Annotated in this window: 12 protein-coding genes and 4 pseudogenes (2 of these 16 only partly in view); all 16 read right to left on the reverse strand. The window is 45.6% G+C overall.

Features of this window, described 5'->3' with window-relative positions; all coding sequences use genetic code 11:
- A pseudogene (locus JNUCC31_RS05785) lies at positions 1–7,892 on the reverse strand (SDR family NAD(P)-dependent oxidoreductase) (its annotated part extends 217 nt beyond the left edge of the window); the annotation flags it as partial.
- A 160-nt stretch (positions 7,893–8,052) separates the two neighbouring features.
- Positions 8,053–22,617, reverse strand: a complete 14,565-nt coding sequence (locus tag JNUCC31_RS05790; protein WP_192269358.1) for an SDR family NAD(P)-dependent oxidoreductase — start codon at positions 22,615–22,617, stop codon at positions 8,053–8,055.
- An 11-nt stretch (positions 22,618–22,628) separates the two neighbouring features.
- Complete coding sequence (locus JNUCC31_RS05795; RefSeq protein ID WP_192269361.1) at positions 22,629–29,123, reverse strand: type I polyketide synthase; 6,495 nt, start codon at positions 29,121–29,123, stop codon at positions 22,629–22,631.
- A gap of 30 nt (positions 29,124–29,153) precedes the next feature.
- The gene (locus JNUCC31_RS34200) at positions 29,154–32,354 is read right to left on the reverse strand and encodes a type I polyketide synthase (RefSeq protein ID WP_488656258.1); all 3,201 of its coding nucleotides are present in this window, start codon (positions 32,352–32,354) and stop codon (positions 29,154–29,156) included.
- Positions 32,355–32,390: 36 nt separating this feature from the next.
- A pseudogene (locus JNUCC31_RS34205) lies at positions 32,391–34,253 on the reverse strand (type I polyketide synthase); the annotation flags it as partial.
- A 184-nt stretch (positions 34,254–34,437) separates the two neighbouring features.
- Positions 34,438–35,184, reverse strand: a complete 747-nt coding sequence (locus JNUCC31_RS05805; RefSeq protein ID WP_192269366.1) for a polyketide synthase — start codon at positions 35,182–35,184, stop codon at positions 34,438–34,440.
- Positions 35,185–35,187: 3 nt separating this feature from the next.
- Positions 35,188–35,964: an enoyl-CoA hydratase/isomerase gene (locus JNUCC31_RS05810; RefSeq protein WP_192269369.1), complete on the reverse strand. Its 777-nt coding sequence runs from the start codon at positions 35,962–35,964 to the stop codon at positions 35,188–35,190.
- Entirely contained in the window at positions 35,955–37,214 is a 1,260-nt protein-coding gene (locus JNUCC31_RS05815) for a hydroxymethylglutaryl-CoA synthase family protein (protein WP_192269372.1), read from the reverse strand. Before JNUCC31_RS05815 ends, JNUCC31_RS05810 begins: the two co-directional genes overlap by 10 nt.
- Before the next feature lie 16 nt (positions 37,215–37,230).
- Positions 37,231–38,466: a beta-ketoacyl synthase N-terminal-like domain-containing protein gene (locus tag JNUCC31_RS05820; protein ID WP_192269375.1), complete on the reverse strand. Its 1,236-nt coding sequence runs from the start codon at positions 38,464–38,466 to the stop codon at positions 37,231–37,233.
- A complete protein-coding gene (locus JNUCC31_RS05825; RefSeq protein WP_192269378.1) occupies positions 38,444–38,692 on the reverse strand; it encodes an acyl carrier protein in 249 nt (82 codons plus the stop codon). The genes JNUCC31_RS05820 and JNUCC31_RS05825 overlap by 23 nt, the downstream gene beginning before the upstream one ends.
- A 16-nt stretch (positions 38,693–38,708) precedes the next feature.
- Positions 38,709–46,037, reverse strand: coding sequence for an SDR family NAD(P)-dependent oxidoreductase (locus JNUCC31_RS34030; RefSeq protein ID WP_488656259.1), 7,329 nt, complete (start codon positions 46,035–46,037; stop codon positions 38,709–38,711).
- A gap of 177 nt (positions 46,038–46,214) precedes the next feature.
- Positions 46,215–48,452 (reverse strand): annotated as a pseudogene (locus JNUCC31_RS34035) (type I polyketide synthase); the annotation flags it as partial.
- A 285-nt stretch (positions 48,453–48,737) separates the two neighbouring features.
- Positions 48,738–53,093: pseudogene (locus JNUCC31_RS34040) on the reverse strand (SDR family NAD(P)-dependent oxidoreductase); the annotation flags it as partial.
- A gap of 3 nt (positions 53,094–53,096) precedes the next feature.
- Entirely contained in the window at positions 53,097–53,930 is an 834-nt protein-coding gene (locus tag JNUCC31_RS05835; RefSeq protein WP_192269384.1) for a class I SAM-dependent methyltransferase, read from the reverse strand.
- Positions 53,927–54,727, reverse strand: coding sequence for an alpha/beta hydrolase (locus tag JNUCC31_RS05840; protein WP_192269387.1), 801 nt, complete (start codon positions 54,725–54,727; stop codon positions 53,927–53,929). Before JNUCC31_RS05840 ends, JNUCC31_RS05835 begins: the two co-directional genes overlap by 4 nt.
- Positions 54,727–57,671, reverse strand: the 3' portion of a protein-coding gene (gene fabD, locus JNUCC31_RS05845; RefSeq protein WP_192269390.1) for an ACP S-malonyltransferase. Its footprint extends 337 nt past the window's final position; 2,945 of the gene's 3,282 nt are visible here — the last part of the coding sequence; its start codon lies off the right edge, out of view; its stop codon occupies positions 54,727–54,729. The genes JNUCC31_RS05840 and fabD overlap by 1 nt, the downstream gene beginning before the upstream one ends.

Raw genomic sequence — 57,671 nt, forward strand, 5'->3', positions numbered from 1 at the left:
TCCGTTTCACTATTCATGTGTTTCTGCAAAGCAATAGAAAAGGTATTATCCGGCAAGTCTTCAAAGACATGCCCAATATCGATATCAGCTGGAAGTGTCTCAGGATATATCTCGATAACCTCCTCACCAACAATCCCTCTAATAGATGTGCGGTCGGAAGTTTTCACGAACACCATTTGATCCAAGGGACCATGCAACAACGATTCCAGGGCTTCCATAGCCTCAGCCGATTCAATAGAAGCAATTCCTGCCCGGTTCATAAGCTCCCTATGCAAGGCTGAAGCTCCTGCACCAACATCGCCCCAGTAACCCCAGTTCATTACTTTTACTTTGCATGACCATTCCAGAGACAAACGGTGAGCAACACTATCTTTGAATAGACAACCCGTCACATAGTTGCTCTGACCCGGCGTCTTGACAAAAGAATTCATGGAGGAAAAGAACAGAACGAAATCAAGTATTTCATGACGGAAAACCTGTGCCAGCCTTATACTTACGTCGGTTTTCGCTTTCAATCCATTTCTAAATCGATTCTCATCCATCGCTTGTATGCTTTGGTCAAATAAGTCAACGGCTGCGTGAACAACCCCATGAATGGCTCCAAAACGATTCTTAATTTCGATATAGGCCTGTTTTAACGCAACAAGATCGGATGCATCAGCGACGAGATATAATGGGGCTGGTCCGAGTACAGCAAGCGCATCCAATTTGGATTGAATTACTTCATCACAAGCTCTTCGGCCAATCCACACCACTTGAGCTTTATAATTCCGAACCATATGTTCTGTCCAAACTTCGCCAATACCACCTGCGCCACCGATAACGACATACACACCATTCATTCGCTGCGCTTCTAGATTCGTCTGACTCGTATCTTTAATCATCGCAAGTTTGCGACGTTGCCATCTTTGGTCTCGGTAAACCCATGCTTGACCGTAACGATCAGGAGGTAAATCTAGTGCATCGGAAAGTGGCCATTCCGCTCCCTCCTCCATATCCACAATGTTCATACTCCAGGAAGGATATTCTCTCGCCAATGTCCCCATTAATCCATAGATCCCAGCATCAACAGGGTTCGTCCATTCGCTTCTGCGAACCGTATGAGCCTGAACGGTAAATACATCCCAGCGCAGTGCCTTGGTTTCATAGCCAAGCTCCAAAACTGCTTTAATGATTCGGAAACCTGAAAACAATATGTCTTCCTGATCATCTAACAACGTCCCGTCCATAATGGTGCCTGTAGATGTTGTGGACGAAAGCCATACAATACGTTTAATATCGCCACCATGTTGAAGTTTCTTCTTAATCATTGCCGTTGAATCGTTTCCATCGACATCAATCAGTTCTGCTTGCGGAAAATAACTCATTATCTGGTATTTACTATCCATCGTACCGTTGATGACGATAATTCTTCCTTCTTCTATCGTCGACTCTGTTCGCCTAGCTATGGGTAAAAGGATTTCATCCCATATTGGAATGAGCCTCAGCGCTTCAGTAGTAACTTCCCTGGAAAACTCTTCTGAAGAAGAATCCACTTCACTTACCTGTCTGTCTCCCGATAACTGACCAAGGCTAGCTTCATTTTTAATCACCCAGTACCGATCCTTGGCGAATGGATATGTTGGCAGGCTCATTCGACTCGGTTTATTCCCTGCATACAAGCCGTTCCAATCGACGGAAAGCCCTTTGCTCCAGAAGGCTAGCAGTTTGTCATATTTCCCTTTTTCCATCCATGCCTGTGCTACCGTTTGCCAATCTTCGTCCCCTCCGATCAGCGCCATTGCTTCTTTATTTTTCCTTGCCTGCCCTGTGTATAGGTCGGTATGCTCGTCCTTCCCTTCCACATAGGCATGCAATTTGTCCTTCAGTTCTTCCAACGAAGCTGCTGTGAAGCCCAGGCGCTCGTCCATCGCTTCTCTCCCGACTTGCAGGGTATATGCTACTCGCTCCAGTTCCGACTCACCAATGGCTCCACGCTGGATCGCTTCGAGCAACAAGCGGGCTTGTTCGTTCAGACGCTCTGCGTTTTTGGCCGATAAGATAACGATTACCGGCTGTTCTCCTCTCACCGCTTTTACCGGGTTAGACGTTTGTGCTACATACTCTTCAATCACCACATGCGCATTTGCCCCGCCAAACCCAAATGAGCTTACACCTGCACGCCGTGGAATTGCGTTTCCTTCCTCATCTTCAAGTGCTTTCCACTCCTCTTCTTCCTGTACAATATAGAACGGACTGTCTTTCAGTTGGATATAAGGGTTGATCGTCTCACAATGTAAACTTTTCACGAGCTTTCTATGCTTCATTTGTAACAGCACTTTTATCACGCCTGCCACACCTGCCGCCAGCTCCAAATGTCCAATATTGCTCTTTACAGAGCCGAGTCCACATCTTCTTTCCGGTTGGTTTACTTCTCCCGTATCTTGGTACAGCGTCTTGAAAGCCGACTTTAACCCGTTGATTTCAATCGGATCCCCCAGTGAGGTCCCCGTACCATGTGTTTCGATATATGTCACTGTTCCTGGATCGATTCCCGCTTGCCGATAGGCTGAAAGCAAGAGATCTGCTTGGGCTTTCGGATTAGGTGCAGTGAGTGACGCAGCCCGGCCCCCGTGATTTTCCGCGGTTCCGCGAATCACGCCATAGATGTGATCCCCGGAAGCCTCGGCTTCGCTCAGCTTCTTCAGCAAGAGCATGCCAACCCCTTCGCCTCTCACATACCCATTCGCTTCGCTTGAGAATGTCTTGCATCGCCCGTCCTCACATAACATTCCCGCTTTGCTGAAGCTGATCTGTAGCTCTGGCGATACGATTGTATTTACGCCTCCGGCAATGGCCATTTCACAGTCACCACTCTGAATAGCCCTTACCGCACGGTGGATGGCAACTAGAGAACTGGAGCAGGCCGTTTCTATCGGTTCGCTCGGTCCGTGAACGTTCAGAAAGTAACTCATTCGGTTCGGACCCACGGAAGTTGCCAGTCCTGTTGCAGAATATCCTTCTATAGCAGCCTTCGCTTCCTTAATCAAACTGCTATAGCCGCTGTTCATCGTACCCACAAAAATACCGGTATTGCTGCCAGACAAGCTTTGAGCTGAGTAGCCCGCATCCTCGATCGCTTTCCAGACATAGGTCATTAAAAGCCGCTGTTGTGGGTCCATAAGCTCTGCTTCTTTCGGCGAAATGCCAAAAAAGAGCGGATCGAATTCATCAATCCCATTGATAAATCCGCCCCACTTTGCCTTTGTTTTGTTACCTTCCGTCATAGGATTTCCGTAGTACGCCTGCCAATCCCAGCGACTTGGTGGGATTTCTGAAATACAGTCCTTGCCTCCGACAAGATTCCCCCAAAATGCATCCACATCATCTGCCATCGGAAATATGCCGCTCAGACCTATAATGGCGATTGGCTCTTTTTCGGTTTTATCCTTCTGTTTAAGCGTGCTATTAGTGGAGAAATTATCATTAGCATGTCCTCGTCGCTGGAACTTCACTGGCTGCTGCTTTTTAGAAGCAGCAGCTGAATTATGATCGACAGAAGAATTCCTTGTAATCTCCCTATTTGGAGTCTTTTCATCAATTGCAGCAGCATATTCATTGCACATATAACCAGCCAAACCACTCATGGTTGGGTACTCAAAGAAAATTGCAGGCGTCAGCTCGATCTTGTAATGTTCGTTCAGCTCATTAGTCAATCTCGTAAATGTGATAGAATCGAAACCATATTCCGTCAACAGGGCATGTTCATCGATTTCTTCACGCTTCACTTTTAAAATGCTGCAGACCGCTTTCTCAATAAACCCGATTACATTTCGGAATTGAGCATCGTCTGTCTGGTATTCAGACAACACGCCTGGCACTTGAACTTCAGTGTGCACAGCTTGAAGCATCCGTTCCCTAATCTGGGATAAACGGCCCTCCATGACCATAACCTGCCCAAGACCCGTAGCGTACGCAATATACAAAGCCTGAATACCAGTCAAAGTATGCATGGGGACGATACCCGCGCTCCGTAGCATCATCTTCTCTGTTTCAGCATCAACTTGCATACCGCCATCCTGCCAAAGAGGCCAATTAATGGCCAGTGTGTATCCGTGTCGAAGGCCGGATGTAACCAACTGGTTTCGATATCCTGAAAACGCATCCATAAAACCGTTCGCCGAGGCGTAATCGCTTTGTCCCTGATTACCCAAACTCCCGGCTAGAGAAGAGAACAATATGAAAAAGTCAAGCCGCAGGTCCTTACTAGCTCGATCGAGATTAGCCACCCCCGACACCTTTGGTGCAATTACATCCATAAACTCTCCGCTCGACTTATGGATGATATAGTTATCTCGCTTCATCCCTGCGCTGTGAATAATGCCATCAAGAGATCCATAGCGCTCACAAATATAATGAATCAAATCATCGACCACGGGTGCATCCGTTACATCCAGCTGCCTGTACTCTACTTGAATATTAAACAATTCAAGCTCACGTAGCCATAGATCATCGGTATCCGTCTTGCTGGATCTACCAGTAAGAATCAATACCGCACCCTGTGCTGTACGCGCAATCTCTTTAGCAAAGATACGGCCCAATCCGCCCAATCCACCAGTAATGAGATATACGCCTTTTGCCTTCCAAGGAATGCACGGCTCTAGCGAACCTTGGTCTACCTCCGCCCAAGACTCAGTCATTCGTTTACCATTTTGATATCGAATGTGGCGTGAATGGGGTAGGCTTCTGTTTTCGGATAATTTATCTTTGATTACCGTCTCATCAATGGTATCCAGCTGAATGAGTTGCCCTCGTATCCGGCTATTTTCCATCTCTACTGATCTTAACAAGCCGAGCAATCCAACTAACGGTGCCCCGTCATTCTGGGGTGGAACTACAATTTGTATGAGCACTCTACCTACAGGTTTACTACTGATGATTGTCTTAATTTCTTCGAAAGCCTGTAGAGCATACGCTGTAAACTTCTCATCAATTAAGATGGATGCTGACTCTAATACGACATAACGAGTCCTTTCTAGTGGCATCTTCATGCTGTTTTTAAAGGTTGCTTCCTCCATTCCGCATAGAAGGACAACATGCTCATCGTCGTCTGATTGTACAGGAAGAAGCCCCGTCGCTTCTTGCCACACGGGTTGAAGCAAAACCAGGTCGTTTTTTATAGAGTCCGCCACTTCCACAATTCGAACCGAAAAACCTTTTATACGCACACAGATTTCACCCACGGTGTTATAAATGTGAATATCCATTGTCGTTTTAGTGCTCGTAGAATCATTGTTGTCGCTATAAGAGATCCTCGACCACATATTGGTGTCTCTACATGGACGAATAAACTCAAGCTCCTCTAATCCGTAAGGCATAATACGAATGGCTCTATCGCTACCAATCATCTGGCCAGATGACAGAATAAAACCAATAGATGCCTGCAATGCAGAATCCACAACACTCGGGTGCAAGGTGTATTCCTCTGCAGTCTCCGATATGGAATCAGGAAGTATTAACTCGGCCAACACTTCATCCTCGCAAGCATGAAGTCTTTTAATTCCTTTGTGGGCCGGTCCATACTTAATATCCATGTTCTCGAACAATTCATAGCATTGCTCCGCATCCAGCACGCTAACCCCGCAACGAATTAACGTCGCTTCAAGATCAAGAGGTGAATGTGTACGAATGGGCTCAATGGAAGCCCACGCACGGCAATACATGACAGGCATCTCATTTGGATCAACGGCTTCACTGTAAATTTCAATTGTCATTCCGTCGGCTTGACTGTCATTCACTCGAGTATGGACTTCTACAGAATGATTCTGGACGATAAACGGACGCTCCCATATAACGTTTCGTAAGCGAATCGACATCGGACCCTTTTCAGGCAATCGCCCAGCGAAACCAGCTGCCTTCAGTGCCATTTCTAAGTAAGCAGCGCCTGGCAACATTCGCTCTCCCCCAATTACATGATGAGAAAGGAAGAATTCGTTACCACTGAATGTCGAACTGTAACGTTGTTCAAATAAATCGGATGTGTTTAAGTGGAGCAATGGATGAAGTCGCCCGGTAAAATTCTGTAATGATATTTCCTCTTTGTCTTCTCCAAATTCTTCCAACGATTCTAACTTCGTTAACCAATATCTATTCTTAAGAAAAGGATACGTAGGTAGACTAACTCGATAAGGTTGGTCTTCACTGTAAAGTAGGTTCCAGTTTACATTGGCTCCTTTCACCCAAATGTCGGCAACACGATCTAGTTGTTTATTGAGAAGCCACACCTCAAGTACTTTGATTGCCTGCGCATCACTCTCGTAGATAACAACTTCATTCCGGCTTTGTTTTGTATTTCCACTGAAAATATCCGCAGTATCATGACCATTAACATATGCATCAAACTTTTGAAGAAGGTTGGTCTTTGATTCAGCCTTCACTGCCAAACGGTAATCCATCGGCTCTCGACCGGTCTGTAAAGTAAATGCCACGTCTCGTAGACTTGTATACCTGTCATTCTTTAACCACTCCATAACGTGCTTTACGTACTGTTGAAGTTGATTTTCGCTTTTGGCTGAAAGAACGACTAAAACCGGATCATTGTCATCAGAATTAATATGGGTTTCAGCACCTTTATTCATATATTGTTCAATAACAAAATGAGCATTTGTGCCACTGAATCCAAACGAGCTCACCCCCGCGCGAAGCGGGGCCTCGTTTTTACTCTCCCATTCCTTCACCTCTGTATTGACATAGAACGGTGATTGCTTAAAATCAAAATGCTCATTGTGTTTCTCGAAGTTCAATGTCGGAACCAGTTTCCGGTGTTTCATACTAAGTAAAACCTTTTGGATACTAGCAATTCCGGCAGCAGCAGAAGTGTGGCCTATATTGCTTTTAACCGAACCAATTGCACAGTAGTTCCTTTTATCGGTTTTCTCTCCATATACGGTTGACAATGCCTCCAGCTCAATTGGATCCCCTAATTTCGTCCCAGTTCCATGCATTTCGACGTAACCGATAGTCTCTGGATCAATACTATATTTCTCGTATATTTCTCGTTCCAGTTCCATTTGGCTATTCGCACTCGGCGCTGTGATACCGTTTGTTTTGCCATCTTGGTTGAGCCCTGACCCAATAATAACACCATAAATATGATCCTTATCCGCCTCAGCATCTTTTAATCTCTTCAACACCAGTGCACCTGCACCTTCTCCAGGAACGAATCCGTTTGCAGTATTGTCGAATGTCTTGCACTGCCCATCCGGTGACAACATGCCCGCACCACACATACTAATATAAGATTCCGGTGTCAAATATAGAGTGACGCCACCGACAAGGGCCATATCAATTTCGCCACTTTTCAATGCCTGACAAGCAATATGCGCGGCAACCAAAGAGGATGAGCAAGCGGTATCCACTGGAACCGCTGGCCCCTTCAAATTGAGATAATAAGGAAGTCTAGCAGCAGCTATAGCAAAACTATTTCCAGTTGTACTATTTGCACCGACCTGGTTCTGATATAGCATAAGACCGTACTCATTACTCATTATTCCGAGGTACACTCCGCATTTAGATCCACTCAGCTGTTCACGAGAATAACCCGCGTCTTCAAATGCATGATACGCCTCTTGCAGGAACAATCGCTGTTGGGGGTCCATATCTTCCGCTTCGGCAGGCGAAATATTAAAAAACAACGGGTCAAAACAATCGATATCATCAAGCATACCGATCCATTTGCAGTACACCTTTCCTCGCTGGGAAAGACGTGGATCATAGTAGTCTTCGACCTGCCAGCGAGAAGGAGGAATCACTCGGATAGAATTTTTGCCTTGAACAAGGTTGTCCCAATACTGGACCAAATCGGGAGCGTCCGGATATTTGCCTGACATTCCAATGATGGCAATTGCATCTTCACTGTCAGGTTTCTCCTCGCTGGTTTCAGGAAGTACCGGTGATTTCTCATTAGATGCCGTCAAACTAGCGAGTTTCATTTTTGCATCTTCCGGACTTATCTCTCCTGCCTCCAAAGCGCGTAGAACGTGCTGAATATTCATGGCAATCCCTCTCTTTTATTTACTTGGAAAGTAAGGAGCTCAACAATTGCTCTGCCTGGTCGATTGGAATGGCTTTTTGGCGAACTTTCTCAAGTACCATTTCCAATGTTAGCGGATTATGAGACGACTCCGAATTGTTGTTGGAACTCGACATTGTTCCAGAATGATCGTTACTTTTACTCAATTCAGTCATAAGATAGTTCGAAAACTCCGTAATAGTTGGGTAATCGTATATTTTAGTTGCAGTGACATTCGTCCCATACCGTTTATTGATGAGTTGAACCCATTCCACGCCCGTAATCGAATCCATTCCCATTTCGATAAAGCTCTTCTCTAGCTCAACGTCAGCTCGATTCATAAACAACGTCTCCGCTAGTAAGTCTTTCAACTCTTCCATTAGTGAACCGGATGTCATGGACATCGCTGTTACCGATTCCTGCTTATTAGTTGTAATATTCGGAACGTTCTCAATAACATCGCCTGGATCTTGTGCCCTATTTGGCAACTCTCCTGCTAAATATATAGAAAACTCACGCAGGGTCGGATAATCATAGACTCTTGTCGCCGAAATTGAGAGTCCATATCGCTTATTAATAGCTTGAATCCATTCCACACCAATGATAGAGTCCATTCCCATTTCGATAAAGCTGCGGTCGTAATCAATCTCATGAAGTGACATGAAAAGAGCATCCGCCAGTGTTTGGGCAAGCTCGGCAATAAGCTGCTCTGCTGTTTGATGGACAGGCAGGACATGTTTTCGTTCCAAAATGGGCGTTAACAAGGGTTCAGGTTTGCTTTCTTCTTTGATTTCAATGGATATTCCCTCAGACTGAGGAAGCGCAGATAACTCAATCCTTACTGGCTTCTGCGTTGGTGAAACATGTACTATATCCTGCAAACCGCTCAACTGGATGTAATTAGAATCCGTTTGGGTTGGCGTTACCTCTAGAATAGTTGTAGCTAATGGAGATACCTTGTCGACTGAATCCTTAGAGAAGCTGGTCTCCTCTGCTTCGCGTTTAGCATTTACCCAATACCTTTCGTTAGCGAACGGGTAGCTCGGCAGACTTATCCTGCTGGGTTTAGTTGTGTTATACAGCAGAGACCAATCAACTTGATATCCTTTAACCCACATGGATGCCAGCTTTTCACACTGATCATATTCGCGATTCGGCCAAGCAGATTCGGCAACATTAGGCGTTAATGATTGATTCTTAGATTTAACTTGTCCGAAATGCATACCAGCCGATTGATTGCCTTCAATGAACTCTTTTAGCCTAATCTCAAGATCACTTACGGAATCAACAACGAACGCAAGGCGCTCCTCCATGGCTTCCCGTCCTATTTGCAAGGTGTATGCTGCATCCAAAAGATTGTCGTCTGTAATATTTTTCTCCTGGATTTGCGCCACCAGCTGACGAGAGCGTTCCTTTAACCTGTCAACGTTCTTGGCTGAAAGCACAATTGTGACTGACCTTACCTGTGACCCCGCAGTGCTATTCGTCGAATTCGGTCGATATTCCTCAATAATAAGATGGGTGTTTGCACCACCCGCCCCAAACGAAGAAATGCCTGCAATCAGAGGAACTTCCTTATACGCTCCTCCTTGTTCTAAAACTGGTCGGCGCCATGGCGCACGCTCAGTTTGCAGCTTAAACGGACTGTTTCGGAAGTTAATATCTGGATTAGACTTTTCTGCATGAATCGAAGGAACCAATGTTTCGAACTTCATTTGCATAATCACTTTTGTGAGCCCTGCAATTCCCGAGGCACTTTCGCAGTGACCTATATTGGACTTGACCGATCCAATGGCACAATATTGCTTTTTGCCTGTCCCATCTCCAAAAGCTTTCGAAAGTCCTGCGATCTCAATAGGGTCACCCAAGGCAGTGCCTGTGCCATGTGCCTCCACATAGCTAACCATTTCAGGTTGAATCCCTGATCTTTTAAGGGCGTCGGTGATTGCTTGATGTTGTGCATTCGGGTTGGGTACGGTATAGCCGTTCGTTTTCCCACCAGAGTTAATCGAACCGCCTTTAATTACACCATAAATGTGGTCGCCATCTTCAATAGCCTTGTTCAACGGCTTCAAAATAACGGCACCGACACATTCTCCGTCCACAAAACCGTCAGCTTGTTCGCCAAACGCCTTACACCGATCAGTTGGAGAGAGCATTTTAGCTGCAGACAGCTTTATATAATGGACAGGATCAACAATAAGGTTTACCCCTCCACATATAACTACATCGCTCATTCCATTAAACAAACTATCCATGCCAAGGATTATAGCTGTCAAAGACGATGAACATGCTGTGTCAACCGCCATGCTTGGCCCATTAAAGTTTAAAGTGTAAGATACGCGATTTGCGATGGACCAGTAACTTGCCCCAGTCGGATAATTTCCGTTCATCACACCGACAAATACGCCAACCTTGCCAGTTTCACTAAGTTTATCTGGCGTGTAACCTGCATCCTCAATACTTGCGTAAGCATTTTGGAGGAACAGACGCTCCTGGGGATCCATCTGCATCGCTTCTCTCGGAGATATATGGAAAAATTTAGGATCGAAACAATCAATATCTCGAATGAAGCCGCCCCATTTCGTATACATGGATCCGCTTGTTCCCTTCTCGTCACTGAAGTAACGTTTCCAATCCCAGCGTTCTGGTGGAATCTCCGAAATACAGTTTTCACCTTCCAACAGATTTGTCCAGAACTGATGAGCGTTCCCTGCCATCGGATATTGGCCAGAAAGACCGATAATAGCAACATCTCGATTAGTCGATTGTGTCCTTACCACATTCTGTTGCTCAGTAGAAGTCTTACTCTTAAATCTACTGGTGGGTTGATTAACATGTTTAGCTGGTCCATTCATAACTGAAAGGTTTTTGTTGTTATTTCTTTCAGTTCTTTCTACTTTCACTTTGGGTGCAGCTCCGACTAATACTGCCATTTCTTGAGGACGATCATGAATCAAATGCTCGGCCAATGCATCAATTGTTTGATATTCGAAAAACAGTGTACTGCTTACATCGGACATTACAGTACGGAGCTTATCAGTTAGTCGTACAATCAATATAGAATCAATCCCGTACTTCTCCATCCTCTCGGATGTATCGATACGTTCTGTTGAAAGTTTCAATGTCTCGCCCACTAGCTGCTTCAGGTAGGCTCGTGTCTTCTCGCGAAGCATCTCTTGCCTCCCTTCCCCGCTGATAGGTTCTACAGAATTCTTTGCAGCCACACGCTTATTCAATGGAGTCTCAATAACTGAAGGAATAGAATCGGTTAGCCGTACGACACCGTCGCTCTTAGCAACAACGATCTGTTGCCCCATTTCTTCGTATTCAACCGCTGGAAAACGAATGCTGTGATAATTTTCTCCTTCCAAAGCCACCTTCCAGGACTTGGATGAAAGAGCAGGACTTCCATCGATGCGTAGCCCAGGATCCTCATATAACCACCATCCCTCCAACAATCCAAAAGTAAGGTGAGTAAATAATCGGTTTCCGGCAATCTCATTGAGAACAAGCAAACCATTTGGACGTAAGGCAGCCTTGACATTGCGTAGAGCAGAACGAATATGTCTAGTGGCATGCAACACATTTGTGGCAATAACCATGTCATATGATCCTACATCTACCCCTTGCCCACCAATAGAAAATTCCACATCCAAAATCCTACAATTTACATAAGGCAATCGACTAGCGTACTCGCGCTCCCCATGCATGAGAAAAGCCTGTGAAATATCCGTATAACAATACTCTTGTACGTAACTCTGGTAAGGCTTTAGCATTTCAAACATGGTTGCGCTTGTTCCACCCGTCCCAGCGCCGACTTCCAAAATACGGATTCTCGCATTTGGATCATTTTGGATCCGCTTCTGAATATAGTCAACAGCAGTACGGGCAAGGAAATCGTTGAAATAATCCGCCACAGGATTATTTTTATAAATTCCTTCAATTAGCTTCATAGATGAGTTAGGAAACATCAGATCTGTAGCTTTACGGCTTCCGATCAAAATTTCAGGCAGCGCTCGCAGCATAGTTTCGGCTAATTCGACCTGTGCCCGAATCGTTGGATCATTCATCCAGATCGATTTTTGTGAATCCCACTTTTCCCAAACAGCGGCTGCGTTTGACGGTGCTTTTCCCGTGACAAGCCACTGGTTATCCATCTCGTCTGAACGACGTAAATATCCAAGTCTCTCCAGCACATGAAGGCTCTCTTTGATCCATCGGTTATACTGCTGTTGTGTGCCAGCTCGTAATTCCATTGAATCTATTTGCACTAAAGATTTCTCGAACATAATCATTGATTGCATTTGACACCAAAGCAATTGGCCCATAAGCTCATTCATCTGAACGACATGATTATGATTAACGGCAATCATTGCCTCACGTCTCATTACCGAATTGTCCAATACTCTTTCCTCTTCATGAGAATTGAAGAGAGCTTCTGTATGAGGATAGACGACTATACGCTCATTGGGTTTTATACCTAAAGGTGAGTAATCAGACGTTACTTTCATGTATGCGATCTGATCAATGGGAGCTTCAAGTACCTTCTCTAGTAAGTCCATTGCCTCCACTGACTCAATCGAACCAATACCCATTCGGCTCATTCGCTCCCTATACAATTCATCAGCAACAGCGCCGTGGTGTCCCCAATAACCCCAATTGATGACTTTAACCGGACATAACCAACGACTAGATAATCCTCGAGCAAAAGCATCCTTGAACGCACAACCAGCTACATAATTACTTTGGCCTGGTGTTCCCGCAAAGGCATTAATGGAAGAGAAGAATAAAACAAAATCCAACATTTCATTTTGAAATGTCTGTTCAATCTGCAGACTCACCTTGGCCTTGGTATTAAACACCGAGATGAAGTTCGACTCATCCATATTCGCAATCATTTGATCTGCCAACACGATAGCGGCATGAATAACGCCATGAATTTGCTCATGACGCTGTTTGATCCAATTATATGCTTGATGCATCTCAATGCGGTTGGCAGCATTAGCCTGAATGTAAGTTGGAGCATGACCTAAAGTTGATAAGCGATCAATTTTCGCTTGAATAATAGCATCCTTTTCTCTACGGCCAATCCAGATGATTACAGCTTGATAGCGGCGTATCATATATTCGCTCCACACTTCGCCGATACCGCCGGCACCGCCAATGACTACGTACACCCCACCTGATCGATACGCAGATTTAATTGGTTTGGGTAACTCGACTGGGACAAGTTCTCGACGGTACCATTCTGAATGGCGATAGCACCAAGGTAGGCCATCTTTATCAGGAGGAAGAGCTAATACCTCGCTTAATGGTGGAAATTCTTCCTGATCCGTATCAACTAAACGAACTTTCCAATTCGGATATTCTTTAGCGAGAGATCCAATGAAACCATGGAGACTGGCCTGATTAGGATCTATAAGTTCACTTTCAAATATCATTTGTGCTTGAGAGGTTATAATAGTAAGTCCTATCTCCTGGCTACCATAGCCCGAACGAAGCAACGCCTGAATAAATCGGAACGCTAGAATTACCACCTCTGAGCCTTGCATATCCTCACGGTATGGAAGCTCAACTGACTCGTCGCCACTATAAGCAACCCACACGAAATGTTTAATCTCTTCGATTTTCGACAACCTGTGACTTATGATATCCGAACTCTCAGAAGGTTTTATTTCAAATGGGACAATTCCTTGAATTTGCCGGTGCCAGAGCTCCGACTTATACGTTGGTCCTATAACTAACATTGTCCGTTCAGGTTCAACTGGCAATGTTTCTCCTGTTTCCGGTGTTACTGCTCCCCAGATTGGTCTTAATAATAACGAAGTATCCGTAGCTGTCTCCCCTTTTAAAGTTTCATTGGGACTAACCGAAACTGATTCCTCCAGGATCCTACATGTAAGACCCTTCATTTGGATGCAGACAGTGCCATCCGGTCCACACAAGTCAATATCAAACTTTGCGACTGAAGAAGTCGCCCCACTTCTCGGGCTGTACTGGACAATCGCCAACATGTGCTCAGAGCAGTCCTCCCATATCACAAGCTCATCCAACGCAAACGGCATTGCTAGCGCCTTATTATTGTGAGTTACTCCCCCGGCTGCTAGGTTAAATCCGATTGTCGCTTGCCATGCCGCATCAATCAGAGCTGGGTGCATAATGAATGATCTCAACTCTTCTGCTGAAGATGGCAAAGCAAGTTCTGCCAGAACCGTCGTTTCACTGACGTATAGATAATTAATTGCTTGATGACTTGGACCGTATTGTAGGCCAGTTTCCGTAAAAATCTGATAACACGTTTTTGCATCAAAACGTTGATTGTTTTCTAAACGGATACGGTCGATGTCTCGCTTCGGCGCCTCGATAAGATAATTATCGCCATTGTCCAGCACAAACTTCCCCTGACTATGAATAACAGGATCATCAGAGGTTTCTTCAGGACTACTATATACCACAAAGCCAATATCTCCATTATCATGAGGAGTTACACTGATGTGTAGATCCTCTTCACTTTGATCAACTACGAACGGTCTGGTCCACGTTACATCAGCTATTTTCCAGTGGAGTAGATCATACTCCCTCGTACCTTGAGCTAAATGCACCGCTGCTCTCGCCAGTTCCAAATAGGCGGCACCAGGCAATACAGCTCTCCCTTTTATACGATGATCATGGAGAAAGAACTCCTGTCCAGTAAAAGTCGAACTATACCGCTGCTCCATCAAATCAGATGTATTACGATGCACCAACGGATGTAACACATGCTTGGGAACCTCAGGTACCGAGGAGACTCCTGTAGTTATCTGAACCCAATGACGCTCTTTTGCAAACGGATAGGTCGAAAGACTAATCCGGCGAGGCTGCCAGTCTCCATATAGTATGGTCCAGTCAATGACGAGTCCCTTCACCCAAAGCTGAAGCAGGTTGGTATACTTTCCTTTATGCAACCAAGCTTGTACAGTATGAACCATATCTTCATCAGCCAAGACTGATAATGCATCGAAATTTGGTCTAATTTTGTTTGTGTAAAGCTCAGTAATATCCGGCTGTCCTTTTAGATAGTCGGTCAGCTTTCTTTTTAACTCGTCCACCGAGGCAGCAGTTAACGCTAAGCGTTGTTCCATGGCTTCGCGTCCAATTTGTAGCGTGTATGCCATATCCAAGAGTTGCAGATCCGTGATAGGTCGGTGTTCAATATCGCTAATAAGTCTTTGCACCATCTCATGTAGCCTGTCTTCATCTTTAGCTGATAGGACAATCAAGGCCGGGCGTCGGGAATCTGGAAGGCGGTTTTCGCGTTCGTCAGACGAAGGCATGTACTCCTGTAATATGATGTGTGCATTCGCACCGCCTGCCCCAAACGAGGAAACTCCAGCCGTTCTTGGAAGCTCATTTCCTGCCCCTTTCCCTACCGTAGGCCGTTTCCAATCACTACTTTCCTGTTGTACGATAAACGGCGTTTCGGAAAAGTCAATATTCGGATTAAGCGCCGTGGAATGTAAGGAAGGAACCAACTTGCCATGCTTGAACTGCAGCAATATTTTCGTTATGCCTGCTATACCAGCAGCACTTTCACAATGCCCGATATTCGATTTTACCGAGCCGATTGCACAGAACTGTTTATCTTGTGTACTGGAACGGAAACAGTTCGTCAGTCCCGCAATCTCGATAGGATCACCAAGTGAAGTACCTGTCCCATGTGCCTCGATATACCCTATCATCCGAGGATCAATTCCGCCTTCTTTTAGCGCCTTTTCAATTACAGCTGATTGTGCATTCGGATTTGGAACAGTATATCCCGCTACTTTTCCTCCGTGATTAATTGCTGTTGCTTTGATTACCCCATAAATATGATCGCCATCTGCAACTGCTTTGCCTAACGGCTTTAATAAAACGGCTCCTACTCCCTCACCTGGTACGTAGCCGTCACCACCCCTACCGAAGCTTTCACAGCGCCCTTTGCTAGAGATAAATTGCCCTTGCCCCAACATAATATATTTGTTGGGATGGATGGAAACATTAACACCGCCAGCAACGGCATACTCGCATTCCCCGTTTCTTAGACTTTGGACCGCAAGATGAATTGCTGTGAGTGATGATGAGCACATTGTCCCTAACGTCATACTTGGTCCATGAAAATCACAAAAATAGGATACCCGGTTGGCAATAGTTGCCGGATTTCCAGACAACGTTAGAGCGTTACCTCTAGCTTGTTCCTGCGCCCCGTACAATTGATACTCATCATACATAACACCGACATAAACACCGACGTTTCCGCCAAGTCCCTTTGTATGATCACCAATAGAGTCCCTCGTATAACCCGCATCTTCCATGGCTGAATACACGCTTTGGAGAAATAATCTCTCTTGCGGGTCCATCATCTCCGCTTCTCGGGGTGAGATATGAAAAAACTGTGAGTCAAACTCACTAATTCCTTCAATAAAGCCTCCCCACTTGCCATAAGTTTTTCCGGGCGTTGTTCTGTTTTCATCAAAAATCAGATGATGATCCCATCGATCTTGAGGAATTTCTGTAATGCAGTCGTCTCCGTTAGACAAGCGGGTCCAAAATTCGTCCAACGTTCTCGCACCCGGATAGCGGCCATCCAGTCCAATTATTGCTATATCCATATTATTGTTTGTAAACGAGGGCTGATCTGTATGCAAAGTTGACTTCACATGATCACCAGCCGAGGACTCAGAGTCAGAACCCATAGTCTTTTTGATCTCTACACTTCTTCCACCTGATTCGCCCTGTATGCTACCTGTGTTCCATCCGTTAAGCCCAAGCATCCTAAGCAGCTCTTTGCGATATGATTTGACGAAGTAACCTGTTATCGCTCGAAGACTTGGGTATTCGAAAAACAGCGTTTTGGGAAGCGTTCCAAATCGTTGTTCCAACTCCCCCGTAATTTGCATGTACGCAATCGAATCCAATCCATATTTCTCAAAGGTGATATCCGGTTCAATTCGATTTGCAGGCAGTTTCACGACGGAAGCGATCAACTTCCTAAATTCATGGATTGCTTTGTTTTCAAGTAATTCTCTCTCGTCTACCTGCAATACACGCTCTTCAGGACCAGATCGTGCTGATTCGTTTTTCATCATGCCCTCCTGTGCTTGTAAGCTATTGCGTATCTGCTCCGTATAACCAGATAGAACCACAACTCGACTGTTTTTTAGGCTATATGCTTGATAGAAGGCCTGAACCCCAGCTTCCGTATCAAGCGGAATCATGCCTGTTCTCCGGCTTATCGCTTTCTCCGTAGTCGCATCAATGTGCATTCCTCCTTCTTTCCAGAGCGGCCAACCGATAGACAATGTCCTACCTGCTCTTTGTCCTATCGCTACCAAATCATTCCGGTACTCAGCGTAAATATCCATAAATGCATTTGCAGCAGCATAGTCTGCCTGACCAGGATTTCCAAAAGCGCTAGCGCCAGATGAAAATAAGATAAAAAAGTCCAATTGGAATTGTTTACTTGCCTCATCCAAGTGAATCAAGCCGGATACCTTTGGAGCCATCACGGTCTGCAGCTCGTCCACACTCTTATTTATCAAATAATTGTCCTTGATTAATCCGGCGGAATGAATAATACCATCGAGTCTTCCAAACTCTAATTCAATGGCGTGCATTATCTCTTCTACCACTAATTTATCCGTTACATCAGCTTGTCTATATTCGCAGTGCACACCCATAATTTCCAATTCCATAAGTTGGGCTTGCTTATCAAGATCAAGTAGGGATCGTCCAACAATAATCAAAGTGGCATTCTTAACAGTTCGGGCAATCTCAGCAGCGAAAATCTTTCCCAAACCACCGGCTCCGCCAGTCAACAGATAGACCCCACCATCTTTCCATGGAAGCATACCAACGACTGATTGCTCCCAGTGAATCTCTTTTAATTTGGTAACGAAACGATTACCCTCTTTGTAGCGAATATGAGCTTCTCTATAAAAACGATCTGCAGCCAATCTTTCTATGATACTGGATACAGATTCACCTTTCTCCATTTCGATAATCTGACCATTAAACCGTGGATTTTCCAACTTTGCTGTCTTTAGTATGCCGTGTAGTCCAGCCATCACAGAATTCTCGGCATCAATCCCTATCACCACTTGTATCATTAACTGTCGATCGGTTCGATCCGATAACATTTCTTGAATATTAGTAATCAGATGCTTCGAATAGAACTGAAAGCGTTCATCCAAATGATACCCTGGAGGATTAACCTGCAAACAGTGTGCACCTCTTAGTCGAGTAGAGAAGATTTCGGTAGACAACTCATCCATTTCATATAGCAGTACGAGATGAATTGTCTCTTCAGGTAACCTAAATTCTTCTTCCTTCAACTCTTGTACTTGCTGTTCTTTCCAATCAGGAACTAGCATAAGCAGTCCTGTTTGATCCATTGGTATTGAAGAGAGCCTGCTCATAGAACGTACTTGACTGATTTCGGAATGGTCAACCTGCTCTAAAGCTCTCGTAGTCAGTCCCCGAAGGCTGACGCACACAGAACCATCATTCCCTATCCAATCAATATCGAGCTTTCGCAAGGTTTCTACCACTTGACCTTCGCTCCATCGGATCCATGCATTGTTAACTTGTCGACAAGAGCTATATATCTCGAGGGATTCAAAAGCAAAAGGCACCTCTGTTGCTAGGGGCTGTCCATCACCAACAGATAAACCGATTGATGCCTGAAGAGCAGCATCAAGCAACGTAGGATGGAGGAAGAAGTTTTCGTTCTCCTGTATACCTCCAACTAGAGAAAGTGTAGCTAATGCTTGACGATTTCCAATTTGTACTGATTCAATTCCCCTATAACCAGGTCCAATGACTATGCCAACCCTTTGATAAAGGTTGTAAATATACTGAGCCTCTAAAGATGAATGACTGCATACATTATGAAGAGATTGAATATCAACGAGGGGCGAAGGTTTAGCGGAAATCACCATAACACTTCCACTACAATAAACCATACGATCCCCTTCAAGTGCAGGAGTTCCTTGGTATACTTCAAACGTAATATCGTCATCGTTCAGCAATAGACCGACATGCAGTTCAAGATTATTACCCTCTTCAGCAACAGCTTTATTTGCCCAATGCACATGTTTGAATTGAATAATATGATTATCAGGAACAGCGGTCTCCTGCTTGACTGCAACCCTAACCATTTCAAGATAGACTACACCTGGAAGTACACGCTGCCCATGTATCAAATGATTCGCAAGGAAAAACTCCTCACCAGTAAAAACCGACGTATAGCGAATCTCACCAAATTGGGAAGTGTTATGTTGCAGCAATGGGTGAATATAAGCATTGGTAGGATAATTCGGAATTTCAATCCCACTTTCCGATTCAACGGAAACTCCATCGGGTACCCAGTAGCGCTCCTTAGCGAATGGATATGTCGGCAAGCTTGTTCGCACAGGATGATTGCCTTGATAGAAGGATAACCACTCCAACTCTGCTCCTTGGGCCCATAAGCGTGCAATTCTTGCTAATTCTTCGCCAGTCATTTCTCGAATATGCTGAGAAGTTGAACCCGATGAGATCAATTCGCCATTCTCATAGACCCTGCCTTGCCAAATGCCATCCTGACCATAATTTTCTTCCCCGCTAGCAATCCAAGTTAGCTTATTCATGAGCTCACTATGGTTCCTAACGATGATCGCTACGCGTTCCTCCATCGCTACACGTCCAACTTGTAGGGTAAAGGCCAGCTCTTCCAGCGAAGGTTTAATTGAGTGAGCTTCCATTTCGCTCACTAGACCATTTCGCTTCCCACCGCGTAGATAATCTAGTAATTTGGCGGCATAGGCACTTAGTCTTTCTTTATTCTTAGCCGAGAGTGGAACGAGAATGGGCTGCTCTCCCTCACTTCCAATTTTCCGCTCATCTTTTCCTTGTTTCGCCGATATGTATTCCTCCAGAATCAAATGAGCATTCGCACCGGTTGCACCAAATGAACTGATTCCTGCTCTGCGTGGGTATTCTTTTTCCTCCCCCCGCTCCTTTAGGATCGGCCGTCTCCATGCTTCGGTCTTCTGCTGTACATAGAACGGAGAACGAGCAAAATCAATATGCGGATTGGGATCAGACGAGTGCAGTGATGGAACCAGCGTTCGATGATGCAGCTGTAAAATAACCTTATGCAGCCCCCCAATCCCTGCAGCAGACTCCGCATGTCCAATGTTTGACTTCACCGAACCAATGGAACAATATTGAACATCTTCTGTGTAACGACGGAATGCCTTTTCCAGTCCTTGTATTTCGATGGGGTCCCCCAGCGAGGTACCTGTTCCATGTGCTTCGATATAGCTGATGGTCCGAGGATCGATGCCAGTTTTCTCTAAACAGGTCTCAATCATTTCTCCTTGTGCGACTGGACTTGGCACTGTTATTCCACTTACTGCTCCTACATGATTAATAACACTGCCTTTAATCACTGCGTATATATGGTCGCCATCCTCCTCTGCTTTTCGCAACGACTTGAGCACGACCGTCCCTACGCCTTCTCCAGACACATAGCCATCGCCGCCCTTCCCGAAGGTCCGGCAACGACCATCACTGGCATGCATATCTGCTAAACCATAAGATAAATATTTTCCCGGATGCAGCGACAGATTGACGCCACCTGCTAAGGCAACCTCGCATTCGCCAAGCGCTAAACTATTTAAAGCCAAATGCACGGCCGTTAGCGACGAGGAGCATACCGTATCAATGGTCATGCTCGGTCCATGAAAATTGCAGAAATACGAGACGCGGTTTGCGATTGGCGCGTTATTTAAAGCAATAGGAAACTGTTTTCCCGCAGATGCTCCAACAAGTGTATAATCTTTATGCATAACACCGGCAAATACACCGACAGACCGTCGTTTCGTTTTGCCCACTGGATTGACCAGTGTATCGGGAGTATATCCTGCATCTTCCACTGCCTCCCAGCAGGTTTCTAAAAATAGACGTTCCTGCGGATCAAGAGTCTCTGCATCTCGCGGAGTAACTCGAAAGAACGAAGCATCAAAACAATCAGGATCGTCAATGAACCCTCCCCATTTTGATAAAGCTTTACCGGATGGTGAGCGGAATGACTCAAAATCCTCCCAGTTCCACCGGTCCTTTGGAATTTCTCGGATTAAATCCTTACCTTCGGTTAAGTTGGACCAAAACTCCTCTAAGTTAGTAGATCCTGGATACCTCCCAGCCATACCGATCACTGCAATATCTTCATGAATTGATGTACGATGGTCATTCAAATCTAGGAGGTTTTTAGACAAAGCTCCTAGTCCACTTCCACCTGATAATGTTTCATCTTCAGTTTTAGATATGTTCTTCCCAAGCCCTACACCTCTTTCGAAAGCTTGAGGATACATGTCACTCAAATGATCTGCTACTTGCTTAATCGTGGTGTATTCAAACAGGAGCGTTGGAGACAGCGTAGTTCCTATACGCTCACTGATGAGTCTAACGGCCTCCAATAAATTCTTTGAATCAAGCCCCATCTCATAGTAACCCGTATTTATGCGTACATGCTCTTCTGTTCGATGGAGTAACCCTGCCAGTAACTGCCTTAAAAATGTGATAATGGTTTTATGGATAAGAGTGTATTGGGATTCTAAGTTATCGTTATATCCCGTTTGAGGAGCATCTGTTACGCCCATTTCAGACATCCTAAACTCAGATTCTTGTCCAGAAATGAAATGTTCACCCCACTTGCCCGAACTAGTATCCTCTGCTTGTCTTAGACGTTTGTTTGTGAATTTGATTAATTCACCGATTTTCTCCCCTGCCTCGTTAAAAAATTCAAGGTCCATGGATAACAGTTCTTCCTTGCGATCAACAGTATCCGCTTTAACTCTTGTTAAACAATTGCTACGTAATGGTTGAACCGCTCTGAACGATTCAAAATAAAGAGGCAGATACAAATGGTCCGCGTCCGAATTCCCTCCTGCGATTCTATGAAACCAAGCACCGGAGCCTACCGCACTAGAATCGATAAGTGCGGGGTGAAACAAGAACTGATCTGCATCTTTTCGCGCTTCCCTATCTATGGATATTTCCATCACGATTGCATTGCTTATATCAAAAATTCGTCCATCTGTCTTCATATAGCCCGTATGAACAAGTTGATGAGTACGGCATGTTTGATAGACTTGCTCCAAGTCAAGAACAGACTGGGCTGAACGAATAATATCGTCCTTATTTAGATTTGTCTCATACGTAATTACAGTACTTCGATGTATTTCCGCTGTCATCAACAGTTGCTTGTTATCGCTCCATCCATCGCCGTGCTGTTGCAAGCCTTCAACTCTAATTGTCCAAACGCCTTCGTCGGTATCCTCGGATGTGAATTTAAGCAGTATCTTTCCAGGATCTTGTTGGAATGTCATGGGCTCATATATGACTAAATGCCGCAGTTCAAGTTCTTCATATGAGAAACCTTTTTCCGCAAAACATTGATATACTATATCGATATAAGCCACTCCAGGAAATGTTTTCTTACCTAGCACTAAGTGATTGCTGATTATTGGGTTATCAGTTCGGATTATAAATTCGCTTCGCATATGAGTCACCCTCATCTTCCCGTCGTATTAGCATTGCCATCGCCCGCAGGTACAGCATCTCTTTCTTGCACCCACCAATTTCGTCGCGAATGAATCCCTTTTTTATTGGTTTCGGAATCCATCCAATGAGTAACTTCCCGCTTTTCCTGTTCAATAGGTCCACGGGTCACATACCCAGCCACACCCGGCTCCCATGCCTCCACGATGACATGAGCGTTAGTCCCACCGTCTGCAAAACAATTAATCCCTGCGGCTGGACGCTCTCCCTCCCAGATTTTGCTTTCACGAGTAAAATGAAACGGGGAGGCTCCGATATCAAAATGCTTCATGGGCTGCTGACCAGATAGGAACGGCACGAACTCTCGATGATGTAGCATCAGAACGACCTTCACCAGGCCTGCTATCCCTTCCGCACACAATGGATGTCCTATATTGGGTTTGCTTGAGCCTAACCCCAACTCTTCTGAGTTCTCTTCCCGGTAGACCTTCCGAATGGCCTTTAGTTCCAACAAGTCCGTTACCAAGGAGCCCGAACCATTCGCCTCGATATAACTGATATCCGCTGCCTGCTTACCGCTTCTTTCGAGCGCCGTACGCATAACATCCTGTTGTGCTTGGATGTTGGGTGTCGCTGGTCCTGCCGTTCGGCCGTCGTTATTCACGGCTGTCCCTTTAATTACCGCATATATCCGGTCACCATCCTCTTGTGCTTGCTCCAGCGTCTTGACGATGACGACCCCGCCGCCTTCCGACAGCACGGCTCCACTCGTTCGACCATCAAACAGATGGAAGTTCGGCTCCCCGCTTAATATTCCTCTCTGGTTGAATAATCGGTGCGCCTGGTCGGTTCCTAGCAAGCTAACCCCGCCCACCAGAGCACCGTTTATTTCGCCGCTGTGCAATGCCTGAACGGCCATATGCAAACCTACTAAAGCTGACGAACATGCCGTATCCAATACTAAACTCGGACCTCGAAGATCAAAGTAATGGGAGATATTCGCCGCCAAATAATTCGGGCCCACTGCCAGGATCGGGTTGCGAGCTGCAAGTAGCTCCTGCTCATCCGGTCGGTGCTGGCTGCGTCCCCCGATGTACACGCCCACCGGCGCTCCTTTGATCTCATCTACCGTATATCCGGCGTGCTGCCATGCCTTTAAACTTTCCTCTAACAACAGTAACGCTTGAGGATCCATCACCCGAGCGTCTTCCGCCGCAATATGAAAGCGGGATGCCACCCGTTCTGTTGGCGTTTCAACCAATCCGGCATAATAGTCCGCTTCCTGTCCCCATCGTTCCTGCGGCACACGACCGATCGCACTCCGTCCTTCTTTCAACAGATCCCAGTACGCGTCCAAGCTTGGTGCGCCCGGTAACTGACAGGACATGCCAACCACGGCAATATCCCCGGTTCTCTGTTCGGAGCGAACTGGTAACTTCGGACTTGGAGGAAGCTCCTGCGGATAAGATTCCAACGGCACTCCGCTCGAATCTACAGCTTGGCTTGCCGGAGTACCTGAAGTTGTCTCTCCACTCAATGCCGAAGCGTAGGTATGGACCAGCCATCCTGCCAAACTTTCCATACTGGCGTATTCATACAAGATCGAAGGATCCAGCTCTTCACCTATCCACTGATTAATGGTACGTAACAACTGGGTCAGTAAGATCGAGTCAACTCCAAACTCCTGAAATGATACATCTGGCTCCAGTTCCGCAGGATCAATTTTCAGCTCGGACGAGAACAACCCGACAAGCCGCTCTATCACCGTGTGCAGCAGCGTTCCATCGTCTTCCTGCGCTGGTTGCAGCTGAACCGGAGCACTTTTCTGCTGTTCTTCCAGTTTCCGGCTCATCAGGTGTTGCGGTTGCCATACTTTTGGATTAACCATGGCTGGGAGTACGACATTACCCACATCGTAAGTCAGCACCCTATCCAGCATGGCGAGACCTTCTTCGTTGGTATGACTAAGTAGACCGGTTTGATGGTATACCCGGCTTTTGACTTCTCCAAAGCCTGTTTCCTTCCAGCTAGGCCACTGCACACTCACCATCGGATATCGTTCCGCATGTGCTCTAGCTGCATAATCCATGTAGCCATTGGCCATCACATAATCGCTCTGTCCCGATGCCAGTGACGGTATAATTGAAGATACCGATGAGAACAACACAAAAAACCGCAGCGGTTGTTCCTGCAGCGCTTGACACAGTATGTTGACTCCTTCCACCTTGGGCTCCAATACTCGGCGGATACCTTCAGGTTGCTTTCGAATAAATGCGGGGGTATCACGATCACCCAACCCAGCGCTGTGAATCACTCCACCGATTGGACCCATCGTTTTAACTACCGTCTCCATACTTTCTCGAACGGCTTGCCCATCAGATAACGTTAGGGACAGCACCTGCACTTGAGCACCCAAGGCCTCTAAGTCACGGATATGCCGAATCTTCTGGCCGGTGCCACTGTCCAAATGCTCATATTCTTCCCATCGTTCCCGAGACGGAAGCCGTTCTCGTCCGGTCAGAACCAACTTCCTCACCCCATAGTGCTCAACCAAATGACGTGCACATAAGGCGCCTACTCCACGCGTGCCCCCGGTTATCCAGACGACCTGCTCGGAAGGGAATTCAAATGTTCTACTGGACTTTGCACGGAATTCCTGAAGGCTAGCCCGGTAGCGGAATCCATCCCGGTAACAGACCTCCGCCTCCTCACTCTCCAGTTGAAGTTCATCACCAATTTGTTTTGCCAGTGTTCCCAAATCGTCCGCTGGATCGAGGTCCATATGACGGGAGCTCACGTGACGGTATTCGCTTTGCAACATGCGATAAAGCCCGGCAGTAGCTGCACCAGCCAGACTAACCGGCCGCTTTACAGCACCACACGTTTCCAGCCCCTGGGTAATACCCAGCAGGACGACACCTTCCTTCTGCCGCTCTTCAATCACACCCTGTAACCATGGAATGATATGCAGACTTGCTTCGATCTCCTCCGCACAGCCCGTGACATCCACGACGGCAGCGTAGTCTTTCCGGTGCCGTTTCATGGTACGCTTCAGCTCCAGATTGATCTCTACTGTGCCCGGTTCGATGACCTCACTTCCAGGAAGATATCTAGACAGTTCATTAGCAAATGCTTTCGTTGCTGCAGAGGCAACGATTGCCACTGAGGAATGTGATGCTCGGCGTGATGCACCTTCTATGGGTGCCAACTCAAACTGTTTGCCCACTAGACGCATGCTTCTTTCCTGCTGAACCTCGGTTGCCTGGGGAGAAACAGTCATTCTTGATGGCAGTGCCAATCCCTCCGCTTGACGAATTTCGCCAGATTGCGATGGAATCCCTGGCAACCAGTACCGCTCTTTAGCAAAGGGATAGGTCGGTAGACTGATTCTACATGGCTTGTGTTCACCGTATAACATTTTCCAATCGATGTTTAGTCCCTTTGCCCACAGTTGAGCGATCTGGGTCACTTTACCTTTTGAATGCCACTGACGAATCATTTCTTTAGCATCCTCATCCTCGTAAAGAAGAAGTGCAATATCCTTGTTTGGTTTCCGTTGCCCCCTATAAATGCCTTCGACGCTCTTGTTCCCTTGTAAAAACAAATCTAACAAATACATGAGCTGAGATTTGTCACTTGTAACAAATATGACTCGATCTTCCATTGCTTCCCGTCCGACTTGTAACGTATAAGCCAGCTCTTCTAGTGAAGGTTCAAGTGTGTCAGCTTCGGTTGTCGGTATCAAAAGATTTTCGCTCATTAGACCATTTCGCTTCCCACCGCGCAAGTAATCTAGTAATTTGGCGGCATAGGCGCTCAGTCTTTCTTTATTCTTAGCCGAGAGTGGAACGAGAATGGGCTGCTCTCCCTCACTTCCAATTTTTCGCTCATCTTTTCCTTGTTTCGCCGGTATGTATTCCTCCAGAATCAAATGAGCATTTGCACCGGTTGCACCAAATGAACTGATTCCTGCTCTGCGTGGGTATTCTTTTTCCTCCCCCCGCTCCTTTAGGATCGGCCGTCTCCATGCTTCGGTCTTCTGCTGTACATAGAACGGAGAACGAGCGAAATCAATATGCGGATTGGGATCAGACGAGTGCAGTGATGGAACCAGCGTTCGATGATGCAGCTGTAAAATAACCTTATGCAGCCCTCCAATCCCTGCAGCAGACTCCGCATGTCCAATGTTTGACTTCACCGAACCAATGGAACAATATTGAACATCTTCTGTGTAACGACGGAATGCCTTTTCCAGTCCTTGTATTTCGATGGGGTCCCCCAGCGAGGTACCTGTTCCATGTGCTTCGATATAGCTGATGGTCCGAGGATCGATGCCAGTTTTCTCTAAACAGGTCTCAATCATTTCTCCTTGTGCGACTGGACTTGGCACTGTTATTCCACTTACTGCTCCTACATGATTAATAACACTGCCTTTAATCACTGCGTATATATGGTCGCCGTCCTCCTCCGCTTTTCGCAACGACTTAAGTACGACCACCCCTACGCCTTCTCCAGACACATAGCCATCGCCGCCCTTCCCGAAGGTCCGACAACGACCATCACTAGCATGCATGTCTGCTAAACCGTAGGATACATATTTTCCAGGATGCAGCGACAGATTGACACCGCCTGCTAAGGCAACCTCGCATTCTCCATGACGTATGCTTTCCAAAGCCAGATGCACAGCCGTTAGCGACGAGGAGCATACCGTATCAATGGTCATACTTGGTCCATGAAAATTACAGAAGTAGGAAACCCGGTTTGCAATCGGTGCATAATTATGGGACAGCGGGAACAGGTTACCTTCCCCTAACGATTCCATGCCAAGCAACGTATAATCTTTTTGCATAACACCAGCAAAGACTCCAACAGGTCGTCGTTTATTTCTACCTTGAGGAGAAACCAAATCCTCTGGTGTATACCCAGAATCCTCAATTGCTTCCCAGCAGGTTTCTAAAAAAAGCCGTTCCTGAGGGTCCAAGGTTTCCGCCTCTCGTGGAGTGATCCGAAAAAATGAAGCATCAAAGCAATCCGGATCATCAATGAAGCCGCCCCATTTAGATATTGGTTTTCCTGAAGGTGAGGATATCCCTTCATGCCGCTTCCAATCCCAGCGTGTCTCTGGAACTTCTCGCACTAAGTCTTTTCCTTCCAACAGATTTAACCAGAAATTAGTCATGTTTGTCGCACCTGGGTAACGCCCTGAAATTCCAATCACAGCAATATCTCCAGATAACGCAGTTGTTGCAACAGCTGACTCGGACAGTGACAAACTGCTATGATTCTCTTTTATTTTTGATTCTTTATGTGGTTTATGTTCAAAATTCAGCTTCGTACTTTTTTGGAACACTGAAGCAGCGAAGAAATCCGGATATGCTTCCGACAAATACGTAGCTAATTGAGAAATAGTCGTATACTCGAAGAGCAACGTTGGTGAAAGCTCGGCCCCAATCTTCGTTCCAATCATATCAACAGCTTCCAATAACCCTGGAGAATCCAAACCCATCTCGTAATATCCGATGTTGATTTCAATTTCCTCTGCAGACTTCTTCAGATACTGCGCCAACACTCCTTTCAGAAAAACTTGTGCCGAAGGAGATTGTTCTTTAACATACTTCGTCTCGGATAGCATTTGGTTATCCGCCTGCTCCGTTTCTTCTAGTATAAGCTGTTGTTGTTTAGTAATATCATTACTTCCTTCTTGTGAATCAAGGATACTACCATCGCGAACAATTTTGTTCGTTAACTGTTTCATTTCCCCGATTTTGTGACCGACATCATTATAGAAAATGATATCCATATATAATAGTTCACCATTTCGTTTGATCGACGTGACTGGAATTTTTGCAAGACAGCTATTTTCGATCAAATCTGATGCGCGAAATGACTTGATATATAGAGGCAAAAACAACTTGTCCTCATCCTTTATAAGGGCGTCAAACAGCCCTTCCGATCCAGCGCCAACACCGTCAATTACAGCGGGATGAAACATAAAATTGGACGAATCAGAGATTCCAATTTCCTTGTCCACACTCAGCTCGATAAAACGAGCCTCATTATCCTCAAATACTTGGCCTTCAGTCTTCATCAAACCAGTGTGAATTAATTTTTGTTTGCTCCAACGCTCATAGAGCTCGGCCATTGAGAATGAACGTGTCGCTGCATTACGGAATGATTCGAAGTCAACACTCTCTTCGTAATCCACCGGTATATAGCGAAACATATCAGCGACGGCATACACAGTCTTAACACCAACCGCTTCCTCGCCCTCCAAACGAACACGCCAGTGGCCCTCTTCCTGCTCGATACAATCGATGGTTAATCGGATTGGGCGATCCTCATGTACAACAAGTGGACGGTAAATCGAAAGATGTTGGAGCTCTAGCTCCCGGTATGAATAGCGATAGATTCGGAACACTTGATAAATCAGATCAATATAAGCCAGTCCCGGCAGTAGCTTTTGTCCAAACGCCTGATGATTGCTAATAACAGGGTTTTTTGTAGACAACGTTATCTGATGTTTAATACTAATCCTCTCCTATCCAAATAAATCCCACACCATCAACTCCCTTTGCTCTGGGAGTGTTACCCCTAGGGCATCCCTCTCCTGTTCAATAGGTCCACGGGTCACATACCCAGCCACACCCGGCTCCCATGCCTCCACGATGACATGAGCGTTAGTCCCACCGTCTGCAAAACAATTAATCCCTGCGGCTGGACGCTCTCCCTCCCAGATTGTGCTTTCACGAGTAAAATGAAACGGGGAGGCTCCGATGTCAAAATGCTTCATGGGCTGCTGACCAGATAGGAACGGTACGAACTCTCGATGATGTAGCATCAGAACGACCTTCACCAGGCCTGCTATCCCTTCCGCACACAATGGATGTCCTATATTGGGTTTGCTTGAGCCTAACCCCAACTCTTCTGAGTTCTCTTCCCGGTAGACCTTCCAAATGGCCTTTAGTTCCAACAAGTCCGTTACCAAGGAGCCCGAACCATTCGCCTCGATATAACTGATATCCGCTGCCTGCTTACCGCTTCTTTCGAGCGCCGTACGCATAACATCCTGTTGTGCTTGGATGTTGGGTGTGGCTGGTCCTGCCGTTCGGCCGTCGTTATTCACGGCTGTCCCTTTAATTACCGCATATATCCGGTCACCATCCTCTTGTGCTTGCTCCAGTGTCTTGACGATGACGACCCCGCCGCCTTCCGACAGCACGGCTCCACTCGTTCGACCATCAAACAGATGGAAGTTCGGCTCCCCGCTTAATATTCCTCTCTGGTTGAATAATCGGTGCGCCTGGTCGGTTCCTAGCAAGCTAACCCCGCCCACCAGAGCACCGTTTATTTCGCCGCTGTGCAATGCCTGAACGGCCATATGCAAACCTACTAAAGCTGACGAACATGCCGTATCCAATACTAAACTCGGACCTCGAAGATCAAAGTAATGGGAGATATTCGCCGCCAAATAATTCGGGCCCACTGCCAGGATCGGGTTGCGAGCTGCAAGTAGCTCCTGCTCATCCGGTCGGTGCTGGCTGCGTCCCCCGATGTACACGCCCACCGGCGCTCCTTTGATCTCATCTACCGTATATCCGGCGTGCTGCCATGCCTTTAAACTTTCCTCTAACAACAGTAACGCTTGAGGATCCATCACCCGAGCGTCTTCCGCCGCAATATGAAAGCGGGATGCCACCCGTTCTGTTGGCGTTTCAACCAATCCGGCATAATAGTCCGCTTCCTGTCCCCATCGTTCCTGCGGCACACGACCGATCGCACTCCGTCCTTCTTTCAACAGATCCCAGTACGCGTCCAAGCTTGGTGCGCCCGGTAACTGACAGGACATGCCAACCACGGCAATATCCCCGGTTCTCTGTTCGGAGCGAACTGGTAACTTCGGACTTGGAGGAAGCTCCTGCGAGTAAGATTCCAACGGCACTCCGCTCGAATCTACAGCTAGGCTTGCCGGAGTACCTGAAGTTGTCTCTCCACTCAACGCCGAAGCGTAGGTATGGACCAGCCATCCTGCCAAACTTTCCATACTGGCGTATTCATACAAGATCGAAGGATCCAGCTCTTCACCTATCCACTGATTAATGGTACGTAACAACTGGGTCAGTAAGATCGAGTCAACTCCAAACTCCTGAAATGATACATCTGGCTCCAGTTCCGCAGGATCAATTTTCAGCTCGGACGAGAACAACCCGACAAGCCGCTCTATCACCGTGTGCAGCAGCGTTCCATCGTCTTCCTGCGCTGGTTGCAGCTGAACCGGAGCGCTTTTCTGCTGTTCTTCCAGTTTCCGGCTCATCAGACGTTGCGGTTGCCATACTTTTGGATTAACCATGGCTGGGAGTACGACATTACCCACATCGTAAGTCAGCACCCTATCCAGCATGGCGAGACCTTCTTCGTTGGTATGACTAAGTAGACCGGTTTGATGGTATACCCGGCTTTTGACTTCTCCAAAGCCTGTTTCCTTCCAGCTAGGCCACTGCACACTCACCATCGGATATCGTTTCGCATGAGCTCTAGCTGCATAATCCATGTAGCCATTGGCCATCGCATAATCGCTCTGTCCCGATGCCAGTGACGGTATAATTGAAGATACCGATGAGAACAACACAAAAAACCGCAGCGGTTGCTCCTGCAGCGCCTGACACAGTATGTTGACTCCTTCCACCTTGGGCTCCAATACTTGGCGAATACCTTCAGGTTGCTTCCGAATAAATGCAGGACTCTCCCTATCTGTAAGCCCCGCGCTGTGAATCACTCCACCGATTGGCCCCATCGTTTTAACTACCGTTTCCATACTTTCTCGAACGGCTTGCCCATCAGATAACGTTAGGGACAGCACCTGCACTTGAGCACCCAAGGCCTCTAAGTCACGGATATGCCGAATCTTCTGGCCGGTGCCACTGTCCAAATGCTCATATTCTTCCCATTGTCCCCGAGACGGAAGCCGTTCTCGTCCGGTCAGAACCAACTTCCTCACCCCATAGTGCTCAACCAAATGACGTGCACATAAGGCGCCTACTCCACGCGTGCCCCCGGTTATCCAGACGACCTGCTCAGAAGGAAATTCAAATGTTCTACTGGACTTTGCACGGAATTCCTGAAGGCTAGCCCGGTAGCGGAATCCATCCCGGTAACAGACCTCCGCCTCCTCACTCTCCAGTTGAAGTTCATCACCAATTTGTTTTGCCAGTGTTCCCAAATCGTCCGCCGGATCGAGGTCCATATGACGGGAGCTCACGTGACGGTATTCGCTTTGCAACATGCGATAAAGCCCAGCAGTAGCTGCACCAGCCAGACTAACCGGCCGCTTTACAGCACCACACGTTTCCAGCCCCTGGGTAATACCCAGCAGGACGACCCCTTCCTTCTGCCGCTCTTCAATCACACCCTGTAACCATGGAATGATATGCAGACTTGCTTCGATCTCCTCCGCACAGCCCGTGACATCCACGACGGCAGCGTAGTCTTTCCGGTGCCGTTTCATGGTACGCTTCAGCTCCAGATTGATCTCTACTGTGCCCGGTTCGATGACCTCACTTCCAGGAAGATATCTAGACAGTTCATTAGCAAATGTTCTCGTTGCTGCAGAGGCAACGATTGCCACTGAGGAATGTGATGCTCGGCGTGATGCACCTTCTATGGGTGCCAACTCAAACTGTTTGCCCACTAGACGCATGCTTCTTTCCTGCTGAACCTCGGTTGCCTGGGGAGAAACAGTCATTCTTGATGGCAGTGCCAATCCCTCCGCTTGACGAATTTCGCCAGATTGCGATGGAATCCCTGGCAACCAGTACCGCTCTTTAGCAAAGGGATAGGTCGGTAGACTGATTCTACATGGCTTGTGTTCACCGTATAACATTTTCCAATCGATGTTTAGTCCCTTTGCCCACAGTTGAGCAATCTTATCTGCATCCCCGGATTTCAGCTTTCGGACATCCCCTATTGACGTAGTCAGTTTTGAACCCACATCTTCTTTCTGTCCTTTTTTCTTAACTCTGAATGAATGTAACCTCTCAGACGGACATCCATCTAAAAATAGCTGCAATTCCTTCATTGCTCCCATAACTGTATCCGTCACAAATGCCAGCCTGTATTCCATCGGTTCTCTTCCGATCTGTAAGGTGTAAGCAATATCAGGCAGCGTAGCGTTTCCACAGCTTTCCAACCATTGTTCCAATTGACGAGCATAGATCTGGAGTTGTTCGCTCGTTCTTGCTGACAACACAATTATCACCGGTTCATCAGGCAAATGTGTGAGATTACTTGATTCCCAGGATGGTACGTATTCTTCAATAACCAAATGAGCGTTCGTTCCACTAAAACCAAAGGAACTTACCGCCGCACGTCGTGGTAAATCCTCTACCATCTCCCATGGTTTCAAAGTGGTATTTACATAAAAAGGTGACTTTTCAATTTGAAAATGCTCATTGGATTCGTTATAGTGCAGCGAAGGAACTAAATGCTTATGCTTCATACAAAGCAAAACCTTTTGAATGCCTGCTACACCAGCTGCAGCTGAAGTGTGACCGATATTGGTTTTGACTGAACCGATAGCACAATAATTCTTCTGTATTGATTTTTCTTTATACACGGTCGATAACGCATCCAATTCGATCGGATCGCCAAGTTTGGTTCCAGTTCCGTGCATTTCTACATATCCGATACTTTTAGGATCAATCCGATATTTATCGTAAATGTTCCTTACAAGCTCCATCTGACTGTTAGCGCTAGGAGCAGTGATACCATTTGTCCTACCATCCTGGTTAATGCCGGAGCCAATGATGACTCCATAAATATGATCACCATCCGCTTCGGCATCGCTCAGTCGCTTCAGTACAAGCGCCCCGGCACCTTCCCCTGGAACAAAACCATCTGCGCGGTTATCAAACGCTTTACACTTGCCTTCAATGGACAGCATACCTGCTTCACACATGCTGATATACGATTGTGGGGTTAAGTATAAGGTGACTCCTCCAGCCAGAGCCATATCAATCTCGTTGTTTAATAGTGCTTGTATAGCCAAATGAACTGAGACCAGCGAGGATGAGCATGCTGTGTCGACAGGAATTGCTGGCCCTTTCAAATTAAGAAAGTAAGACAGACGAGCTGCTGCAATAGCAGTACTGTTTCCTGTAGAACTGACGAACCCACCACCACTGAGACCTTTTGCTAATGCTAACTTCTCCTGCATAACCCCGTATTCATTATGCATCATCCCTAAATATACACCGCAGTTCATGTTGGCTAGTGCATCACGGCTGTATCCTGCATCTTCGAAAGCCCTATAGCCTTCCTGTAAAAAAATTCGCTGCTGTGGATCCATCAATTCAGCTTCCAAAGGTGTTATCTGAAAGAAAAGAGGATCGAAGCAATCAATATCTTCAAGCGCTCCAAGCCACTTTGCATACATGTTCCCCTTCTCAGCGGAATTAGGCGAGTAATACTGCTCCACATCCCAGCGTGATTCCGATATTTCCTCCACACTGTTTTTGCCTTCGGAAAGATTGTTCCAGTAAATAGATACGTCCTTAGCATCTGGATATCTGCCGGACATTCCAATGATAGCAACTTTTTCCTTGCTATATTTTTTTTCTATCTCTGCTGATAACTCGGGAACGGTTGAATCCTTAGAACCGAGACCGTTTTTTAGATCGCTTAGTCTCTTCTTGGCCTCCTCCGGGTCAATTGTACGTGATTCTAGAGCGAGCATAATTTCTTGTAGATTCATTCACAATCCCTCTTTCAGGAATGTATGTTATACATCCCGGGATAATCGTAAGTAAACAGCCCATTGAAAATGGCTTTTACGTACCAAATAGAGACATGATACGCTGCTTGACTTCCTCCTGATGAAAGGTCTTCTCATGCATAATTAGTTCTCGTTCCACAAATGTCTGAAGCTCTTCCCGTAGTTGTCTAACCAGGTGATCCTTTAAAGTTACTAAGGATACTCTCGGCTTCTCCGCCAGCTGTCGTGCTAATTCAAGCGCATGCTGGAGAACTTCATCGCGGGGAAGGACAGGAAATGGAACTCCACGCTTCTCTAGATCTGCACCACGATAATTTCCTGCATTTAATAGAAGTTCTTCCGCCAAACTAAAACCTAGTTTCTTCGGTAAAATACATGTAGCACCCATACCAGGCGTAAAGCCATACTTCATGAAATTCGTTGTATATACGCTCTCACGACTAAGGACGATGAAATCAGAAAATAACCCCATTACGAACCCGCCACCGATGCCATGACCCTGCATAGCAGAAATGACGGGGATGGGACAGTCGAGTGCAAGACTGTATATATTACCGTCAGTGAATCTCGCCCTTCCTTCGTAAATGGCCAACAGGCCTTCCTGGGTACCTCCTGAAGCAAAATAGCTATCGTAACCCGTTAGTACGACCGCCTTATACTGATTAGATGCACTAATGGTTGCGAACGCATCGATCAATCCTTTGATAAGCTCATCGGAAAATGTGTTCTTATTAACTCGATCCTGCATCGTGATTTGTACAACAAATGGTGAAATCTCCTGCATTTGTACAACAGGTGTCATCTCTCATTCCTCCCACGGAAACTTCCCTTGTTCCACATAACGTATAATGCCTGTCATAGAATCCGTATCTGAAAACATTTCCACGTTGGCGGCTACCGCTAGTGGTTTACATGCAGACAAATTGTCCTGAAGGCTTATCATATAACGCTTATATGCAGACACCGATTTTTTGGTCAGTCTCCTCAGCCGAAGCAGATGTTTGCGCAACAATACTTCGCCCGAAGTATCAAATGCATCGATAAGCCCCCATGCGTGCGCTTGATCTACAAGGATTGGGCTCGTCATAAGTGTCAAATAATGCGCTTTCTGAATTCCTGTACGACGAATAAGGAATGGTAGTACGCATGCCGGGTAGAGCCCAAAAAGCATCTCAGATAAGCTAAACTGTGCCGTATGGTCGGCGAGCACAATATCACTTGCAGCAACAAAACCGATGCCCCCCGCATTGACCTTCCCCTTCACAAGGGAAATTACAATGTACGGACCAGACGCCAGTTTCAACCACAAGTCATACAAGGGTCCAGGATCTTGCTCCAGCTCATCGCCACTTTTGGCATTATCCCTCAACCCTTGGAAATCCGCGCCGAAACAAAACACCTCTGGTAACCCTTGAATTACTAGCACTGTAACTGCATCCTCACACATTTCGAGTAAACGATGAAACTCATCGACAAGCTGGTCATTTATTGTATTGTTAGACTCCGGTCGATAAATTTGTACAAAACAGATCCGTTCCTGTATTTGAACACGAAGCGTCTGAAAATCCGTCCTTAGTTCCATCGATACACTCGATGATACTCTTGAATTTCATCTAAATACAGCCGTTGTTTACCCTGCACAGAAGACATCGCTCCTGGAATCAAGTCGTGATCAAGTTTGACGTTTCGAGTTCCAAACCTCACCGCTCCACTTCCTTTGAGCAACACTTCGTAGGCTTCCATACTCAATTGAAACCGTTCATCCAGATGTTTGTTGATGTTAAATTGCAACTGTCTTCGTTGACCTTCCGGCCGAACAATACCACTATAAAATTCAGAACAACAACCTGATCCGTATGAAAAACATCCGATCCTCCGAGCCGTGTCAAAATTTCCGTTATCAATTGTACTGGCGAGCGAAAGCAAAACAGTTGCTCCCATAATATTACCTACTCGTTGACAGTACGTTATTCCAGGCATAACCCTGTTCTTAAAGTCTTCTTCAATTTCCTGGGGTTTGGCCTGTACCATTTTTCTCATCATGGTACGATGCGCACCTTTAACCATTCCACCAAAAGGAGTATGGAAAGAAAGGTACTGGAATGTATGACGATAATCGACCCCCGTTACCCGCTTCTTGTATTCCAAAAAGGAATTCTCGCAGCAATCCAAATACGACGAGAGCGAAAGATCCACGTCCCCCGCTTCACTGTCAGGTACTGGACGACAAGTATCCATTACTTCATATCCGTAGTAACCATTGGCACCAGCGTCCACCTGAAAAACTTCAGGATTCTCCCCAATCAACATTGCTACCGCTCCCGCTCCTCCGCTTGGTTCAGCGAATGACCAATCCGCGCTTAAAGCATCCCCAGCATCCACAACCATAAATCGTGATATATCGGTTGCAATAACTAGTGCCTTTGCACCTGGTGAAGTCTGTGAGAGTACAAAATTTACTGCCATTTGAAAACCGGCTGTGCCTGAATAACATGCTTGCTTAATTTCAAAAAGTCGACAGTTCCGATTTAAGCCCAAATAATGATGAATATACGTACTCATCGACTTTCCAAAATCAATGCCTGATTCTGTACAGGTGATCAGCAATTCAATTCGATCTTTGTCTGCCTCAGTCAATGTATCCAACAGCGGCTTGGCTGCATTTACAGCAAATGTAATCGGGTCTTCGTAAGGAAGAGCCACTGTTTTCTCTTTTACAAGTAGATTCTCAAAGCGGTTCGTATCCAACTGCCTATACTTAGCTAATTGAATAACGTCCAAAAAGGCGGTACCACCAAAAAAGTTCATCGCTTCGATGCCAGCAGATACCATAACCATTCTCCTTCAATTATGAATTTATTAAATTGCGTAAACACAAAGCCGTATTTATCCCACCGAAACCTATGCTTAATGATAAGGCATGTTCGATGCGATGCTTTGTAGGGTGTTTCAATACCCATTGAAAATGAGGACTAATTGGATTCTCCAAATTTAGGGATGGATGTAAGCTTCCCGCTTTCATTTGTAAGACTGTAGCAGCAACTTCAACCGCACCCGCCGCACTTAACCCGTGACCTGTAATCGATTTGGTGCTATTAACGTAAGCATGTTTAAGTCCTGAATCATACAAAGCTTTAAGTTCCGTTTCATCACCGATTACAGAACCGGATCCGTGGGGATTAATGTAATCGATATCTTCTGGAGCTAGCCTCGCTTGGTCCAATGTCTCTCGAATAACCCTCATTTCTCCTTCGCACGAAGGGTTGGGATTGCGATTGGCATCTGCCGAGACCGACCACCCAAGTATCTCAGCATAAGGTTTTCTGTCTCTCCTTGACATTAAGTCCGCTCGTTCAACAACTACTGCAGCACAATTTTCACCATAAATAAATCCATCCCGATCGCGATCAAACGGCCTGCATGCTTTAGCGGGGATGTCTGCGTATTTATCGCTTCCCATAGCCCCCAATGCGCGGAAACTTTGGCATTCCAAATACGAAAGATCCATCAACGCACCTATCGCAATACAGACATCGACTCGTCCAGATAAGACAGTCTCTGCCGCCTGGATAATAGCCAGTTGTCCACTCGCTGATGCTCCACCAAGTGTGTAAGCGAAGCCTTGTATGCCGAACTGCTCAGTACATAGTCCGCATAGGTCGGAATCCATAAACGAAAGTGCATACGATGGCCGAATAAACGGTACGTTGTCCACGTAACTTTCAAATGTCGTTACCAGTTCCCGCTGTTGAATGTTGGTTCCACCGATGATGAGACCAATGCGTCGTGGATTAATCTCATCCAGCGACGCATCTTGCCATGCTTCATAAAGTGTCGCGAGTGCCACTTGCCCAGACCATGAGGCGCTACGCAACGTCCTCTTCCCAATCTTTTCAGGAAAAGAAAGAGAAGGAATTTCTGCACCTATAAAGCTGGTCCCCCGTTGCCTTCCAGGTCTTTTCATAACGTCGAACGTATTTCTGCCCTCTAGCATCGCAGTAGAAAACGCTTCTTGTCCCTGGCCAATGGCGGAGGTAACTCCAATGCCAGAGATGTGCAAGTTAATTGGAGGTATACTTTTCATATACGATTTCAGCCAACTCTCCGATATTTCTTGCTGAAGCAAGTTCCACACGAGGGATATTCAAAGACAGCGACTCCATCGTCATCGCGACAATTTCTGCACGATCTATCGAGTTGGCTCCAAGATTGACTAGCTGATCTTCCTTTTGAAATTCATGCTGCTCCAACTCCGGTAATATTTCGCAAACATGGTTTACAATAATTTTAAAAATGTCTTGTTTATTCATAAGAACCTCCCATTAATTATAAATTCCGTAATATTTGCTGCGCTTGACCTGCTTTAATCGAACCACGATACAACTGTTCCAGAACCTCATCCAAAGACTGAGTTGTCTCCGAAATGGCTGTTTCCTTCCCATCTTTGTCCAGTTCTTTCCTCACGAAGTCCGTAAATTCACGCAACGTGGGGTAGTCATAGACTTTAGTTGCGGGTATGGAAGTACAATAACGTGTATTAATATCCTTAATCCATTCCACTCCAATGATAGAATCAAGACCCATGTCGATAAAGTTCATGTTCCTATCAATATCATCGCTATTCATATACAGAGCATCTGCCAAGCTATATGCCAGATCACTATCCAATAGATCCAATCCTTTTTCGGAATTCACATGTGCGTTCTCTAGCTGAACGGCTTGTAACTCCGCACCAAAAGATACGTCGGAAATGAGCGCAGTTATATAGTTAGAAAACTCCCGCAACGTGGGGTAATCATAGACTTTGGTAGCGGGTATAGAAATACCAAACTTACTGTTTATCTTTTGAATCCATTCAACGCCGATAATTGAATCTAGCCCCAGGTCGACAAACTTTCGGTCTGCATCGATATCCTTTGGATCTACGAATAGTGCGTAAGCTAGACCTTCAGTCAATTCTCGCAGAACCGTACTAGTCTGAGATTCACTTTTTTGCTCCCTCTCTAGTTGTTCGTTGTCTCGAACCGTCAAATCACCTGTTGGCACCAAAACAATCTGTGGCTTAGGCATTACGTTCTTCTCTTGCTGCCCAAGAGCAGTTTGGAGAGATGCCAGTGATATACCTTGCTGATGAGATTTCCCGACTGGGGGGCTCACATCCAAAACTGGCGCAGCGATAGGATTAGCCTGTAATGATTCCACATTATTCAAAACTGGATCTGGCAGAAGGAATTTCTGTTTAGCAAATGGATAACTAGGTAGCCCACCTAATCGTCTGACCTCTCCTTGCTCGTACAACGCTTCCCAATGAATATCATTTCCTCTCACCCAAAGCTCAGCCAGCTTGCCAATTTTCCCTCCACCAGCTAATCTTTTAACAAAATCTTGACCTTCTTCGGTGTCAGTAATCAGCATGCCTGTATTGCTTCCGACCTCACCTGCAAATCCCCCTTGCGGTAATGCACCTTTTCTGTCCACATAGTGCTGCAACTGAGAGATCAGCATATCCCGGCTCGTGAATTCGAAAGCAAGTCGGGCTGCCATACTTTGCCTACCCACCTGGAAGGTATAGACCAAATCTTTAATGGAGGTCTGCTCATTCTCATTCAGATAGTCAAGCAATTGTTTGGCATACTGCTGGAGCCCCTCTTTGCTCTCTGTGGATATCGGAAGTACACCTACTTCCGACGCATATTTCACACGTGCAGGAGTTGTATATGATTCAATTACGACATGCGCATTCGTACCACTAAAACCGAATGAGTTGACCGCTGCCATTCTGGAACCTTTAGAGTTGACCGGCCAATTGCTCAACTTCGTATTAACATAAACCGGACTGTTATCAAAATCGATATGTTCATTATTCACATTAAAATTAATAGATGGCGGTATTTGTTCATGCTGCATACTAAGAAGCACTTTGATTACATTTAAAACACCTGCCGCGGCTGTCGTGTGACCGATATTTGCCTTCAACGAACCAATAGCACAGAATCGTTTCTTGTCGGTAAATTTAGCGAATGATTCAGTTAATGCATGCAGTTCTATCGGATCTCCCAGTTTCGTTGCCGTCCCGTGGGCTTCAATATACTGGATATCTTCCACATCAATCCCGTTCCGCCGATACACATTCTCCTGTAGCTGACTTTGGGACTGGAAGCTTGGTACGGTAATCCCCGACGTTTGACCATCCTGATTCGTGCCGCTGCCACGGATGACCCCATAAATATGATCGCCATCAGCCTGTGCATCCGCAAGTCTCTTCAATATAAGAACCCCTACTCCGTCTCCGACGACAATGCCATCGGCGTTTTGATCAAACGGCCGGCATTGACCGGTCGGGGATAACATGCCCGCATGCTGCATCGAGACAAACATTCCAGGATGAGTATAGACAGTGATTCCACCTGCAACCGCCATATCGATATCTCCATTTATCAACTGCTTGCATGCCATGTCGATAGCAACAAGTGAAGAAGAACAGGCCGTATTAACAGCCATTGCTGCTCCCTTCAAATTCAAATGGTATGCGATGCGGGCAGCCAGTATACTCGTGTCGGTTCCAAGCATGGTGAAATGGGAATAAGATTCCGAAGGTTGAGACAGACCCATAGCACCAATGATTGTGCCCACTTGCTTACCGTGTAGTTTCTCTGGCGTGTATCCTGCATCCTCTAGCGCTTTATAGCATTCCTCCAACAAAATTCGTTGTGATACATCAATAGCTCCAGCTTCCTTAGGCGATATTCTGAAAAATTTTGAATCAAACGAATCTCTATTCTTCATAACACCGTACCTGTTAGCAAGCTTCTCTTTGGAACTTGAGCGGAGGAAAGCTTTCCAAGCATCGTTATTCAGATCCGAGACTGTTTCTTTGCCCTGACTGACAATATCCCAAAACTCGTCAGGCCCTTCAGCTCCAGCGCATCTGCAAGAAAGTCCAACAACTGCAATCTCATGATCTGATTTGTGAGCCCTCTTATCCACCTGGGGTTCCGACACTGCTTCTGCAATAACCGGCTCTGAAACAACTACTTCTTTCTTTGAAGAACGCTTAGGTAGCTGTCCTTCAACATAGGAAGCAAGCTCTTTTAGCGAGTTATATTCGAATACTATACTTGTCGGCAGTCGAAGGTCGAATTGTACATTGATCCCTTCTGTCAATTGGACAGCGTTAACCGACCCAATACCAAGTTCAACAAATGTCTCATGCTCATCCAAATCTTCACGTTGTATGCCCAGAACCTCCTCAAATACGAGCATGATTTCCTCCTTAATCGGACGGATATTGCTTTGTCCAACATTAGAGAAAGAAGAGTTTATGGTTGAGTTTACTTGATTATCAGGAACAGGTTTTGACATAGGGTAAGGAATATGACCACTCGCAAGCATCTCTTTCAATGCAGCAGAATACGGCGTCTTGTTCTTGATTCTCGTTGCGTTATATGCGCTACACTCTTCCTTGCTCATTTGCGTTTCTTTCTTGAGTTTAAATAGGCAATAGCTGATCCAACCATTCTCCAACGATTTACTTTGGTTTGCATAATTCCTGTAGGTATCCCTCGTCACTTCTGGTAAACCAATCGTGTTTTGATCAACAAATGGATCATAAAGGAAATTTGCAATTTCCGGTGAGACGTCAATAATTTCATCAATAACAAGGTTGTGTTCCGAAAGTAATTCGATCCAGTCCTGAACGGTTGGAATGCTGATCTCCACCTTGGGATCAATAATGGCTCCCTTGAGGTTGCAGATATAATCCATTAGCAGTAATCTTCCATCTTTATTAAGCGAAGCGGAAATATTACTGAACAATCCATGCTTGTTACGAATATGAAAGCTAACCTCAATCCCAATAGCCAAATCATACTTATCCGGGAATGCATCCTTGGAGCTGTCTTTACAGAAGATGGTTGCCCTGTCCCTCAGGCCCTTCTGTTCAATTCGACGATTGCCAAGTTCAGCTTGTGCTGCAGTGATAGTAAATCCGTGTGTGCTTATGTGAGGATACATTTTAGCCACTTGAATTACATCCGTCCCATGTCCGCATCCGATATCTAAAAATGAACGCACACGTCTAAAATCTTCCTTGCAGAAGAGCACCTGTCTAAGCTCGATTTGTTTCGATCTCATCTGTTGCATTGCTTTCAAATTTTGATCTGGGAATAGAAACATTTCGCTCATAGAGAATCCGGGAACCTTCTCCTCAAAAGGACAAAACGTCAGATAATCCTCTGTGAACTCCCAACTGCTCTGCTTAGCCGCAAATGTGTAGAACTCGATCGCTTTGTTACTATACTGGGTTTGCGGAGACAACATTTCTGCGCTCTGTTTGGTTTGGAATGCCGTCTTGAAACGACCTACCCAACAGCTCCTACGGTTAAACGGATACGTCGGTAGCTTGGCCACTTTACGTCTTTGTTTACCTTGGTGCAGCCCCTGCCAAGCTATAGGATGACCGTTTACCCAATACTGAGCAATTGTCTCAATATCGTTTTTCATTAAAGCAGTTTTCAGAGTCTGATCAGGGGCAAGCGTTTTTTTAGTAATTTGATTATCCCCTTCATAACACGGTTCGGATATTTCCGCTTTGTTAAGCCATTGTTCTAATTGCTGTTCCAAGTGAGCTTGGTTTTGGGCTACAAAAGCCAACCTGCACGGCATAGCTTCACGGCCCACCTGAAGTGTGTATGCAATGTTAGCCAAATTCACATTTGGGTTCCTTCTCAAATAGACGGCCCAGTCTGCTACGTATTCCACTAGTCGATCACGATTCTTGGCTGATAAGATGAATAACACCGATTCTTCGTTCAATATGGCATTCGGCACATCATCAGGAATATACTCTTCTACAATGATGTGAGCATTAACCCCACCTGCTCCGATACTTGTTATCCCAGCTCTTCGTGGAACTTCTACTCCAGCGATGGAAACACGTCTCCACTCTTCCAATGTGCGCTGAATACGGAATGGCATAGTATCGACATTAATATTCGGATTTACTTCTCCATGAAGCGATGTAGGCACCAAAGTTTGGTTTTGTAAGCACAGTACAACTTTCGCCAATTGAGACATGCCCGAAGCTGCCTCACAATGTCCGATAATCGGCTTTACAGAACCAATACTATACTTCTCATACTGCTCATTATCTTTCCGCAGCCCATAAGCTTTCGTTAAAGCGCTCATCTCGATAGCATCACCCATCTCTGAGCCACTAGCTGCAGCCTCTATATAAGTGACTGTGTTAGGATCGATACCGCATTGATTAAGTGCAGCTTCCATGACCGCTGCTTGTCGGCTCGGATCTGGCGTCGCATATCCGTTCGTCCGTCCGCTATGATTTACTGCAGTACCTCTAATCAATGCATGAATATGATCTCCGTCTTTAATCGCCTCTTCATATGCTTTCAGCACAACAACGCCGACGCCTTCTCCGGGAACAAAACCTCTACCATTTCGACCAAACGCATCCCCTACGGGACTGTCCGACATCAGTTGTCCTTTAGAAAGCTGAGCGTATCCAGATGGATGAACATATAAATTGACTCCCCCTGCAATGGCCATATCACCTTTACCCTGTCTGATATATTCACAAGCCTCGTGAATCGCCACTAACGAGGAAGAGCACATTGTATCAATCGGCATACTAGGGCCTTGGATATCTAAATGATAGGAGACTCTGTTGACCATCGACGAGAATGAAGTTGCGGGTAATTGACGCAACGCCTCTGAGCCAAGCAGATTATAACCCTGTTTGGTAATCCCTCCGAATACACCCGTCCGTTGACGCGTATCTTCTGACAATGTTGTTGGAGCATATCCTGCATCCTCCAATGCCTTCCAGCACTCTTCTAAAAATAACCGTTCTTGAGGATCAATTTCTTCTGCTTCACTTGGAGTCATATTAAAAAATTTCGGGTCGAATTGGTCGATAGCCTCTAAGAACGCCCCCCACTTTGAACAGCTTTTCCCTAAAAGTGCTGCTTCTTCTTTACTAGCAACGTAGTGGTCTCGCCAATCCCACCGGTCCAGAGGCACTTCTGTAATACAAGAATTGCCCTCAATCAATTTGTCCCAATAAGCTTCAAGATTTTTGGACTGCGGAAAGCGACCGCTGATGCCGATAATGGCGACAGGTTGCTGCGTCTGCATTTGCGAGGATTGCGTTATTTGACCAATTGACTGATCATTCACAACTGTCACTTCCTGCATAGCTTGTCTTGTGTGTGGGTAAGTCTCCACTAAGTAATCTGCCAGATCACCGATAGTTTGATATTCATAGAAAATCGTTTTAGAGAGCCCACCTACCCATAGCTCCAGTTTGTTATTTAAATCAGCAATCATAAAGGAATCAATACCGTAGTTTTCGAACCGTTCGTCTTCATCAATCTGAGCAACTTCCAACTTCGCAGCCTTGGCGAATATTGTTTTTAGTCGAAGTATTACCGATGCACGCGCTGGATCCGAAGCGTCTATGTTTATCGTTTCAGCAACAGGAGCATGAGCAAGTATCTTCAATTCGGGCTTACTGTTCCTCATGGATACCTCCTCCCCCTCTAATACGAGCATGTGATCGGCATCAAAAGCCAAAGCCATATATAGGGCCTCTAAGCCATTTTGCGTTTTCATTGGTTGAAGTCCGCTCTTCTGTTTCATGTGCGCCTTTTTTTGCTCGTCCACCTGCATTCCGCCTTCTTCCCAAAGCGGCCATCCGATGGAAATGGTTCGGCCATGCCGCTGTCCATCTTTCATAAGGCGGTTTCTATAACTGGAATACGCATCCATGAAAGCGTTCGCCGATGCATAGTCGGCTTGCCCTTCATTTCCGAAAACGCCCGAAATCGAAGAGAACAAGACAAACCAATCTAGCTTCAGATCAGCAGTTAATCGATCCAATATCACAAGCCCTTTGGTTTTCGGAGCCGTCACGGCCGTAAATTCCCCAACTGTTTTATTTAGAATATAACTGTCGCTTATAACACCTGCACCATGCATAATGCCATCCAGTTTTCCAAAATTGGTTAGGATATAATTAATTAGCCTATTCGTTTCAACCTCTTCGGTTACATCAACTTGATGGTACTCAATATAAAATCCCGATACTTTCCATTGCTCGAGACGAGCCATTAGGTTCTGCTGAGGGGTAGACCTCCCTGTTAGAATCAGCTTCGCACCGGGCGCCTTTGCCGCCATATCTTCAGCTAAAATCATACCAAGCCCGCCTGATCCTCCCGTAATGAGATAAACGCCACCATTTTTCCAAGGTAGCTCCTTGGTCGGGGGAGATCCAGCATCTTGCCATGCTTTAACGTAACGTTCTCCATTCTCATAACGGACGTGTTGATCAGCGGAATGCTTCCCGCTTTCCATTACTATGTGCGCTAGAATCTCTGCGTCTGGCCATTTATCAAGTTCGATAAGTTGACAAACCAGCTTCGGGTTCTCAAGTCTGGCCGTATGAAGTATTCCGGATAAACCTGTAAATAATTGTTGCTCGCCGAAAACAGGAACGACAACTTGAAACAACACATTTTCTTTTGGTTTCTGGCGAATTATGCTTTGAAGCTCCTGCAGTATCCGCACGCCATATTGTTGGAACCTATCGAATATATCTACCTGATCTGCGTGTAACTCATGGTAACTGACCCCATCCATGATAGACTTAAATGTCTTGCCGTCTAAGTCGTTAGGTTCGCATAGAAAGATCACATGCCCGTCATGACTGGATAAACGAATAGGTTCTACCGAACTTTCCTGCCAGTGCGGAAGAAGAAAAGCAGTGCTCAAGGATTCAACAGTAGCCGTAGATGTAAGCTGACGAACTAGGCTAACCTTCTCTTCCGGAACCCAGTACCGGTCCTTGGCGAATGGATATGTCGGCAGGCTCATTCGGCTCGGTTTATTCCCTGCATACAAGCCGTTCCAATCGACGGAAAGCCCCTTGCTCCAGAAGGCTAGCAGTTTGTCATATTTCCCTTTTTCCATCCATGCCTGTGCTACCGTTTGCCAATCTTCGTCCCCTCCGATCAGCGCCATTGCTTCTTTATCCTTCCTTGCCTGCCCTGTGTATAGGTCAGTATGCTCGTCTTTCCCTTCCACATAGCCATGCAATTTGTCCTTCAGTTCTTCCAACGAAGCTGCTGTGAAGCCCAGGCGCTCGTCCATCGCTTCTCTCCCGACTTGCAGGGTATATGCTACTCGCTCCAGTTCCGACTCACCAATGGCTCCGCGCTGGATCGCTTCAAGCAACAAGCGGGCTTGTTCGTTCAGACGCTCTGCGTTTTTGGCCGATAAGATAATGATTACCGGCTGTTCTCCTCTCACCGCTTTTACCGGGTTAGACGTTTGTGCTACATACTCTTCAATCACCACATGCGCATTTGCCCCGCCAAACCCAAATGAGCTTACACCTGCACGCCGTGGAATTGCGTTTCCTTCCTCATCTTCAAGTGCTTTCCACTCCTCTTCTTCCTGTACAATATAGAACGGACTGTCTTTCAGTTGGATATAAGGGTTGATCGTCTCACAATGTAAACTTTTCACGAGCTTTCTATGCTTCATTTGTAACAGCACTTTTATCACGCCTGCCACACCTGCCGCCAGCTCCAAATGTCCAATATTGCTCTTTACAGAGCCGAGTCCACATCTTCTTTCCGGTTGGTTTACTTCTCCCGTATCTTGGTACAGCGTCTTGAAAGCCGACTTTAACCCGTTGATTTCAATCGGATCCCCCAGTGAGGTCCCCGTACCATGTGTTTCGATATATGTCACTGTTCCTGGATCGATTCCCGCTTGCCGATAGGCTGAAAGCAAGAGATCTGCTTGGGCTTTCGGATTAGGTGCAGTGAGTGACGCAGCCCGGCCCCCGTGATTTTCCGCGGTTCCGCGAATCACGCCATAGATGTGATCCCCGGAAGCCTCGGCTTCGCTCAGCTTCTTCAGTAAGAGCATGCCAACCCCTTCGCCTCTCACATACCCATTCGCTTCGCTTGAGAATGTCTTGCATCGCCCGTCCTCACATAACATTCCCGCTTTGCTGAAGCTGATCTGCAGCTCTGGCGATACGATTGTATTTACGCCTCCGGCAATGGCCATTTCACAGTCACCACTCTGAATAGCTCTTACCGCACGGTGGATGGCGACTAGAGAACTGGAGCAGGCCGTTTCTATCGGTTCGCTCGGTCCGTGAACGTTCAGAAAATAACTCATCCGGTTCGGTCCGACAGAGGGAACCATTCCTGTAGAAGAATAACCTTCAATTGTAATATTCGCACGCAAGAGCAAATCGTTGTAACCACTTGCAGTGGTACCAGCAAATATTCCAGTATTGGTTCCAGACAAGCTTTGAGCTGAGTAGCCCGCATCCTCGATCGCTTTCCAGACATAGGTCATTAAAAGCCGCTGTTGCGGGTCCATAAGTTCTGCTTCTTTTGGCGAAATGCCAAAAAAGAGTGGATCGAATTCATCAACACCATTGATAAACCCGCCCCACCGGCAGTTCATTTTATTCACTTCAGTCATAGGATCGCCATAATAAGTCCGCCAATCCCAGCGCTCTACTGGAATCTCGGAAATGCAGTCTTTGCCTTGAGCAAGGTTCTTCCAAAAGGCATCCACATCGTCTGCCATCGGGAAGATGCCACTGATACCTACGATTGCAATACCATCCTTACCGCTGTCTGATTGTTTCAACTTCTGGTCTGTAGCTGCATAAACCGAATCAACGCGACGTTTGTTTTCTCGTTTAAATCGAGGCTGCTCTGGATTAATCTTCGTCTCTTCAATTTGTTTAGATGCAGCAGCGGTAGCTTCCGCTTTAACATAAAAAAATGGAGTCAACTGAATGGAAAACTCACTAATCAAAAACGCCACATACTGTTGTATCGTCGGATATTCAAAAAACAGCGTAGGTGAAAGTTCCAGATTATACAACTGATTAAGTTTATTGGTCATCTGTGTGAACGTAATGGAATCAAATCCGTAATCGGTTAATTCGGTCTCGGTATCGATATCGTTCGCATCTACTTTAAGCAAATTAGAAACGGACTGAACAAAAGCAGTCTTCACTTTCATAATCAATTCTTCATTCGTCGCTACACTACTAGCTGAAGCTGATGAACCGATTGTCTCGCTTACCACTTGCTGACGTATATTTAACTTCCCACTTTCGTCCAGCAGTTTTTGCTTGAACCGAACAGCATCGCCTGACACGATCATTATCTGATCTTTACTAGTGCTCCTTGCCCGTTGAAAGAACTCAAGACCGTCTGCCGTATTCAATGCCTTCATACCCCAGTGTTGGAACAAGTATGCTGCTCCTGCTTCATCGACCTGCATCCCGCCTTCCTTCCATAAGGGCCAGTTGATCGAGACCATCCGCGGTTGTTTACTCGAGGCATTTCGATACGTAACGTAGGCATCCATAAACGCATTGGCTGTGGCATAATCGGCCTGCCCCATATTGCCCAAAATCGCTGCGATGGAGGACAAAACAACAAAAAAATCAATTGGTTCTTCTCTTGCAGCCTCTTCCAAATTCAACAGACCAGTCACTTTCGGAGCTACTACATTTTTAAATTCATCTGAGTTTTTGTTCATGATAAGACCATCACGAATGATTCCTGCTCCATGAATAATACCATTTAACTTTCCATATCTTTGGCGAATGCCTCGGACTAAATCCATAACCGCAGTTTTATGTGTTACGTCTACCCGCAGGTACTCGATTTTGGCTCCAAGCTCCTCAAGTTCCCTATGCTGAGCTTTCATTTGCAAAGAAAGCACCGATTTCCCGATCAGAACTATCGTTGGGCTTTTGCATTTGCTGACGATTTCTTTGGCAAATATGCGCCCCAGCCCACCATTACCACCCGTAATCAGATAGACTCCGTTGTCCTTCCATGACACATCGGAATGTTCATAGATTGGATCAGCTTCTTTCCAATCACGAACCATCCTGGTGCCATTTTGATAGCGAACAAAAAGATCTGTACAGTAGCTGTTTTCTTTTAATATCAGTACAATTCTATTTGCATCTTTCCAGTCATCCGTTTCAATTATCTGTCCGGCAAATCCCTTCCACTCCAAGGCGGCTGTTTTTAGCAGACTAGAAAATGCCGAATACAATTGCTTTTCATTATGAACAGGGACGACAATCTGCATAAAAGCGGATGTTTTTTCTGTAATGATAGCCTTTAATCGTTCAAAGAGTTGAACAGCATACTCTTCAAATCGTTGCCCGAGCTCTTGATGTCCAGATTGCAGAACAATGCATTCAGAATCCATCAACAAACGTGCAACCTTCTCATTAACTTGATCAGCCAACTCACACAATACAATCATTGAGTTTGTGCGTATTTCAGCTTTATCTCTGGTAGTAATGGGCTGCTCCCGCCAAGTCGGATACAACATAATCGCACTTGAAGATCTGGATGTTGTCTCGCCCGAGACAGCATTCATCCGCCTGCTCGTTAGCCCCTTCATGCTAACGCATATTGTTCCATCCTCGTCACAAAGCAATATCTCCATTTTCTCTACTTTATCTCCAGGCTGGCTTCCCTCACTATAACGGACATAAGCCCACATTGTGGAGGTACAACCACGGAGCAACTCCAATTCGTTTAAAGCAAAAGGCAAGATCGGGTTCATCCGGTCTTTGTCTACTAAAGTGCCTGCGATATCTATATGGAACGCTAGAGTGAGCTGAAATGCAGCATCCATAACGCTCGGATGTAGAATGAATTGCTCTTGTGTGTCCATCACAGACTGTGGCAGAACAAGCTTACCAACCAGATAGTCCTTACCCCTGTAGATGTGTTCAATGCCCTTGTGGGAAGGCCCATATGCAAACCCAAGTGCATGGAAATACTCATAGCAATCACTGGACCGTAGCACATTTTCACTTTGGTTAATCAAGCTTTCAATATCCAACTTCGTGTATATAGTAGATTGATGGGAAATAGCAGAACCTTGTGCATGGAGAATGGTATCCTCTCCATGCATACTATTATCACTAAAAATTCCGAAGGAGATATCTCCATTCTCTTCCGGATACAAACTTACATGTACTTGAATAGGTTCGTCTTCCAATACAAAAGGTCTGGACCAGATAATGTGCTTGAGTACAATATTCTCATGCCCTAAAGCTCTATTCGTGGCATGTTCGATTGCGATCCTGGCCATCTCCAGGTAGGCAACGCCTGGCAATACCCGTCGTCCTTGAACAACATGATCTTTCAAGAAGAATTCCTCTCCGTCGAAAGAGGAACTGTATCGTTGTTCATCAAGCGTAGAAGTATTTTGGTGAATTAACGGATGGAGCGTTGTCATTTCACGTCTAGTTCTTCTCTCTTTGGTTGAGTTTTGTACCGTAGGTGCCCAATAACGTTGCTTGCTAAAAGGGTAGACGGGCAATGGAACCCTAGATCTAGATTGATTCCTATGCAGGCGTTCCCATTCGGGATTAAACTGCCGACTGTACTGTGCAGCTAACTCATTCAGCATTTTCCGATACTGCTCTGGTGTTAATTGCTGCAAATCCTCCACTTCGGCATAATAAGCATCTCCTGACTCAGCCTCAATACCTGTATCGTTTAAATCATCTTCGTATGCAGCAATATCATTAAGTCGTTCGAGTAACTCATTAGTACTCTGTGCAACAACTGCCAAGCGGAAAGGGAAGTGGCTGCGCCCTTGTTGAAGAGTATATGCTATATCCGCTAATTCAAAATTTTCCGACTCTCGATGCAGCCACTCTATCATGTCTTCGACTTTTTGCTTTAACGCCACCTTCGTTTTTGCGGATAACGGAAACAGGTGAGCATCGATTGTTGTAACATCGTTCTGCCTTCTGACCTGTGTAGCTTCTTCAAGTATCATATGGCAGTTTGTCCCGCTAAAACCAAATGAACTTATCCCTGCCCGTAATGGATACCCCTCCACAGGAGTCCAGTCCATCAGCTCCGTATTTAAATAAAACGGACTTCCCTCAAAATCGATGTGCCGATTAGTTTGCTGCACATGTATGGTTGGCGGAATCTGCCTATGTTTCATGGCCATCAACACTTTAAACATACCTGCAATGCCTGCCGACATAATGGTATGTCCGAAATTCGGTTTGTGTGAACCTATGGCGCAGTATTGTTTTTTATCTGTAAATAGGGAAAATGCTTCACTTAATGCTTTAACCTCAATCGGATCCCCCAATTTAGTGCCTGTTCCGTGGGCCTCGATGTAGCTAATGGTTCCGGGATCAATGTCGCTTTTTTCATAGGCCTCACATAAAAGAGCTTTCTGAGAAAGCATACTTGGAGCTGTTATTCCTTTTGTTTTTCCATCCTGATTAATTGCACTGCCTTTAATTACACCGTAGATATGGTCACCATCCGCCATAGCACGCTTTAATGATTTTAATACTACGGCTCCAACACCTTCCCCAACAACGATGCCGTTGGCTGAATCGTCAAACGTCTTGCACTTACCGTCTGACGAAAGCATATTCGTCTTCGATGTCATGACATAAAATTCAGGTGAGCTAAGTATAAAAACACCACCGGCTACTGCAATCTCGGATTCCTCTTTACGAATGCTCTCGCACGCCAGATGGATGGCTACCAAGGCTGAGGAGCACGCCGTATCGATCGCAAGACTTGGCCCCTTAAAATTCATGAAGTAAGATATCCTAGCTGCCAATATGGCCATATCGTTACCTAAGAAAGTCTGTGAGCTTACGTCCTCGCCTTCCAATGTCCGTTCTTTATAATCGGAGCTTCTTCCGCCTACGAACACTCCGACTTTTTTTCCTGACAGTTGTTCGGATGAATATCCACTGTCCTCTACTGCCTTGTAAGTCTCCTCCAAAAATAACCGTTGCTGAGGATCCATCCGTTCAGCTTCTGCTGGAGATATGTGAAAAAACAAGGGATCGAAGCTATCGACTTCTGACAACAGCCCTCCCCACTTGCTAACTGATCTATTTTCTTGCGCTGGATTCGAGTCATAATAGGATTGTTGCTCCCAGCCAGGACGGTTAATGACTTGAATGCAATCATCGCCTTCCTTCAAATGGTTCCAAAATTTATGAATGTTCTCTGATCCAGCATATCTACCTGAAATTCCGATGATTGCGATATCTGACTCTCGCACAACGCTTTCGGATGTATTGTTGCAATTAGCTTCCATATGGTCCGCTTCACTTTTTGCCTTTCCATAGGTATGTAAAATGTGTTCTGTTAGCATATCTATGTTGTCATAATCGTACATGACTTCAAATCCGAGACCAATTTGTAGCTTACGATTAACCTCCTCAACGAACTCCACTCCCATTACAGAATGCACGCCCAATTCACCGAAGCTTGTTCTAGCGTCAGGTAGTTCGCCACTTGTTTCCTGAAGAAGGCTATTCAGAATCTGCTGCAATAACAAAGTCGTCTCTGGCTTGCTGGAAAGATCACTTCCTATATCAAGTGACCTCAGATAATCAACGAGTGAGGAAATATCATTGTAATCAAAGATTAATTCAACACCTATTTGGGTGCCTAATCTTAAGTTGAGCGTTTCCACAAATTCGACAGCAACTATAGAGTTGACACCAATATCTGAAAACGGAGCATCTAAGTTAAGCTCATTACTCTGTTCCCCCAACAAGGAAGCTAAAACATCTTTTAACTCTAACTCAAGCGCTCCACTTTCTGTTTTTGCGTCTATATTCAAATTTTAAACCTCCCCCACAGACATTTTCTCGCCAACGGCCATATAGAGCTGGCGAAGGATCGCATGATCCTCACTCTTCACCACATTACGCCACTGTACTGAAATATCTGCTAACACTTTGCTAGGCAAAAAACCGTCACGCACTAGCTTTGACGGAATCCCAATCCCTTCCGATTTGAAAAACTTCTCATCTCCGACCACTTCGCTATGAGCACTTATGACTTCAAAATCAATATTTGAGAGTCCTCCTCTTTTCAAAATCAAGGGTAATTCTCTGCCTATTTTCGGGTTCCCCCCTTCTTGCGATCTGGATTGACAATATGCTTCATATAGCTCTCTTAACGAACCAAAAGAGGGGAAGGTCATAATATGCATTTCAAAATCATTATCCACAAAAATAGCTTTCCCACCTGGCTTGATTATTCGGCAAATCTCACGCACAGCACCTACCGGATCAGGCAAATGCTCGAGCACGAGCCTAGTAATGGCAAAGTCAAACGAGTTGTCAGGGAACCCTGTCGTCATGATTGACCCTTGTACTATCTCATAACGATCAAACTGGTTCTCCTTCAAATATTGGGCGGCGTATTCCACTAGAATAGAATCAATTTCTAGAGCTGTTATATGGATATTAGGTAACGTTTTCAATAGATTCTCAGTCACAAATCCCGGTCCCGAACCAAGCTCAGCGATTTTCATGCCATCTTCCAGACCGAATTCGACGTATCGCTTAAACTCTTTATCCCAAAACAAATCAACCTGAGCCTTTAAACGATTAATTTCTTTATCAATATTGCTTGCGATCGTACTAATCTGATAGGAACCTTGCGAACTCATAATTTGCCCTCCACCACTTTCAATTTTTCTTGCAAAAAAGTAGCAATCTTATCGGCAGCTTGTTTCCAGTTTGGATCCAACATCATATCATGACACATATCAGCAAAAATGATCGGTTCAACATGATAAGCTTTACCTAGGTGTCGAAGTGATTTTTCCGCAAAAAGGTTATCACTCTGAGATCCAATAATAAGAAGCGGTACCTGAACAGGAAAAATTCGCGGCACAATTCGCCTGCACATTTCCATACCTACTCTGTTAGATTCGGGTTGGAGAAGTGCAGCGAAACGAACTGTCTGTTCATCACTTAATCTATTATTGAACAATAGAGGGTATGGAAATTTTTTGGTACTTGTTTGATTAAAGGCGTTTAACTGAAACATCCATCCTGTTTTCTTTAGAAATAATCTCATTAAAGAACCAAGCATACCGTTCGGTGGGACAGATGAAAGTAATACAGCGGCTCTTATCGTTTCTGGCGCTGTATGCATAATTTGTTGCACGATTGCCCCGCCCATAGAATGACCTATTAGAATCGGCCTTTCGTTCATTTGGCCAATCGCTGTGACACAATCCTCTTTGTAGTCGCGGAGTGAATACGAATGCAGTTTATCACGCCCTTCGCTATGACCATGTCCACGCAAACTGATCGCATAGCATGAAAATCCAAGGGCGGAGAAGTAAGGTATAAAATATTCCTCCCAACACCATGCCCCGTGGTAAGCTCCGTGTATGAACAGAATAGGTGGAAGCATTCCTGTATTTTCATTACGCTTAGATATCATTTCGATCTTCATTAAACAAGGCTCCCTGTTTTAAATGCGTTGATACGTGCATTAACGAGTGCAGCTGTCTCCCTCATCATGGTAATGCCAATCTCGTCCACATGACGGTTTCTCCAACTCTCCATCGCTGTTCCCTTAACCCACTGGTTAAAGGATCCTAGTGCAGGACCACAATGTATTTGAAAATCAACCTTATGTTCCAATTGGCCACTCATAGCAAGTCGTGTTGAATGTCCAAAGTACCATCGGAAAATCAAAGCCATTTTGTGTTTGGTATTTCGCTCAGCTTTCTCAATTTCTTGTGGAGGTTGATAATCTAGAACTTCCTGATACACTTCTTCAAACGAACGATTGAAATATTTCTCTTGAAGCAACCGCTTCGTTTTTTCATCTATCTCATCAATGGAATTGTACTGCTTATAGAGCTCATACAGCTTATTAGCCCGTACAGGAAAAAATAATCCCTTCTTCAGTACTTGTACTTTTGCTCCGATCTCGAACATATCGCCTGCTGGTGCATACGCAGTATCCTGTACATTAGCCTCCTGCAGTAAATCTTTTGCCGCATCACTTGTATCTGCCTCAATAGTGCATTGGTTGATGGAACCTGTCACGATAAAGTCTGCACCAAGCATAAACGCAGCCATTGCAGCAACCGGAGTACCTATCCCCCCCGCTGCACCAACCCTAATCCTTTTACCATAACCATATTTCTTCATCATCTCATCGCGAAGCAATGTGATCGCCGGCATTAATGCGTATGCTACACCTGAATCTGTGTGTCCCCCAGAATCAGCTTCCACACATATGTCGTCAGCCATAGGTACTTTGCTCAACAGTCTAGCTTCAGTAGCCGTGATTTTATTGAGCTCAACAAGCTTATCAACCATTCTCTGCGGTGCTGGACTTAGGAAAGCTTCCGCAACCTCTGGTCTTGATAATTTAGCGATGATTCGATTTCCAATGCTGATGCCTCCGAATGCTGTTTCCGTCAACCCTTTTGCTCTGTAGATGATCAAAGATGGAACAATGCCCATAAAGGCGGAGGCTTCAATATTTTTTATACCGTACTTTAAAAATAAGGATATCGTATGTTCCTCTGCCGACGGATCGGACGGGTTATGAAGTAGGTTCATCCCGTACGCTTCTCCTTGGCTCAGCTCCTTTTGAATCGACTGGATACTTCGTTCAATCCGGTCTAGACGAAGTCCCCCGGTACCATAAAATCCAAGCATTCCGGCTTTAGCTACACGTATAACCATTTTTTCGGAAGCGATGCCGCGGTACATTGCACCTGTGACATAAGCATACTTAAGACCATAATCCTCCTTAAATTGCTTATCACCCAATGACTCGCCTGTGACCAGACCTTCTACAATTTCGGTGTTGTTCGTGCCGGTAACCTTTTCCGTCATCTTATCTGTAGTCACACTTGAGACAGGAACGATGGGCGTTGCTTCTTTCCGTATGTAGCCTACCAACTTGGTCAGCACGTTACCAGGTCCAACTTCTGTGAAATCGACTTCACCCAAACCAAGTAAATAGCGAATAGTGTCATTCCACTTTACTGGACTAACAATCTGTTTGATTAGATTGCTGCTGATATCTTCCTGCAAATAAGGTTGTGCGTGAACATTAGAAATAACAGGAATAGACAGCTTGGAAAAGCTATGTTCAGCCATAAATTGTTCAAATTGTTGTTGGGCATCTGCCATATAACGAGAATGAAAGGCTCCACTCACATTCAGTGGCACATACATTTTGGCCCCCGATTCTTCAAAAATCGACTGAGCCTGTGCAATATCATTCTTCTGTCCAGCAATAACAACTTGGGACGGTGCATTATGATTGGCCACATCGATACCTGTCAGATGGTTCTCATGTAAAATATTACGCACCTGTTCGATGGTTAAACCAATAACCGCAGCCATTCCACCCACAGGAGCCTGGCTCATCAGCTCTCCACGTCTTTTGACCAGTTTTAAACCTGTTTCAAAGTCAAATGCTCCAGCGGCTAACAATGCGTTATACTCACCTAAACTGTGCCCAGCTACATAATCGGGCAATTGGTTCGTTTGCTCCACTTTTTTGTAAAAACTAAGCGCAGATACAACGTATAAAGCTACTTGCGTATATTGAGTTTGACCTAATTGTCGATGCGGATCTAAGAGACAAAGTTCTTTTATGGAATACCCGAGAATTCGGTCTGCTTTTTCCGTCAAATCTCGATATTGATCAAACAACTCTCCCCCCATACCTTTGTGCTGAGATCCTTGTCCAGGAAAAAGATATACATTCATTGAACTCCGCCCTTTCTTATTCGAATTGGTTTCAGATAGGCCACTCAATTTTGCATATATTCGCTTATAATTGGCTTCATTACTTCCAAACGGTGTCATAATCGAATAACACTCCGATTGGGATTGTTCAGATAGTATCCTTTTGGCTAGATTAGTCAACGTTCCCGATGGGCCTACGTCAAGATAAACATACTCTGATTCTCTTTCCAGTAGACGGATAGCCTCTTCAAAATGTATTGGGCCTCGTACAACATCCCAAAAATAATTGTATGTAACCGTTTCCAATCGCTTCCCATAACGCGACGAAAGAAAGCCAATTTGTGATGGCCCTAATGTCTTAGTTTGGGTAGAAACGTTAAGTTGTTCCGCAGCATTATCAATCCATGAAGAATGGAATGCAAACCGTACTGGCAGCGTTTGGGTAATGATACTCTTAGCTGCTAAACGTTGTTTAATGGCTTCAATATTCCTCGTCAAACCTGATAAAACAAAGTGTGTATCACCCGTTTTGGATGCCATCTCACATTCCATTTTGAGCTGCTGATCGTCTTCATAGTGACTGTAACTGCCGAGTACCGCCAACATTTGTCCAGCCTGACAATGCGTTTCTATAGCCTTCGCATGGGCAAGTAACAAGTGAAGTGCATCAACAGGGG

This window comes from Paenibacillus sp. JNUCC-31, from assembly GCF_014844075.1.
GTDB lineage: Bacteria > Bacillota > Bacilli > Paenibacillales > Paenibacillaceae > Paenibacillus.

Coding starts and splice junctions, on each gene's coding strand:
- JNUCC31_RS05810 (WP_192269369.1), bottom strand. CDS start 35,964: ATGGAACTAAGGACGGATTTTCAGACGCTTCGTGTTCAAATACAGGAA.
- JNUCC31_RS34030 (WP_488656259.1), bottom strand. CDS start 46,037: ATGGATGGGGTCAGTTACCATGAGTTACACGCAGATCAGGTAGATATA.
- JNUCC31_RS05805 (WP_192269366.1), bottom strand. CDS start 35,184: ATGACACCTGTTGTACAAATGCAGGAGATTTCACCATTTGTTGTACAA.
- JNUCC31_RS05835 (WP_192269384.1), bottom strand. CDS start 53,930: ATGAGTTCGCAAGGTTCCTATCAGATTAGTACGATCGCAAGCAATATT.
- JNUCC31_RS05790 (WP_192269358.1), bottom strand. CDS start 22,617: ATGCGAAGCGAATTTATAATCCGAACTGATAACCCAATAATCAGCAAT.
- JNUCC31_RS05840 (WP_192269387.1), bottom strand. CDS start 54,727: ATGAAGATCGAAATGATATCTAAGCGTAATGAAAATACAGGAATGCTT.
- JNUCC31_RS05815 (WP_192269372.1), bottom strand. CDS start 37,214: ATGGTATCTGCTGGCATCGAAGCGATGAACTTTTTTGGTGGTACCGCC.
- JNUCC31_RS05825 (WP_192269378.1), bottom strand. CDS start 38,692: ATGAATAAACAAGACATTTTTAAAATTATTGTAAACCATGTTTGCGAA.
- JNUCC31_RS34200 (WP_488656258.1), bottom strand. CDS start 32,354: ATGACTGTTTCTCCCCAGGCAACCGAGGTTCAGCAGGAAAGAAGCATG.
- JNUCC31_RS05820 (WP_192269375.1), bottom strand. CDS start 38,466: ATGAAAAGTATACCTCCAATTAACTTGCACATCTCTGGCATTGGAGTT.